Origin of the sequence: Cryobacterium roopkundense, assembly GCF_014200405.1 — a bacterium.
GTDB lineage: Bacteria > Actinomycetota > Actinomycetes > Actinomycetales > Microbacteriaceae > Cryobacterium > Cryobacterium roopkundense.
In genome coordinates, this window is sequence record NZ_JACHBQ010000001.1 from 396,158 (window position 1) to 453,828 (window position 57,671).

The following is a 57,671-nucleotide window of genomic DNA, read 5'->3' on the forward strand; positions in this document are numbered from 1 at the left end:
CCACTTGTGGGGCTTAATTCGTCCACGGTGCTCTCGCTACATTCGGGTGACACCCGAGGAGATTTGTGGCGCCCAACGTTCCTGCCATGCGTGAGCGGTTTGCCGCGCAATCAGTCATCGAGGTGTTGCTGCTCGAGCAGAGCCTCGTTCCGCCCCGCTCGCCGCTTGCGCGGTTTTTCGGTCGGTCGCCGCTCGGTGCCGACAGCCTGGCCTGGTACCGCGGGGCCAAGGCGGAGATCGCCGTGGGGATGCTGCTGGCCGAACTTCCCGTGGAGTGGACGATCTTCCATGCGCTCCCGGCGGGCGCAGAGGGCACCGAGATCGACCATCTGGTCGTCGGCCCCGGTGGAGTGTTCACCATTCAGACGAAGCTCCACCGCGGCAAGAGGGTGAGGGTGGCCGGACGCACGGTTGTCGTCGACGGCGAAAGGCTGCCCTACATTCGCAAGGCCGAGCTCGAGGCCGCACGGGTGACCACACTCCTTCGCGAGCGGATGCTGCTGCGAGCGTCGGTGCGCCCGGTTGTGGCCATCGTCGATGCCAGGCGCATCACTGTGTACCAGAAGCCCGCCCAGGTGAAGGTAATCGACGCAGAAGACCTGCGCCCCTGGCTGCTGACCCGGACCCCGGTGCTGGAGCCTGTCGACCGCATCGAGGCCGCCAATATCATCGACAGCCCGGACACGTGGGACGCCCTTCCCAGCATCGAGCCCGACGCGCTCGTCTCCCAGTTCGCCGCGCTCGAGAAGTCAGTGCGAGCAGCGCGCACCCAACGCCTCTTCTGGGTGCCGTTCGGCTCGGCGGCGCTCATCGTGGCGGCGGCCGGCATGCCGTACCTCATCACGGCCTTGATCGGCCTGGGCGGCGCTCGGTGACGCAGTAGAACACACCGACCGTTCCAGTGCCCCTTGTGGGGCTCTCGATAGGTGAGCGTCTCTCGGTATCTTTTAATAACTCGAGGGAGGATCCATTCCCGTGACAGTCGAAATACCCGCTATGCGCACTCGACTCGCGGCCCAAACGGTCATCGAAGACCTCATGGACCAGAGAGTCGTGCCCAGCCGCTCCCCGATCGGCCGCATGTTGGGGCGGTCTCCGCTTCATCACGACAGCCTGTCCTGGTATCACGGGGCCAAGGGCGACATGGCCGTGGGTGCCGCGCTCGCCAAACTTCCCCCCGACTGGACCGTGTTCCATTCGCTTCCTGTGGGCCAGGTGCGCGCCGAGATCGGCCACCTGGTCGTGGGTCCGGGCGGCGTCTTCACGATCACCATGCGCAATCCGCGCGGCAAAAATGTCTGGGTGTTCAAGCGTCTGGTCGTCATGCAGGGACGCCGCGTGCCGTACCTGCGCGACGCCGAGTTTGAGGCCGAACGCGTCACCCGAGTGCTCCGCAAACGGATGCCGCAGCACGGCGCCGTGCAACCGGTGATCGCCCTCGTTGACCCGCGCGAGGTCGTCATTCGCGAGAAACCCGCCGCGGTGAAGGTGATCGACGCCAAGCACCTCAACTCGTGGCTGCTGCGCCTGCCGCCGTTGCTGAATCCGCGAGAGCTGATGGAGATCATGACCCTCGTGGATGACCCGGTCACTTGGGGCGCGCAGCCGCAGGTGGATCCAGGCAACGTGATGGCCCGCTTCGCCGAGCTCGACAGCGATGTGCGCGTGTCCCGCCGCCGCCGCCGCACCTGGATCTCGTGGGGCTCTGCAGTGCTGGTTGTGACGATCGCAGTGGAAATCGTGGTCGTCGTTCAGGTGATCACGGCGCTGCTGGCGGACCTGGGCATCGGGTAGCGCACGCGACGGCGGCCCCGCCGGAGACGGGGCCGCACATCGTTCGGGTTAGGAGTCGGTGCTCGAGGACTCGACCGGGGCCTGCGTGCCTGACGGCGCCGGGGCATCCGTCGGAGGTGTGCCGTGGTCACCCTGGGGACCGCGGGGGCCTTCGCCGGCGGCGGGTGCGGCCGGCGCGGTGCTGATCTTGGTGGCGTCGAGGCTCGTGCCGTTGGAATTCACGGTGCCGGAGGCGTGGATCTCGGTGCCTGTGGCGAGATCGGCGATCAGGCCATCGCCGTACTCGGTATCGCCCGAGGTCACGATGGTGCGGGTGAAGCCGTCCTTGTCAGTGACGGTGACAGTGTCGCCGGAGACCGACACGACAGTGCCGTGGATGTGCGGCACGTGCGCCGGGCGCTCTGTCGTGGTCGTCGCCGAGTCGGATGATGAGTCCGATGTCAACTCTGCCGTGGCAGCAAACGCCGCTCCGGCGCCGCCGAACACGAGCGCGGCGGCGGCGACAGCACCGATGATGATCGGCGCCCGGCGACGAGCAGGGGTGGCCGCGTCGAGGGAGGTGATGCGGGCTAGGTCTGTGGTGCGTTTCATGGGGGCTCCTATCGAGTGGTGTTTCGCTTCTTCTTCATGGTCAGCACCGAATCTGAAGACGAACTGAATCTTCACCGGCACCGATGCACACCCAGAAGATCATCAGCATCCGTTCAGGTTCGAGCAGGAGTGTTGAAGCATGCCCCCCGCTCCCGCCCGCATTCTCGTCGTCGAAGACGAGGAGCCGTTGCGCACGGCGATCGGGCAGGCCCTCGCGGGCGCGGGCTTCACCGTCGAGACCGCCGCCGACGGCACCGACTTCGCCGCCCGCATCGCGCTCTTTCGACCGGATGCCGCGGTGCTCGACATCTCATTGCCCGGCGAGAGCGGGCTGCGCCTGGCCCAACGGCTGCGCAGCGCGGGGAATACCCCGGTGCTCTTCGTCACCGCCCGCGACGGCGTCGACGACAGGCTGGCCGCGTTCGGTGCCGGGGCCGACGATTACATCATCAAACCCTTCATACTGGCCGAACTCGTGGCACGCGTCACGGCAGTGCTTCGCCGCACCGGGGGACTGGTATCACCCACGATGCAGGTCGGTGACCTCGTGCTCGACGAAGCGGCGGCCCGGGTGACTCGTGCCGGGGCATCGATCGAGCTCACCGGCACCGAGTTTCGGCTGCTCACCTATCTCGTGCACAACCGTGGCCGCACGATGTCTAAGACGCAGATCCTCACCCAGGTGTGGGGGTACGACGACTACGACCCGAATCTGGTGGAGGCCTACGTGAGCGCCTTGCGCCGCAAACTCGACGCGAACGGTCCGCGCCTGATTCAGACGGTGCGCGGCATCGGCTACCGAATGCAGGCCTGATGCGCACCACGTCGCTGCGGCTTCGGGTGATCGCTGCGGTTCTCGGCGCGCTGAGCGTTGTGCTCGTGTGCGTCGGCATCCTGATCAATGTCGTGCTCGGCGAGCAGCTGCGGGCCGACCTGCAGCAGCGTCTGGTGGACCGGGCCGGGTATGCGCAAATTCTCGCCGAGCAGGGCTTGTCGGCGCAATCCCTCGCCAACCAGCTGACCGGCGACGACGTGACGGTGGCGTTCTCCCTCGGCGGCGACACCGTGTACGGCAGGGTCGAGCCCACACCGCGTGCCGGAAAACCGTCCGGCCCGCATGCCAGCCCGCCCCCGGGCGCCGTGATCACGCAGCGTGGAAACGAGGTGGCGGTCACCCAGACCGTGGCCGGCGGCACCCTCACGCTGAGCGCGAGCGAGGCGGGCATCGACCAGACCTTAAGCCAGCTGCGCACCATCGAGATTGTCGCGGCGGCGGCGACGCTGCTCGTGACCGGCCTGCTGCTGACCGGTGTGGTGGGTGTGGCGCTGCGCCCGCTCACGCGCATGACGGCCCTCGCTGTGGGCATCGCGCACGGCGATCGCGGCGGCCGGCTGCGGCCGAGCAACCCGCGCACCGAAATCGGACGCACGGCAGCCGCCATCGATGACATGCTGCAGGCGCTGGAGGCAGCCGAGACCACGGCGCGCGACGCGGCTCATGATGCGGCCGACGCCGAAGAACGGATGCGGCGGCTGCTCGCCGATGTGTCGCACGAGCTGCGCACCCCGGAGGCCGGACTGCAGGCGAGCGCCGAAACGCTGCTGCGCACCAATCCAGCCCGGGCCGAGCGTGAGCGCCTCACCGTGGGCATGATTCAGCAGACGCACAGGGCCGCTCGCCTGGTGAACGACCTGCTGCTGATCGAACGCCTCGATCAGGGTGGGGAGCAGCGGATGCCCGAGCCCGTCAACCTGTCGACGCTCGCCGAGCGCGTGGTCGCCGAACAGCGGCTGCTCGCCGAGGGCCGCTCGATCTCGTTGAGCGCGCAGCGCGAGGTATGGGTGCACGGCGACGCCGAACGGCTTGGCCAGATTGTCACGAACCTGCTGGACAACGCCCGGCACGCCACCGACGCGGATGGCACCATTTCAGTGGTGTTGCGGGTGCGCGACGGGAGCGTTCAGCTCGAGGTGGGGGACTCCGGCGCCGGGGTGGCGCCCGCGGACCGCGAGCGCATCTTCGAGCGTTTCGTGCGCCTCGATCCGGCGCGCAGCGGCAGCCGCGGCGGGTCCGGGCTCGGCCTCCCCATCGCCCGGGCGCTCGCCCGCGCCCACGGCGGTACCCTCGCCTATGGGCTCCCCGGCGGCTTCACGCTCACCCTTCCATCCGGCACACCGCCCGCCTGACCGCGCCGGTGTGGCCGCGCGCGCCCGCTGCGGCGGTCGCGCCCCGCGATAACGGCGCGTCGCGCGCCTGACCGCGCCGGTATGGCCGCGCGCGCCCGCTGTAGCGGTCGCGCCCCGCGATAGCGGCGCGTGGGCTGGAGACGCGCGGGCTAGAGGCTCAGTAGGGAGGGCAGATGCACATTCGCGGCGGCGAACGCCGCGAACAACACGCCGTACGCCACGTACAGGGACACCGGAATAAGCACGATCCATTCGCGTACCGAGCCGGCATTGCCGAGCACGGGCAGGGCCAGGTAGCCGCCGGACGTCCAGAGGCGCTTCAACACCGGCACCCGGCGCCAGAACCGTGGCGGCTTCGGCACCCACGGCCACAGCAGAGGCAGCCCACCCGTGGTGAGGAAGTCGCCGAGCAGGTGCACGGCGTAGCCGAGGGCGACGCAGATCACGAACCACGCCTGCTGTTCCGGCGCGTAGAGCGCGATGAAAGCGGCCACCGCGAGCCCAATCAGCCACGCCAGACTCCACCACCGAGCCAGTTTGAGGGCCTTCGCGGCGAAAGCCACCGTGGCCGCGGTCATCACGGCCGGGCCTACGCTAATCGGCTGCGGCCATCCGCTCGGCTGCCAGATGAGGAGGCCGAGCCCGGTGGCGAGAATCCACACGCAGGCCACCGCGAGCAGGCTGTGCAGGCCGTGCCGGTGCCCGCCGGAGGCGCGGGAGATGCCCGAGGTCACGAACTTGCCGAGCACGGGGACCGAGTGCGCGATGGTGGCTGAGCCGTGGTCGGCGTCGGGCAGCAGGGCGGCGCCCGCGCACAGCAGCACCCCGGCCATCGTGCCGGTGGGTGTCACGGGGAACAGGCCGAGACCGTGCCCCGCGGTGGCCGTGACGGCGATCCACGCTGCGGCGCCGGTCATGGCGTGGTGTGCACCCATCATGAGTGTGGCCTCCGTGTCGTTGTGCGAGCGGATGCCCGACTCATCACCCTAGGTGCCACCACCGACACACCGCGTCACGGTGGCGCGCGCCCCGGCCGTGAACGACAATGGGACATCATGACACCCGCCATTCTGAGTCTCACCGGCGTGAGCAAACGCTTCGGCTCCGTACAGGCGCTCGATGATGCCCACCTCGATCTGCGCGCGGGAGAGGTACACGCCGTGGTCGGGGCGAACGGCGCGGGCAAGTCCGTGCTCGTGAAGATTCTCTGTGGCGTTTATCCCGCGGATTCCGCCACGCTTACCCTGAATGGCACTGTCGTGTCGATCGGCAGCGCCCGCGAGGCCGGCCTGCTCGGTCTGGCGATCATCCACCAGACTCCCGGCACCGATCCCCGACTCACCGTGGCCGACTACCTCATGCTCGGCCAGGAGCCCACGCGCCGGGGCCTCATCGACCGGCAGCAGCTTCGGCGCTCGGCAGCGGAGCGACTCGCCGTCATCGGCGCTGTCCTGCCAACGGATGCGCCGCTCGGCTCGCTCGGCCGCGGCCAGCACCTTCTGCTCGAGATTGCCCGGGCGGTGGCCGATCACGCGCGCGTCGTCGTGCTGGATGAGCCCACGGCATCCGTTTCGATTGACGAAGCCCAGACCATGCTGCGGGTGATCGACGCGCTGCGGCGCTCCGGGATCGCGGTCGTGGTGATCACGCATCGGCTCGATGAGATTTGGCGTCTCGCCGACCGCATCACGGTGCTGCGGGCGGGTCGAGTGGTGAGGAACGGGCGCGTCTCGGAGACGAGCGTGGAGCAGGTCACCACCGACATGCTCGGACACGAGGTGTCGCGCGCCGTGGCCGCCGAGCCCGTGGTGACCGGACCCGTCGTGCTCGCCGGCGAGGCGCTGACCGACGGCTCCGGGTTTGGGCCGATCAGCCTCGACCTTCGTGCGGGGGAGATCGTGGCAGTGGTCGGCGGCGGCGCCGCCACCCTCGCGGGCCTGCTCACCGGTGTGCGCCGGGTGCGCGGCGGCAGGCTGCTGCGGGGAGGCATGCCGATTCGGCTGCGCGGCCTGCGCGACGCGGTGCGGCACGGCATCGGAGTGATGCCCGAGAGCCGGGAGCAGCAAGCGCTTGCGGTTCGTCTGGCCGAGGAGCCGCCCGTGGTGCTCACCGGCATGGACGCGGTGCGCGCCGCCGTGGAGGAGCGGCTGGCCTCGGTTCGGCAGGCCGTGAAGACCGACATCCCGGTGCTTCGTCGGGCCCCGTGGGAGTTGCGGGAAGACATTCCCGCGCTCGTCGAGGGCAACCGGCAGTCGGTGACGCTCGCCCGCTGGGGCGAGCTGGCACCGCCGGTGCTCGTGCTCGTTGAGCCCACGCGCGGCGTCGACGTGGGCGCCAGACAGCGGATGCACCGCGAGCTGGCCGAGCTGCGTCGCGGGGGAACGGCGATACTGCTCGTCTCGACCGACCTCGAGGAGGTGCTCGGACTGAGCGATCGTATCCTCGTGGTGCGGTCGGGCAGCGTGGTGGCTGAACTCAGCCGCGCCGACGCCACCCCGCAGAACGTGACGGAGCACGTGGCCGGGCGCGCCGGTCAGTCGGCGTGAATCTTACTTGCGCGGTCGCACGACGAGCACCGGGCAGGTCGCGTGGCGCACGCACTGGTCGCTCACGGAACCCAGCAGCATGCCGGTGAAACCGCCGTGCCCGCGGGAGCCGACCACGAGCATCCGCGCCGGGCGCGAGATCTCGATCAGGCCCTTGGCGGCGCCGGAGTGCACCACCCTGTAGTCCACGGACACGTCGGAGAACTTGGCTGCGAGTGCGGACACGTCCTTGCGCAGACTGGCCTCCACCGAAGCGGCATACTCGGCGAAGGACGACACATAGCCGAACTGCCAGTCGGCGGGCCGCGGCGCGGTGTCGATGGTCCAGGTGCGCACCACCACGACGGGCGTATGCAGCTGCACGGCGAGTTCGAGTGCCTCGGTGAGAGCGCGGTCGGAGCAGTCTGACCCGTCGTGCCCCACAACGATGCTGCCTGCGGGAACGGAGGCGGGCACGGCCGCCGGGTCGGTGTTGCCGAGAGTGCCTTCGGTGTTCATCGTCATTCTCCTTGTGTGGTGGTGGGGCATCGCTGTCGTACTACCATTCTGGTGCCTCCGCGGTTGTCCCGACCGCGCCGGCATAACTCCCGCAGCGCCGCTACGCCTGGGTAGTTGCCCGACCCGTCTGACCGCCCCATCCCCGAAATCGACGGAGATCTCGGCCCGGACTGCGCAAACACGCCGACAAATCACTGTTTTCGCCTAAAAATCTCCGTCGTTTTCGTGAGCGGAGCTGGGCGGGGCGGGAGGGCAGAGGGCACGTCTCAGGGGGAGGCGCCCGTCAGGCGCCGGCCTCACGATCGAGGCGCTCGAGCCGGGCGCGAAGCGCGAGGTATCCGGGGTCGGCGAGGCCCCTCAGCCGACCGAGCTCCCGCACGGCCTCCGCGTCGCCGCAGCCCATCTCGGTGGCGCACCAGCGCCGGATCAGGTCGGCGCTCCCGCTCACCCGCACGAGGGAACCGACCGCGGCAGTGAGCTCCGCACGCAGCGGCTCGATCGCGCGGGCGGTCGAGCGCTCGAGCAGCGGCCCGGTGTACACGTCGAGCGCTGCCGACGCCTGGCCCTCGCGCACGAGGCGCAGCACGCGCGCCACGTCCGACACCCCCTGCGCCGCCGGGGCCAACCGGTACGGTCCCGACTCGAGTAGGCTGCCCAAAATCAAGCGGATGCGATGCATCTCGATCCGAATCGTGGAGGCCGCGCCGGTCTCGCCGTGCACCTCGTAGGCGAGCTCGTCCGCGGTGAAGCCGCGCGCCCGCGAGTCGAGCAGGGCGAGGATCTCCGCGCGACGCAGGGTCAGCGGCATCCGCTGCCCGTCGGCGCGAATCACCGTGGGCGAACCTCCGAGCAGTTCGAGGGACACGAGCCCGGGCGGGGTCGCCGGCCGCGGGCGTGCCGCGGGCGGGCGCGATCGAAGCAGCTCCTCGGCGAGGCGCACCCCCACCTTCACCATGCGCACGCTGTCGACCGATACGGTGTTGAGCGGCCCCGACACAGTGAGCACCCCCACCACGAGCCCTGTGGCCGGGTCACGAATGGGCGAGGCCGTGCAGACCCAGGCGTGGTGCGTGCGCACGAGGTGCTCGGCGGAGAACAGCTGCGCGGTGCGCCCGTTGATCACGGCTTCGCTGATGGCGTTTGTGCCGATGCCGGTCTCCGACCAATCGGCACCCTCCACGAATTCGAGGGTGTCGGCGCGCCGCAGCACGCTCGCGCTGCCCACCCGCCAGAGGATCTCCCCGCCGGCGTCGGCCATCACGAGCAGATGCTGCCCGTCGGTGCTCTCGTCGGCGAGCAACTCGCTCAGAGCCGGCATCACAGCCTGCAAAATATGCGCCCGACGCAGCGACACGATCTCGCTCACCTCGTGCAGGTGCCGCGGCAGGTGCGCGTCGGGATTGATGCCGGCGGCGAGGGAACGCTGCCAGGACTGCTGAACCGCGGGGGAGATGCCCGGCTGGGGCGCACCCGCGAGGGTTTTTTCGTGGGCCGCGCGCAGCATCCGATCGTACTCGAGGGGCGAAGAAAACCGCAGGTCAGGCGGCATCGCGGGCGAGACCTGTGCCATTACCTGTCTCCTTCGACGTTCGACGGAGGCCGCCAAGGCGAAGGTGTAACGCCTATGTAACCCTCGAGGCCGTGTACTGGTGAGTAGTGGATCACGCTCGAATCAGCGCGACGGGGCAATCGTACCGTCGCAGCCCGGGCGGATCGCGATCAGCGCACACAAAGGAGTGAATATGCCTGAATCACCCGGTACCGAATCACCCAGCACCGAGTCACCCAGCACGCTCGAATCAGCCAGTGATGGCGTGCAGGCCTGGCTCACCGAGCTCGACCGCACGCTGCAGGCCGGAGACGTGGCGGCGGCCCTCGACCTGTTCGACGACGACTGCTACTGGCGGGACTTCGTCTCGTTCACCTGGAACCTCAAGACCCTCGAAGGCAAGGCCGACATCGAGCGGATGCTCACCGCCACCCTCGACAGCGTGAAGCCGAGCGGGTGGGTGCTCGCCGAACCCGCCACGGGCACTGCCGCCGATGCGGAAGCCTGGGTGAACTTCGAGACCGCGCAGGCCCGCGGCTACGCGCATCTTCGGCTGCGAAACGGCACGTGCTGGACCATCCTCACCACGATGCAGGAGCTCAAAGGCTTCGAGGAGAAGAAGAACTTCACGAGGGAGACCGGCGTCTCGCACGTGATCGAAAAGGGACGCAAGTCGTGGCTCGAGAAAAAGGAGGAGCGCGAGGCGCGGCTCGGCTACGAGGAGCAGCCGTACTGTGTGATCGTGGGAGGAGGGCAGGGCGGCATCGGGCTCGCCGCCCGGATGCGCCGGCTCGGCGTGCCCACGATCGTGATCGAGAAGAACGCCCGGCCCGGTGACTCCTGGCGCAACCGGTACAAGTCCCTGCACCTCCACGACCCGGTCTGGTACGACCACCTGCCCTACATGAAATTCCCCGAGGACTGGCCGGTGTTTGCGTCGAAAGACAAGATCGGTGACTGGCTTGAGCACTACACGCGCATCATGGAGCTGAACTACTGGTCGAGCACCGAGTGCACGAAGGCGGCGTTCGACGAGGAGGCCCAGGAATGGGTCGTGCAGGTGGTGCGGGAGGGCAAGCCGGTGACGCTTCGCCCCAAGCAGCTTGTGTTCGCGCTCGGGGTTTCCGGGTATCCGAACACCCCGGTGTTCGAGGGTGCCGACGCGTTCACCGGGCAGCAGCACCACTCGTCCCAGCACGCCGGCGGCGGGGACTGGACGGGCAAGAAGGCCGTCGTGATCGGCTCGAACAACTCGGCCCACGACATTTGCGCCGACCTGTGGGAGAACGGCGCAGAGGTCACCATGGTGCAGCGCTCCTCGACGCACATCGCCCGCAGCGACGCTCTCATGGACCTCGCCCTCGGCGGGCTGTACTCCGAGCAGGCGCTCGCGAACGGGGTGACCACGGAGAAGGCCGACCTGCTCTTCGCGTCGCTGCCGTACCGCATCCTGCCGGCGGCGCAGATCCCGGTGTACGAGCAGATGGCCGAGCGCGACGCCGAGTTCTACTCCCAGCTCGAGGCGGTCGGGTTCGACCTCGATTTCGGCACCGACGGCTCCGGCCTGTTCCTGAAGTACCTGCGCCGCGGCTCGGGCTATTACATCGATGTGGGCGCCTCGCAGCTGCTCATCGATGGCCGGGTATCGGTGAAGTCGGGGCAGCTCGCGTCCATCACGCCCGATTCAGTCGTGATGGCCGACGGGTCGACGCTGCCGGCTGACCTCATCGTGTACGCCACCGGCTACGGCTCGATGAACGGCTGGCTCGCCGATCTTGTCTCGCCCGAGGTCGCCGACCAGGTGGGCCGCTGCTGGGGCTACGGCTCGGACACCCCGAAGGATCCTGGGCCGTGGGAGGGGGAGCTGCGCAACATGTGGAAACCCACCAACGTGCCGCAGCTCTGGATCCACGGCGGCAACCTGCACCAGAGCCGGCACTACTCCAACTACCTCGCGCTGCAGATCAAGGCGCGCATGGAAGGGCTCGAGACCCCGGTCTTCGAGCTGCAGGAGTCGCACTACGCGCACTAGCGAATAACGTGCTGCGGTACGCCCCCTGCGCTGGTCGTGTCTCGGCAGGCTCGACAACCGGTCGAGACCTGTCGCGCCGCCGAGAAACACCGCTCCCACAGTGCATCTCGGCGGCGTCGGCGCGTCTCGCAGGCGAAAACTTCTCCCGTTTACCAAAAATACTCCGTCGGGGGGATGTGTTTTCAGCTGTTGCGGTGGCAGGATATGAAACCCGGCGAGGAGTACACCATGACTCATGCACCCTCCATTAGACGTCGCCACCCGGCGGCGTCACCCCCCGAGCAGCGCCTGCGCACAGGGACCGTGCCCCTGCTGCACGTGCCCTCACGCGGCAACCTCAGGTCCCAGGGCGAAATCGCCCTCGCGGCCCTGCTGCAGGAACCACCCGTCAATTGGGCGGTCTTTCCGGCCGGCCCGGTCTCCGAGCACCTGATGGTTGGTCCCGGTGGGGTCTTCACGATCAACACCCGGCATTCCGATGGCGAGTGGGTGTGGGTCGACAAGGACACCATCCGCGTGTCGGGCCGACGCATGGCGTACAGCCAGGACGCTGTCGTCGAGGCCGGCCGGGTGACTGCGCTCCTGCGGGCACGCATCCCGTTGCGGGCACCGGTTCGCCCGGTGATCGCGCTCTTCGGCGCCCGGTTCATCGTCGTGCGCGGCAAGTCGCCCGAGATAATGGTCGTCGACGCCCGTGAGCTGCAGGTGTGGCTCGAAACCCTTCCCACGGTGCTGCGCCCGATCGAGCGCATGGAACTCGCTGCGGTCATCGACAACCCCGCCACGTGGGGCACCCGCCCGTCGATGAAGCGCCCCGAGGATCCGACCGCAGCCTGAGGCATCCTCTCGTTCTCGGCCGGCTCGATCCCAGCGCTGGTCGAGAAGTGCGCGCTGGCGCCTACTCGCAGCCGGTCCCGTCGCCGTCGCGGTCGAGGTGTCGCCCGTAGCCGGCATCGCCCGCCTGCACGGGGGCGGCTCCCGCCGCTCGCGCCGCGGTGCAATTCTCGTAGTACACCTCCGCTGGCGCGGACTCCACAGGGGGAGCGGGGGCGGGTTCGGCGGGCGCGAAGCCCGACGTGGCGGCGCGCTGCTCGGGGCAGGTCGCGAGAATGCGCGTCATCGAATCCTGCTCGCTCGACGTGACCCATAGCCCGTAGCTCGCCTTCACCGAAATCTGCCGGGCCACGTATGCGCAGCGGTAGGACTTCTGCGGCGGCAGCCAGGTAGCGCTGTCGCCGTCGCCCTTGCTCGAGTTGGTGGGGCCGTCCACCGCCAGCAGGTTGAGCGGATCGTTTGCGAGCGACTCGCGCTCCGCCTGCGTGAGCTGCTGCGCGCCGGTCTGCCAGGCGTTCGAGAGGGCGACCACATGGTCGATTTGCACGAGGGACGACGTGTCCTCCCCTCGCATGAAACTGATGGTCTTTCCCGTGTACGGACCCTGCAGCGTGCCGGTGAGCACGCGACATTCTCCGGACTTCACGATATTTGTCAGGTCCCGGGCCAGGATGTCGTTACGGGTGTCGCATCCGTTCTGATCGACATCCAGCCAGGCCGAACCGAAACTTTCCGTGCGGTCGTAGCCGGTTTTCGCCGCGCGTCCCTTCACAGCGAGGGTAGCCAGGAGCGCGGTCGCGACCAGGTCCGTGGCACTCGGGTCGGCCACGACGACGGACGGATCGGCGGACGCACCTGAAGGCGTGTCCGGGTCGAGCGGGGCGGCATCCGTCGGCGCCGGAGTGGGAGTCGGCACCGACGTTGACACGTCCGAGGCGGCGGCGGGAGCGTCTTCGACGGTCGCGGGAGCGACGGAGGCCCCGATGATCGTGACGACTAATGACCCTGCGAGGGCCACGGCCGCGAACTTGCGAGACGGGATGGTGGCCCAGGACTTGCGGCCGGTGACGAGAGCGTAGAGCGCGGTGAGTGCCCCAATGAGGCCCGTCATCAACAGCAGGCCCGACAGGCCGGACGTCGCCGTGCCGAGCACGACGAGCAGCACCGAAGCCGCGAGCATAACCCAGGTGAGAATCGAGAGGGAGGGGCGACGCAGTGTCGGGCGGCTGGTCATGGTGCTCCCTCTGACCGCGAACATGCGGTGCTTCGACCGTAGCGGTATTGCCGGCCGCCCACCAACGCCGCTACGGCTGGCGCGGCGAGAGCGGATGCCGCGGCGTCAGCCGCGAAAGCGGGCGGTGCGTCGGTTTCGGGCCGGGGAAACGACGCACAGTCCGCTCCCGCGAGCGAGCTCGCGCAGTATCAGCCGCGGAAGGCGAGCGCCGCTTCCCTGTCGGCCGCAACGTTGGCGCGGTGCAGCTCGTGGTGGGCGGCCTGCTCGGGGCGGCGGCGCAGGAACATCCACACGACGCCGAGTCCGACAAACCACAGCGGCGTCACGAGAAGCGCCTGCAGGGTGTCGGTCTTCTGGGTGAGCGCCCAGATCACAAACACGAAGAACGCCAGCACCAGGTAGCACATGTATACGCCGCCGGGCATCTTGAACTTCGATGCCGCGTGCAGTGCCGGACGGCGCTTGCGGTACACGATGTAGCTGACCACGATGATGGTCCACACGAAGATGAACAGCACCGACGCCATTGTTGTCACCACTGTGAACACGGCAATGATCGACGAGCTCGCATAGAGCAGAACAGAGGATACGAGCAGAAACATGCACGAGAACAGCAGGGCGTTGGCCGGCACTTTGTGGCGGCTCAGGAGCTGAAAACGCCCCGGTGCCGTGCCCTCGACCGACAGTCCGAAGAGCATTCTCGATGTTGAATACAGCCCGGAATTCGCCGACGATGTCGCGCTCGTGAGCACGACGAAATTGATCACGGCCGCGGCTGCGCCGAGCCCCGCGAGGGCGAACATCGCCACGAACGGGCTCACATCGGCGGTGACCTCACGCCACGGAGTCACGGCCATGATCACAATCAGGGCGAGAACGTAGAACAGCATGATGCGTACGGGGATCGAGTTGATTGCCTTGGGAAGGTTCTTCTCAGGGTTCTTCGCTTCGGCGGCCGTCGTGCCCACGAGCTCGACGCCGAGGAAGGCGAACACGGAGAGCTGGAAGCCGGCAACGAACCCCATCGGCCCGGTCGGGAACATGCCGCCGTCGTTCCACAGGTTGCTGAAACTCGCCGGGGCGCCGCCGGGCGACTGGAACTTCGTGAACACCATCACGAGACCCACGATGATGAGCGTCACGATGGCGACGATCTTGATCAGCGCGAACCAGAACTCGGTTTCGCCGAACGCCTTCACACTGGTGAGGTTGAGCGCGAGCAGAATCAGCACGGCGCCGAGCGCCGGGATCCACAGTGGAAGGTCGGGCCACCAGAAGCTCGTGTACAGGGCGATCGCGATCAGCTCCGCGATGGCGGTGACGATCCAGCAGAGCCAGTAGGTCCAGCTCGTGAAGAAGCCCGCCCACGGGCCGAGCAGATCGGCGGCAAAGTCGCTGAACGACTTGTATTCGAGGTTGGAGAGCAGCAGCTCGCCCATGGCTCGCATCACGAAGAACAGCATGGAGCCGATGATCATGTACACGAAGATCACGGAGGGCCCGGCGAGCGAGATGGTCTTGCCGGAGCCCATGAAGAGTCCGGTTCCGATCGCGCCGCCGAGGGCGATCAGCTGAATATGCCGGTTCGAGAGTGAGCGCGCCAGGTGCGGCTGCTGCCCGATGGAGGGTCGAGTGCTGGTTTTCAATTGCGACATCGGAATTACATCCTTGTAGTCGAGGGGCGATTGACGAAGTAGGTGTAAGCGTGTGCGGAGCGCGCCACACACGCGAGAACGGATGCCGAGGGCTGGCGCGGTGACATGACCTGGCCGACCCCCGGCATCCGTTCTGAACTGCTCTTAGACGAGGGCGAGCTCGACCTCGGTCACGAGGTCAGTCCACGACGCGAGAGGCAGATCGAGGGCAACGCTCACAGAACGGTTTGCGACCTTTCCGGCGGCAATATTGAGTCCGCCGGCCAGGGCGGCGTCACGCTCGAACGCGGCGCGCACTCCACGGTCGGCGATCGACAGGGCGTAGGGCAGGGTGACGTTCGTGAGCGCGAGGGTCGAGGTCTGCGGCACGGCGCCCGGCATGTTGGCGACGCAGTAGAAGATCGAGCCGTGCACCGGGAAGGTGGGGTTCTCGTGAGTGGTGGCGTGGGTTCCTTCGAAGCAGCCGCCCTGGTCCACCGCGATGTCCACGAGCACGGAGCCCGGCTTCATGCGCGACACGAGCTCATCGGTGACGAGCTTGGGGGCCTTGGCGCCCGGGATCAGCACTGAACCGATCACGAGGTCGGCCTCGACCAGCGAGCGGTCGATCTCGTACGCGTTGGAGGCGATGGTCTTCAGGCGTCCGGCGTACTGTGCGTCGAGCTCGCGCAGGCGGTCGATGTTGATGTCGAGGATCGTGACGTCCGCGCCCATGCCAATGGCCATGGCGGCGGCGTTGGAGCCGGCGACGCCGGCGCCGATCACGGTGACCTTCGCGGCACGCACTCCGGGCACGCCTCCCATCAGGATGCCGGGGCCGCCGCCGGGGCGCGTCATCGACGCAGCGCCGACCTGAACGGCCAGACGTCCGGCGACCTCGCTCATGGGGGCGAGCAGCGGCAGCGAGCGGTCGGCCTTCTGCACGGTCTCGTAGGCGATGGCGGTGACGCCGGCCTCGAGCAGGGCTGTGGCGAGCTCGGGCTCTGCGGCAAGGTGCAGGTACGTGAAGAGGATCAGACCCTGGCGGAAGTGAACGTACTCCGCGGTGACCGGCTCTTTCACCTTGAGGATCATGTCGGCGCTCGCCCAGACCTCGAAGGCGGTCTCGACGATCGCGGCGCCGGCGGCCTCGTAATCGGCGTCGGAGAAGCCGGAGGCGGCTCCGGCTCCGGCCTGCACGAGCACGGTGTGACCGTGAAGTTTGGCTTCGTGTACTCCGGCGGCGGTGATGGCCACGCGGAATTCGTTGTTCTTAACTTCTGTCGGAACACCAATGATCATGGGGAACTCCTGCTCTAGTGGGCGCGTCGCCGATCGACTTTGGTCAGCGTAGAAACGATAAACCCCGGTTTTCGCCCGACTCCGGTCGAGTGCGGGCCGAAAGCGGATGTTGCGGGCCGCCCCGCCCGTGCCACAGCCGGTCTCGCAGGCCCGGAATTGCCCCTTTTCCGGGAGTTTTCTTGTCGGAGTCTGGCGTGGCCCGCGAGTCCGCCGGCCACGCCGGGCTCGACAAATGTTGCGCCAAGCCGCGTCGATTGTCGCCTGACGTTCATGCGGCTCCGTAGGATTGACACCATGAAAGCGGCCGATATCGACCAGGCGGTGGCCATCATCGCCGCGCACCTCGGCCGCGCCCTCTCGCTCGAAGACCTGGACGGCGGATTGCTCGCGTACAGTGCGCACCAGGCCACGGCCGACCGGGTGCGCACCAACTTTCTTTTGAGCAAGGTCGTTCCGCCGGATGTCAGCGCCTGGCAGCTCAGTCACGGCATTGCCACGGCCGTAAAACCGGTTCCGGTGCCGGCGAATGCCGAGCTCGGCATGTTGGGCCGGGTCTGCGTGCCGCTGCTGGCACGCGGGTTCCGGGTCGGGTATCTCTGGGTGCTGCAGCTGGATGACGAGTGCGAACCCGATGCCATTGTGCAGGAGCTGCGGGTCATCCGTCCCGAGATGGACACCCTCGCCGAGATGCTGCTCAACCGCACGAGCGCCGACTCCGACGGGCGGCGCGCCCGCGAGGCGCAGTTTCTCTCCGCCTGTTTCGGTGACCGCGATGCCGTCGTGTCGGTGGGCGGCTGGCCTGGTGTGCATGGCCGGGGGCCCTGGCGCCTCGCCACGCTGCTGGAACGCGGGGACAACGCCCAGCGCAATCCTGTCGAGAGCAGCCTGCTGCAGAGGCTCTCCGCCCTGCATGCCACGCTCGGAATCAATAGAGTGCTGTTTTCAGCGGGCACCGAAACGCATGCCGTTCTGCTGCTGCAAGACGCGATCGACGGCGTCGACGAGTCCGAGATTCTGCGCCGTTTCGGGCTTGAGGTGTCGCGCCGCGCCGGACAGCCGGCCGCGCCGGCCCTGCTCGGCCTGAGCGAGCCCTTCGCTGACCTGCGTCGACTGCCCGGGGCCTACGCCGAGGCGCGCAGCGCCGTGCAGGCGGCCTGGGTGGATTCCCAACTCGGGGCGCTCGTGTCGTTCCGCGCCATCGGGGTGTACCAGTTCCTCGCCGTGGAGGGACGGGAGGTGTCGCCGGGGGAGTCGACCCTTTACTCCGAGTTGCGGGAACTCGACCGTAACGGGGAGCTGCTCCCGGTGCTTGAACTGCTCTATGACAAGGACGGTTCAGTGGCGGAGGTGGCGGAGCAGCTGCATTTGCACCGCACCAGCATTTACAACCGGCTCGGACGCATCCGCTCGCTCATCGGCGTGGATCCCCTGGGTGGTCAGGTCCGTCTCGAGCTGCACCTCGCGATCAAGGCCGAGCGCTGGGCCGGCCGCCCCCGACTGTAGCTGGCTCTGCTCTGGGCAACCCTCAGGCGTTGCGGTAGACGCGGGGAACCCGCGGGCTGATGCGCGTGACGACCTCGTAGTTGATGGTGCCGGCTGCGGCCGCCCACTCGTCAGCGGATGCTTCGCCGTCGTCCCCAGAGCCGAACAGCACCGCTTCGGCCCCGATCACCGACGCTCCCGACGCCACGAGCGCGGCCTCGCCGAGGTCGATCACCATCTGGTCCATCGCGATGCGTCCGACCACCGGATACGTCACGCCGTTCACCCGCACCGGACCCCCGGTGGCGATGCGCGGAATACCGTCGGCATAGCCGAGCGGAATGAGGGCGAGCGTCGTCGGCGCCGTGGTGCGGTAGCTCAGCCCGTAGGAGACGCCCTGCTCGGCGGGTACGTCTTTGCACACCGACACGAGCGTGCGCAGCTTCATCGCGGGGCGCAGCCCGAGGTCGGCGGAGGTCTTATCGGCGAACGGGGAGAGCCCGTAGATGGCCAGGCCGGCGCGCACGAGGTCGAAGTGGGTGTCGGGCCGGGAGAGCACGCCGGCGCTGTTGGCGAGGTGTCGCACGACAGGGTCAAGCCCGGCAGCCTGCGCCTGCGCGACCGCCGTGGTGAACACCGCGAGCTGCTCGTCGGTCTCCACGCGGGACGGTTCGTCGGCCACCGCAAGGTGCGAGAAGATGCCCACCACGGTCACATCGCCGGTGAGTTCCGCCTGTCGAGCCACGGCCACGAGGTCGGGCCAATCCTCGGGGGTGCTGCCGTTGCGGCCGAGACCGGTGTCGATCTTCAGGTGGATGCGTGCGGTTTTTCTCAGTTGCTGCGCGGCCGCGACGATGTGTGCGAGCTCCCAGCCGGAGCATCCGAGGTCGATATCGGCGGCGACGGCGGCGTGAAAGTCGCTGTCAGTGGTGTGCAGCCAGGCGAGCACCGGCACGGGGATGGCGGCGGCGCGCAGGGCGAGCGCCTCAGAAATGTGCGCCACGCCGAGCCAGTCCGCGCCGGCCTCGAGCGCCGCGTGGGCAACGGGAATGGCCCCGTGACCGTAGGCATCCGCTTTCACGACGGCCATCAACCGGGCCGGGGCCGCGAGGGCCGCGAGGTGACGCACGTTGTGTCGGATCGCGTCGAGGTCGATCACGGCCGCGCGCTCGGGCAGCCGGTCGGTGGAGGTGGAAAGCGCTGCAGATTTCACACGTTGCAGCCTAGCCCTCGACGGGCCGCACGCCCAGACGTGGGCCGCCGCTCGCGCTGTCGGCGGCCCGTCAGTCGGTGTCAGCGCTCGCCCCCACCCGGATTCCCGTGCACTCGCGCACCTGGGAGGGGGTGAGCGGGCCCCAGTCAGGGCTCGCCACCACCGCGCTCACGTCGGGGGTGGCGAGCAGCGCGGCGATCGGCTCGGGGGTGCCACGGTGGTTCGGGTCGATGTCGTCGGGGTGGGCGCGCAGGTGGTCGGCGAGCATCGGCCAGCGTATCTCCACGATCGTCCAGAGCGCGAGCGGCGTGGTCTGCAGGGGAATGCCCTCGAGGGTGCGCAAGGACTGCAGGGTGCCGTAGGTGTGCACGAAGAGTTTGATGCTGCGCGGGTTGGGTTCGAGCAGCTTCCAGTAGCGCCCAAGTTCGTGGCGGGTTCCGGTCTGCAGCGTGGGGTCGGAGAATTTCACGGCAGCGGCGCCGAGCACCTTCATGCGGGTGTCCGAGTCGGTCAACGTGCTGGCCTCTTCCGCGGCCTGTGAGATCTCGGGAGCCGTGGTGGCGTTATTGACCTGCTCGGTGATCTTCCTCGCCAGGGTGCGTTGTTCGGCGGATGCCGGCTGCGCGGCGCCCGTGAGCAGGGCATCGAAGAACGCGCGTTTCGACTCCTCGGTGATCGAGGGCAGGCGCACCTGCAGTTGGAAGATCTTTTCCAGAAAAAGGTAGCCGAGCGGCCGGCCCGGCACATCGGTGATCTTCACCTTGCCGAAGTGGCTCTCATAGCTCGAGCGGATCCACTGCCCGTCGGCCGCCACGAATGCGTAGGGGCCAGCCGGTCGCTTCTTCGTGGACGGGCGGCCACGCGGTCGCTCCGGAGTGTCCCGCACCAGGGTCTGCATCACCTCGAGAAAATCGATGATGTACTGCTCCTCGCACCGGTCGAGGTCGTCGATGAGAAACACGACGGATTTGTCGGTGCGTAGCAGGGTGCGTGCGAAAAGCTGCTGCACCTCCCACATCGGGTTGGCGCTCTTGGCCACGAACGCTTCGGCCGAGCGGCGCGATTCCGGCACTATGAAGCCGTACGCGGCGGTCACGCCCGCCCACCCCAGCGTCAGGAGGCCGAGGATCTTGCCGATCGAGTTGGCGACCTCCCCGCCCAGGGTTACATCGAAGTTGAACACGAAGAGGAACACCAGCACGGCGATGAGCGCGGCCACGGTGGCCACAAAGGGCACGAGCCGGGTGCGGATCACGTCGACGTGGCTTCTTGCCCGGGCGGCCATGCCGTGCGCGGCATCCGTTTCGATGGCCTGCCGCAGGGCGTTGTGCAGCGTCCACCACTGCACGCCCACCTGCTGCTCACGCCAGGCGTTCACCTTCACGATGAGAAAGTCGCCCCGTAGTTCGGTTTCCAGAAATGTGAAGAGCGAACTCTTACCCGAGCCCCAGGCTCCGTCGATGTGTACAAGGAACGAGTTGCTGTCATCTTCGGCCATGCTGCGCAGCCGGGTGGCGAGGGCCTCTGCCAGAAAGCGGCGGCCCAGCAGGTCGTCCGACGCGGGGGTGTCGGAGGTCCACTTCGTGCGGTCGGCTTTTGTGTTGCGGGGGAGTGCCCGAGCCGTTGCGCGCCAGGCGCTCAGCAGCCCGCCGGCCGACAGGGCGTCTTCGAGAACCTCGTCGAGCTCCGCGAGCCCGAGCACGACAAGCTGCCCGTCGATCACATCAATAACGTCCGTTTGCGTGTCGGCGTAAAGCCCACGCACGCGTTCGAGCCAGTCCGCAACGGATGCCGTGGGCCCGGAGTGCACTCTCAGCCTCACCTGCGCGAAGCGGCCGCCCACATAGTCCCCGTGTTCGCGCTGGATCTCGGCGGCGAGTGCGCCGGCCGTCACCGCGCTCGCAGGCGCGAGACGGTCACGGGCCAAGCGCACGCCGCGGGAGAACACGTCACCCTCGGCGCGGGCCGTGGGGTCGTGGGGTGGGGTGTGCTCGGCCGAGGCCGGTTCCGCGGAGCCGGCCATGGTTTTCGCCCGAGACGCGCTCCGAGCCGACCTCGGCTTGCGAGGGGTGCTACTGTCCCGTTCCAGGGCCGAGAGTGCCTTCGCGTAGTCGAAGCCCAGTTTGCGGAGGCGACCAGGCAGACGCCCCTCCTGCCCCGACTGTGCGGACCTGAGGATCGCCACAGCCAGGTCAGTGAGGCCGATCACGGCGGGCGCCAGCGAGCTGAGATAGCTGCGCACGGCGTTGGCGAACTGCGGGTCCAGAGCTGGGCGGTCCGACGTGACCGTGCGTGACGGGCTTCCGATCCCGAGGGTCCAGCCCAGGTCGGTCACCGGAACTCCCGCGAGCGCCAGGGCATCCGCGATCGCCGTGTCGAGTTCCGCCAACGAGAACAGGGCGGTGGACCGGGTGATCTCCGATCGATCACTGGCTCCTGCCAGCATGCGCTGCCGCTGCACGCCAGCCGCGTCGTGCTCGAAGCGCGCGATGGAGGGCGAGGGCTTGTGCCCGGCGGAAACGATGAGTTGTTCGAGACTCACGGGTGCGTCCACGAATCCTCACTCCAAACGGTCGCAGCAGGCCGAGGCTGGTGCTGGGATCGTAGGCCCGGCTCCCACACCGGTCAAGGTCGTCGCTACGGCACAAGCACGATCTTGCCCACGTGAGCGGATGCCTCGAGCCGCCGATGCGCTTCCGCTGCGTCCGCAAACGAGTAGATGCTATCGATCACCGGGCGAAACTGTCCCGATTCGACCCACGGGGAAACGGCGGCGTGGAGAGCCCGAATGATCTCGGCCTTCTCCGCAAGCGGGCGAGAGCGCAGGGTGGTTCCCCAGTAGCGACCGCGCTTCTGCATGAGGTGAAAGGGGTTGAAGGTGGCAGGTTCACCGCTCTGGTTGGCGATCACCATGATGCGTCCGTTGGTGGCGAGGGCCGCCACGTTGCGGGCGGCGTAGGAGCCGCCCATGATGTCGAGAATGACGTCGGCACCGTGTTCGGCGGTGGCAGCCTTCACCTCGGTCACGAAGTCCTGCTCGCGATAGTTGATGAGAATCTCTGCGCCGAGGCTCTCGCAGACGGCGAGCTTCTCAGCCGACCCGGCGGTCACGGCCACGCGCGCGCCGACCAGCCGGGCGAGCTGAATGGCTGTGGTACCGATGCCGCTCGCTCCGCCGTGCACGAGCAACGTCTCGCCGGGCATGAGGTCAGCGCTCATGAACACGTTCGACCAGACGGTTGCCAGTGCTTCCGGCAGCGCGGCCGCGTCCACGAGGTCCATCGTGAGGGGAACGAGCAAGACGAGATCTTCGTGCACCACGGCCTCCGTGGCGTAGCCGCCGCCGGCCAGGAGGGCGCACACCCGGTCGTGTACGTCGAATCGAGTGACGTCGTCACCCACTTCGATCACCACGCCCGATACCTCGAGTCCCGGCCACTGTGGGGCGTCGAGGGGCGAGGGATAGTGGCCCTGGCGCTGTGCGACATCCGCTCGGTTGACGCCCGCCGCGGCGACCGTGATGCGGATGTCCCGGGGCCCGAGCACGAGCTCCGGAACGTCGGCCAGGGTGAGAGCGTCGGGTCCGCCGGGGGAGGTCACAATGATTGCGCGCATGCCCGCAGCCTACGCGCGGGGCTTCGGTGTGGTGAATCGGTACAAAAATATCGACAGAACGACCGTTCTATCCGCCTTTGGGTACCTATGCTGTCCCTAAGGCCTGATTTGGTTGGGCCGTTCGTAGCTACACTCAGCGATGCGAACATTCACCCGGTTCAGTAGAAGCCGCGATCAGCTGGGGGGCTGAAAATGATGAGACCCGACATCGATGTAGACCAGCACGTCGTGACGTCCGTCGACACGCTGCTCGAGTGCAGCCGGCGCTCGAGCGAAGACGGTCAGCATCGGCTCGGTGCGGAGCAGTCCGAAGACGCCCTGGCTTCCCCGACTGCCACCGCCCTGCAACGGGCCCAGGCCCGCGAGCTGCTCACCCTGCACCGCCTGCGCTTGGGCGATTATCAGGCCTGTGTGCAGCAGGGGCTCCTCGCGCTCGAGTATTTCACCGAGACCGGTGATCTGCTGGCCCAGTCCAACGTGCACTGCACGCTCGCATTGGCTTTCACCGACACCTCGCTCAATGAAACAGCCCTGCGCCACGTTCTCGGCGCGCTCGGCGCGGCGCGCGCGTGCGGAAACCCTGTCGCCGAGTTCTGGGCGCTCAGCCGCTCCTCGCTCGTGCACGGGGCCATGGGTGATGCCGCACGTTCGGTGGATTTGGGCACGCAGGCCCTGGCTGTGGCTCAGACGCTGAATGACCAGGAGACCAGCTTTGTCGCGCTGAACAACCTCGGCGACACGTACCTCGTGATGTCGCAGGCATTGCAGGCCCACGATGAAGACGCCACGGAGCCCCTGAACGAAGCCCTGACGCTGATGCGCGCTGCCGCGGCACTCGCGCAGGAACAGGGAAACCCCTTCAACGAGGCGCTCGCGCGCACCAACCTCGTGAGCATCCTGATCAAGCTCGGCCAGCATGACGAGGCCCGTGAGCACGGCCGCCTGGGCAAGATACTTAGCCGCGCCCACGGCTATCGGAGCCTCGAAATCGACATCGACGCCCAGCTTGCCGAGCTTGTGCGGGCGGCCGGACGGTTCGCCGAAGCTACCTCCATGATGGAAGCCCAGCTTGCCGATCCTGATATCGAGGAGGAACCCAAGCTGATCGCCAAGCTGCACCGCTCCCTGTACGAGATGCACAAGGCAGGCGGCCGGTTCGATAAGGCACTCGGGCACCACGAGCAGTTACACGCCGTGTTGCTGCGCACGACAGTGCAGACTGCCGGGCTGCAGTCCCAGATGCTGATCAACACGATCGAGATGGAGCACGCCCGGCATGAACTCGAACGCTCCCAGCTGGAAGCCAAGATGGCTCGCCTCCGCGCCGAAGAACTCGACGCTCAGGCCCACACCGACCCGCTCACGCGGCTGTCGAACCGTCGCGCCCTCGACCGCGAACTTCCCTGGATGATGGGGCTGGCTCAGACCGGCGTGCAGCCGTTGTGCGCCGCCATGATCGACTTCGACCACTTCAAGCAGGTGAACGACCGGTTCGGTCACGGCATTGGCGACGAGGTGCTCACGACCATGGCCTCCATGCTGCGCACGATCACCCGCGGCACTGACCTCGCCGTGCGGGTGGGCGGCGAGGAATTCCTCCTAGTCTTCTCCGACACCGGGCTCGACGAGGCCGCGCAGGCCTGTGAGCGCCTGCTCGCCTCGGTGCGCAGTTTCCCGTGGGAAACGCTTGCAGCCGGTCTGGCCTGCACGGTGAGCGTGGGAGTAGCGGCGCTCGAGCCGCACGAAACGGTGTCCGCGTGGCTGGCGCGAGCGGATGCTGCCCTCTACACGGCCAAGCACGCCGGCCGCGACCAGGTGACAGTGGCTGCTCCCGACCGGGCGGCCCCGGTCGGGTCCTAACCCGGGCCCTCAGCGACGCATCGGATGCCGGCGGCATCCACTCAGGCAGTCGGCCCGAACTCTCCGTCAGTGCGCTCGTAGGCTGCGGCCAGGTTTGCGCTGGCTGCCCGCGCCGAGCGAACGATCAGCACTATGAGGGTGACCATGGCCGCGGTGCTGACCAGATAGAGCACTACACCCCACGGGGCGTGATCCCCGCCCGAAATCATGAACGTGTCCGCGAGCGACATGCCGGGCGCGAAGGCGACGAACATGTGACTCGGAGCCGCGAACACCAGGAGCACGAGATAGGCCGCCACCACCAGATCGATCCGATTGGTGCGTCGAGCGGCGGCCGTCAGAAACACGGCGGCGGCGAGTGCCACGCCGATTGCGCCCCAGCCGATCACCCAGTCTGCGGTGAGGGACTCGTTCGCGCGCGCCATGTCCGCACGGATCTGGCCCAGGGTCGACCCCGGAACCGCCGCGAGTGGATTCCACACGAGCACCTGCAGCACGCCCGCGAGCGCGTAGGCGCACACGATACCGAGACCGAGCCCGGCCATCCTGACGGTTCGGTGCGGCTGCGGTATCTCCGTTTTCCCCATGTTGCCATGCTACAAGCCCTCGCGGCTCAGCCGCCGAGCGACGGCGGCGTGAAGGCTCCGAGCCGCTGGTTCTCGCCCCGCAGCATCCAAAAGCGCTTGCATTCCAGCAACATGGGTGCCACATCGAGGGCGCGCACGCCGGAAATTGCGCCGAACTCATCGTTCACGAGCTGTGCCAGGTGTGACCTGTCGCGAGCGAGGCCCGTGCAGAGCACATCGAACTCAGCGGCTACCTGCGTCACGAACCGAGTGGCCGGATGCCTGGCCAGGGCCTGGCACACGGCCCCGGTGGCATTCAACTCGGTTTTCACACCCAGGACGAACGGCAGGGCATAGCCGAGGTACGTTCCGTCGATCTCGACTCTGGCCCGGAACCAGCCTTCTGCGATGAACTTCTTCACCATTCGACTCGCGGTCGATGTGGCCACGCCGAGGGTTCTGCCCAGACTCGAAGCCGGGAGCCGGGCGTCTTGCTGCAGGAGCTGAAGCGCCTTCCGCTCAAGCGGCTCGAGAGACACCGGCGCTTGTGGTGAACCCGGCGCGGCACCTGGCGGTCGGCCGATCTCCGCGAATCGCCGTGTTTCGTCGGCGGACAGCACCTGCGGATCCCACCCTGAGCCCTTCGACGCATAGGCGAGAACCGGAAGAGTGGTGATCGCCGAGACACCGGGCAGGGCGTATATCTCCATCAGCAGCTCCAGCGTGGCCGCTTCGCTCGCCGCGTGCACGGTGGCGAAGAGGGGAAAGCGGCCGAAGGTGAGTCCCAGATGCTGCACGTCGGGGAGTCCCTCGAGGCGCTGGGCGACAGCCAGGGGAGTGCTGTCGCGCGTCTCGATTCGCAGGTGAACCGGCAGAGTCGTGGAGAACAGCCCCCAGTCGATTTCCCCCACGATCCGCAAGACGTTCTCGTTGGCGAGACGCGCATAACGGCGGGAAAGCGTGCTCGCGTCCACGGGGAGGGCGCTGGCCAAATCGTCCCAGGTGGCTCGGGGCGCGAGGTGTAGAGCACCGACAATCGTGCGGTCGAGATCGTCGAACATGATCGCCAGCCCCTCTGGTAGTGAATATGTCGCCGCTGTTTCCAGTGCGTAAGTATTGAACGAATCCACGATAATTATCGTGACATCGCAATGATTCTGCAATAGCGTGTCCCTCAACGCTTTTTTCATGCACCACACGGGGAGTAGTTGATGACGACAACAAACGTGGCCAGGCCTCAATCCAAAGCTATTCGTGCCGCCTTCCGCACCTTCGCGGCCATTGAACGAGTCGGCAACCTGCTTCCGCATCCGTTCTGGCTGTTCTGTATTTTGGCCGGGCTGCTCATCGCGCTGAGCGCCTTCCTGCAGTACAGCGGAGTCTCGGCCGTGAACCCGACGAGCGGTGACACCGTCACCGTGCGCAGCCTCCTGAGCGCCGAGGGCATGCAGGTGATGATCGGCCAGGCCGTCACCAACTTTGCCAACTTCCCGCCACTGGCGACCATCCTCACCACGATGCTCGGCATCGCGATCGCGGAGCGCAGCGGGCTTATCGACGCGGTGCTGCGCAACACAGTCACCAAGGTGCCCACGAAGTACGTCACCTTCGCGCTCTCCATGGCCGCCATGATCGGCCACGTTGCCGGAGACGCCGCCTATGTCACCTTGATCCCGCTGGGAGCCTTGGTCTTTCGCGCCGTGGGCAAGAGCCCGGTACTCGGTGCGATTGTGGCGTTCGTCTCGATCTCGGCCGGCTACGACGCGTCGCCGGTGCTCACGACGACCGACGTGCTCCTCTCGTCCATCACGACCGCGGCCGCAACCACCATTGATCCCTCGGTCACGGTCACTCCGTTGGCCAACTACTTCTTCGGCCTCGCGTCGTCAGTGCTGATTGCAGTCACCATCACGATCGTGGTCGAGAAAGTTCTCTCCAAGCGCCCCGACCTTGCAGAGGACGTGGCCAACAACCCGTCCACGACAAGCCTTACCGAACTTCAGATCACGCCGGCCCAGCGCAAGGGCATGCGCGTGGCTGGAATCGTCTCCATCGTGTTCCTCGCGGCGATCGTGATCGCCATGATTCCCTCAAATTCCGTTCTCCGCGGTGAGGGCGGCAGCATTCTGGCGTCACCGGTGATCGCGGGCATGGCCTTCATTATTGGGCTCTTCTTCGGCATCGTCGGTTGGGTCTACGGCCGCGTGGCGGGCACCTTCGCGTCAAGCGCCGATGCCATCGCGGCCATGGTTGAGGGCATCAAGACCATGGCACCGATCCTGGTGCTCTTCTTCGCCATCTCCCAGTTCCTGGCCTACTTCAAATGGACCGGCATCGGCGAGGTGCTGGCCATTACCGGAGCGGGCACTCTCGACAACACGAACGCTCCTGGCTGGCTCATCCTGCTCGGGATCGCCATCCTCATCTCGTTCATGAACCTCGTTATCACGAGCGGGTCGGCCATGTGGTCCCTCGCCGCACCGATCTTCGTTCCCATGCTCATGCTGCTCGACATCCCGCCGGAGACGACTCAGGCCATGTACCGCATCGCCGATTCGGTGACCAACTCTGTCACTCCGATGAGTCCCTACTTCGTTATGGCCCTGGGGTACATTCAGGTCTATCGCAAGTCCGCCGGCATCGGCACGCTTGCCTCCTTCACCATCCCGCTCGCCATGGTGGTGTGGGTGGTCTGGATCGCCTTCTTCCTCATTTGGTACGCCCTGGGCATCCCCTTCGGCATCTGAACACCCGCACGATCCACGCAAAGGACTCCACCCATGCCAGACCTGATCCACACCGCAGAAGCCCACCAAACCGACATCCTCACCGATGTGCACGACCTCGTCGGGATCGAGTCGCACAGCTACGACAAGTCCGGCCTCGACCGGGGGCTCGCCCACATTGATACCCTCGTGCGGAAGCATCTCGGGGAACCTGGCGAGAGCATCCGCTCCGACGGCGGCGCCCTCGGCGACGTGCTGCGCCTCACCTACCCGGGTACGGGGAGCGGCGCCGTTCTGGTGATCGCGCACTACGACACGGTCTGGCCCACCGGCACGCTCGCGGGCTGGCCGGTGAGCAGCCAGACGGATGCCGCGGGCCGCTCCATCGAAACCGGCCCCGGCATCTTCGATATGAAGACGGGCCTCGTGCAGGGGATCTGGGCGTTGAAGCTGCTGCGCGAGTCGGGCAAGGCCTATCCCACCGTGACGTTCCTGTTCAACGGTGACGAGGAGATCGGCTCGCTGGTCTCCCGGCCGATCATCGAGGAAGCCGCGCGGGCAGCGGATGCGGTGCTCGTGCTCGAGCCCACTTCCGACGGTGCCGTGAAGACGGGACGCAAGGGAGTGGGCATCTTCAAGGCCACGGCTACCGGGGTGGAGGCGCATGCCGGGCTCAACCCGGCCGACGGCGCGAGCGCCATCCACGCGCTGGCGGCGTTCGTCACAGCGGTGAGTGGCATCGCCGATCCGGACCGTGGCACGACGATCAACGTGGGGCTGATCTCCGGTGGATCCGGCACGAACGTGGTGGCCGGCACGGCGGTCGCCGACATCGACATTCGCATCGAGGATCCGGCAGAAATGGCCAGGGTCGACGCGGCGTTCGACGCTGTCGAAAGCGCCGACCCGCGCGTCACGATCACGGTCGATCACGGCTGGAACCGTCCGCCCATGTCGCTGACCGCACCCGGCGAGCGGCTGCTCGCCGTCGTGCAGCAGTCGGCCGCCGACCTTGGGGTCGAGCTCGAAAACGTCGACGTGGGTGGCGGCAGCGACGCCAACTTCGTGTCGGCCCTGGGCGTTCCGGTGCTGTGCGGCATGGGCGCGGTCGGCCACGGCGCCCATGCTCGACACGAGTTCATCTACCCCGACGCGATCCCGCTGTACACGGCGATCACGGCGGGCACTCTCGCCCGGCTCGCCGACGGCTTGGCCGTGTGATCGCCGGGATTTGCCGCGGCTGGTCGGTCGGGGCGGGGTGAGCCGGTCTGAGGGTCGGCGTGCGAGGTCTCGATCGCTCCTTCGTCGCGCCTCGACTGGAGGGGTCGTTACTTGGCGGCGAGCAGGCGCTCGACGCGGGGCTTCACCTCGGTCGCGAGCAACGTGATCGATTCCATCAGGTACTCGTGCGGCAGTCCGCCGTGGTCGCCCTGCAAGAAGTGGCGCATGTGGCCGAGGTGGCCATGCAGGGCCACGATGCGCTCCGCCACGTCGTCGGGATGGCCCACGAAGTACGCGTTGGGCGCGTCGACCTGGGCCAGATAGGAGCTGCGTTGCGGCGCGGGCCAGCCGCGCAGCTTGCCCATTTCGATGTTGAGGTTCACCCACCCCGGATACAGGCGCTCCACAGCTTCCTTCTTGGTGGGGGCCACGAGTCCGAACGTCGCCACCGAGACCTTGATGTTGTCGCCGGTGTGGCCGGCCTGCGCAGCCGACTGCCGATACAGCTGGGCGAGCGGCGCGAAGCGGTGCGGCTGCCCGCCGATGATGGCGTAGGCGAGCGGGAGGCCGAGGCGTCCGGCGCGCGCCGATGACGGCGCGCTTCCGCCGGTGGCGATCCAGATAGGCAGCGAGCCCTGCGTCGGACGCGGCACCACGTCGAGCTCGGGGATCGACGGCCTGGCGGTGCCCGACCACGTCACGTTCTCTCCGGCGCTGTTGTTGAGGGTCAGCAGCAGGTCGAGCTTCTGCGCGTAGAGCTCGTCATAGTCGTTCAGGTCGAAGCCGAAGAGCGGAAAGGTCTCCACGGACGACCCTCGTCCTGCGGTGATTTCGATACGGCCGCCGCCTGAGATGGCGTCTGCGGTGGCGAACTGCTGGAAGACCCGCACCGGGTCATCCGTTCCGATGATGCTCGCCGCACTACCGAGCTTGATGCGCGTCGTGGCGGCTGCCGCGGCGGCGATGATCGCACCGGGCGACGAGGCCGGCATCGACAGGGTGTGGTGTTCCCCCACTCCGAAGTAGTCCAGGCCCACCGTGTCCGCGTGCACGATGGCGTCGAACAGGTTCTTGATGGCCTCGGCGGTCGAGCGCTGGCTGCCGTCGGGGTTGAGCTGGGTGTCGCCGAAGCTGTAGGCGCCGATTTCCACTGTGTTCTCCGTTGTTCGATGCGGGTGTGTGCTGTGGCGGGTGTGACTATGCCGCGAGGGGCTGATGCACGAGGGCGCGCAGCTGGGGCGCCGTGTGACTGCCGGTGAAGATGGCCGTGGCCGGTTGGAAGGCGCGGCCCGCAGCGAGCGTCCCGGCGTCGACGGCATCGTAGCCGAGACGGTCGATGAAGCCCATCACGAGTTCTTTCGCGGCAGGGTCGTCGCCGGCCACAGCCAACGCCCGGCGGTGCGGATCAGTGGCGGGCTTGTCGTCTTCCTCGAGCTCGTGGTACCCGATGTGGTTGAGCGACTTCACGACGCGGGCGCTCGCGAGAAACTGCTCCACGACCTCGCTTGAGGTGCGGGCGTCGTTCTCGAAATCATCGGACACGCCATCGACGGGTGCCCAGTAGTTCATGGCGTCGATGACAACCTTGCCCGCCAGATCATCGGGGTTCAGCGTGCGGTACTTGTGAAGAGGGATGGCCAGCACAACCAGATCGGATGCCGCGGCCTCGCTGGATTCCACGGCCTCGGCGCCGGGCGTGACGATATCCACGAGGAGGGCGTTGTCGGCGGCGGGCTTGGCGGTGGCGATGCGCACGCGGTAGCCGGCCTTGAGGGCCTGCCGGGCGAGGGCGGTGCCGACGCGTCCGGCGCCGAGGATGCCGATCGTGGGATGCATGCGGACTCCTTAGATGTGCTGTCCTTCCGATCCTACGTCGGACAGATTATCTATGCAAATGCATACAGTGCGGCGAGGTCAGGCTGACGCGCGTCGCACGAAGGTGGTGGGCAGGATGGTGCGCCGGGTCACCGATGGATCACTGCTGAGCAGGCGCAGCAGACCGTCCGCCATTAGGTAGCCCGCCTCCTCTGAAGGTTGGCGAATGGTGGTGAGCGGTACGCTCGCCGACACCGCGGAGGGGCTGTCGTCGAAGCCGACCACGGCCACATCCTCGGGGACGGCTCGTCCCCGAGCGCGCAGTACCTCGAGTGCCCCGGTGGCCATGAGATCGCTCGCCACGAACAGAGAGTCGATGTCGGGAACGCGATCGAGCAGCCGGTTCGTGGCGAGAGCGGCTCCGGCGGCGGTGAAGTCAGCGTGTTCAACGGCATCCGTTTCGAGGCCTGCCGCAGCCATCGCGTTCGTGAAGCCAGCGAAGCGGTCTTGCCCGGCGGGCATGTCGAGCGGCCCGGTGATGGCGCCGATGCGGCGGCGGCCGGCGTCGACGAGATACCGGGTGGCATCCGCCGCCCCGGCGGTGTTATCGACGTCAACGTAGTAGGCGTCTGCTGCGGCCTCGCTCGACGGCCGTCCGCCGAAGACCAGCGGCAGGGCGCCCACGATGCCGGCAACGAAGGCGTCACCGGTGTGGTGCGACACGATCAGGGCGCCATCAACGTTTCCCGAGCGCAGATACCGCATGGTCTTGTTGCCGGGGTCGCTCGCGGCGACGAGCAGGTTCAGCGTGTAATCGCTCGCGTCCAGGCGACGGGTGATGCCCTGCACGATGGCGGCGAAATACGGGTCTCCGAAAAACATCGCCAGGTTTTCGGGAACGACGAGCGCGATCACCTGGGTGCGGCGGTTGACGAGGGACCGGGCTGCCCGATTGGGCACGTAGTGCAGCTGGTCAATGGCGGATTGCACCACGGCCTGCACGTCGGGTCGTACCTTGGGCGAGCCGTTGACCACCCGGCTCACGGTGGCCCGAGAGACCCCCGCCGCCGCGGCCACCATTTCCAGGGTGGGCAGACGTGAGGCGGGGGCGAGATCGGTCGTCATTCTGTCAGCATAGGCACAAGCGATCGATTCCGAATGATCGCCGCGTAGGCGTGACCACTGTCTTTCACCGTGCGCTGCTGCGTGCGGTAGTCCACGCGTACGATCCCGAACCGCTTGGCGTATCCCCAGGCCCACTCGTAGTTGTCCAGCAGTGACCAGTAGAAGTAGCCCTTCACGTCGACTCCGGAGTCGATGGCGTCGAGCACGGCGCCGAGGTGAGCGGTGAGAAAGTCGGTCCGGTCAAGATCCGCTACTCGGCCGTCGTCGGTGACCACGTCGTCGTACGCGGCGCCGTTTTCGGTGACGTACAGGCTGGTTGCGAGGGCGCCGGTGTACTCCCGGTCGACGCGCTGCAGCAATTCGGTGAGGCCGGCTGGCTGCACCTCCCAGTCCATCGCGGTGAGGGGCAGCCCCTGCGGGTGGTGAAAGACGCCGTCGGCGGCGGGGAACGGGGAGCGAATGACGCGCGTGGTGGGCGCTTCGCCGGGAAGCGGATGCTGCGCCGGCCGATCGCTCACCAGCTCACCGTGGTAGTAGTTCACGCCCAGGGCGTCGATCGGCTGCATGATCTGAGCCAGATCGCCGTCGCGAATCACCGCGTCGAGTCCGAGCTCGGCCACGTCATCGAGAACGTCGGCGGGGTACTCGCCGCGAAAGATCGGGTCGAGGAAGAAGCGGTTGAACTGTCCGTCAATACGACGGGCGGCATCGACATCGCCGGGGTGGGTCGGGTCGACGGGCTTGGCGACGGTGAGGTTGAGGGTGATGCCCAGATTGAGGTTCGGGTCGCGCTGGCGCAGCGCGTCGACGGTGAGTCCGTGGGCGAGGAGCAGGTGGTGCCCGGCGGCGAGACCGGCCTCCGTGCTCTGTCGTCCGGGAGCGTGAGCCCCGGCCGTGTAGCTGAGAAAGGAGGAGCACCACGGTTCGTTGAGGGTGGTCCAGATGTCGACCCGGTCGCCGAGGGCGTCGTGCACACCGAGGGCGTAGTCGCGGAAGCGTTCGGCGGTGTCACGATTGGCCCAGCCGCCCTGGTCTTCGAGGGTCTGCGGCAGATCCCAGTGGTACAGGGTGAGCCACGGCTTGATGTTCGCCTCGATCAGTTCGTCGACCAGACGCGAGTAGAAGTCCAGGCCGAGCGGGTTGAACGCGCCGCCGTCGGGCTGCACGCGCGCCCAGGACGTGGAGAAGCGATAGGTCTGCAGGCCGAGCTCGCGCATCAGGGCAACGTCGTCGCGGTAGCGGTGGTAGTGGTCGCAGGCCACGTCACCGTTGTCGGCGTTGATGACGGCGCCGGGAACGCGGCTGAAGGTGTCCCAGATGGAGTCTGTGCGGCCGTCTTCATGGGCGGCGCCTTCGATTTGGTAGGCGGCGGTGGCCGCTCCGAAGAGAAAATCGCGGGGAAAAGTACGTGAAGAAGTCATGGGGTCCTAACGGGGAAAAGGGGGGAGCGGGGGCGGGTCAGCCTTTGACGGCGCCTTGCATAATGCCGGTGACGAGTTGCTTACCCAGAAAAATGAACACGAGGATCAGCGGGATGATCGACAGCACGACCCCGGCAAGCACAAGCGAGTAGTCCACGAAGAACGCTGCCTGCAGCTGTTGCAGGGCCACCGGCAGGGTGGGGTTGCCCGGGTCGAGAACGATGAACGGCCAGAAGAAGTTCGTCCAGGTGCCCACAAACGTGAACAGGGCGAGCATGGCGGCGGCCGGCCGGGCGGCAGGCAGGCCGACATGCCAGAAGCTGCCGAGCATGCTGGCGCCGTCCATGCGCACGGCCTCGATTAGTTCGTCGGGCAGGGCGTCGCGCAGGTACTGCGTCATCCAGAACACCCCGAAGGCTGTCACCATACCGGGCACGATAACGGCCCACAGGCTGCCGGTCCAGCCGAGCCTGCTCATCACGATGAACAGCGGCACGACGCCCAGCTGGGTGGGGATGGCCATCGTCGCGATCACGAAGATGAGCAGTCCCTCCCGGCCGCGAAACTTGAGTTTCGCGAACGCGTACCCGGCGAGTGTGGAGAACATCACCACGCTGATGGCCACGGCTGAGGAGACGATGATGCTGTTCATCAGGGCCGTCCAGAACGGGATCGTGTCGATCACGCGCAGGGCATTGGCCACGAAGTTGCCGCCGGGAAGCCAGAGCCAGCCGGGCTGGTTCAGGGCGGAGGCATCCTGGCTGCCGATCAGGAACGACCACCAGACGGGAAAGAACGAGGCGCCGAGCACGGCGAGCAGCGCCCCGTAGACCCACAGTCGGGGTGGGCGGTCATAGCCGCCGACTTTGCGGCTCATCGGGTGCCCTTCGTTGGTATGACAGGAACGATCTTGGCGATCCGTTCGGTGGTGGCGGCGATGCGCCGACTCACCAGAAAGTTGACGAGGGCGATCAGCACGATGATGAGGAACAGCAGCCAGGCGACAGCGGATGCGCGGCCGAAGTCGCGTTGGCCCCAACCCAGCTCGTAGATGTAGAGGGTGAGGGTTTGCCATTGTCGGTTGGCGCCGCCCTGGCCGGCCTGGTCGAACATGCGCGGCTCGTCGAAGATCTGCAGTCCGCCGATGGTGGACGTGATCACCACGAAGATGATCACGGGGCGCAGCAGCGGAACTGTGATCGACCAGAAGGTGCGCAGCCGGCCGGCGCCGTCGAGGGTGGCGGCCTCGTAATAGTCGCGCGGTACCGCCTGCATCGCGGCCAGGAAGATCAGCGCCGTGTAGCCGGTCCAGCGAAAGTTCACCATGGTCGCGATCGCGATGTGGCTGGGGATCACGTCGACGTGCCAGCGCACGGGCTCGCCGCCGAGGGCGATGATCACATCGTTGATCAGGCCGTACCGGTCGCCGAACAGGTCGCTGAAGATGAGGGCGACAGCCACCGGGGCCACCACGTAAGGCAGCAGCACGCCCATGCGCCAGAACGTCTTGGCACGCAGGTTGCTGTCCAGGAAGGCGGCGATGGCTAGGGCGAGCACCATCTGCGGAATGGACGAGAGCAGAAAAATGCTGAACGTGTTGCGCAGCGAGGTCCAGAAATACGGCTGGGAGAGCACTGTGCCGTAGTTCTCCAGACCCACGAAGTCACCCTGACCGCCGATCAGGTTCCAGTCGTGCAGGGAGACCCACGCGGTGTACGCGAGGGGAAACAAGCCCACCAGCGCGAACACGATGAAGAAGGGGGAAATATAGAGGTAGGGAGAAAAGCGCACGTCCCACCGACTCAGGGTGTGGCTGAAGGCAATACGACGGATGCTGCGGGCATCCGCTCTGATCGCAATGGACATTCGGGTTCCTCGCGGCCGGTGGTGCATGGAGAAGGGAATGCCGGGTGCAGCGGGGCTGCACCCGGCGGAGGGGTGACGGTGCGAGCGGACTACCAGCCGCTACGCTCGGGGCAGGTCGATCAGCCCAGATCGATTAGCCCAGTGCAGCTAGCCCAGTGCAGTTAGCCCAGTGCAGCTAGCCCAGTGCAGTTAGCCCAGTGCAGTTAGCCCAGTGCAGTTAGCCCAGTGCGTTCACGTCGGAAACCCACTTGTCCCAGCTCTCGTCGGGCGTCATCAGACCGTCTTCGACGCGGGTGAGGGCCTGCTGCATGGCGTCGTTGATGGCGAAGTACTTCTCGCCCTTGAACGGCGTCACCTCGACGGCGGCGGCGCGGTTAGCGAGAATCTGTCCCGTAGGGGCGTTGTTGAAGAAGGCATCGGCGCTCTCCAGCAGGTCGGGGCTGTCGAGGGCGTCGACCTGGCTCGGGAAGGTGCCCTTGGAGGCGAAGGCAGAGAGCTGCTGCTCGGGCGCGGTGAGCCAGGCGGCGAGCTTCTGGGCTTCCTCAGGGTGTGCGGACTGCGTGGGAACGGTGAGGTACGAACCGCCCCAGTTGCCGCCGCCGCCGGGGAAGGTGTCGGCGATGTCCCAGCCGGTGACGCCGTCGGCGTTGCCCTCGATCACGCCGAGCATCCAGCCCGGGCAGAGCATGGTGGCGAAGCCGTTGTCCTGGAAGCTGGCGGTCCAGTCGCTGCTCCACTGCGGGAGGTGAGCGGACAGGTCGGCGCTGGCGCCCAGAACGCTCGCGTATGCGGCCTTGATCTCGGGGTTTTCGGTGGCGATCACGGTGCCGTCGGACTCTTCGTAGGGAAACTCGATCTGGTTCACGACGCCCTGCCAGGTGGCTCCGGCGGAGTCGAACCAGGGCACGTTGGTGCCGGCCGCGTCGAACTGCGCGCCGGCGGCGTAGTAGCTGTCCCAGCTGTCGCCGAGCAGGTCGGACACTGCAGCGCGGTCGGTGGGCAGGCCGGCGGCGGCGAACAGGTCGGAGCGGTAGCAGACGCCCTCCGGGCCGATGTCGGTGCCGTAGCCGATCAGCTGACCGTCGGCGGTGGTGGCGGCGTCGGTCTTCCACGACAGCCAGCGGTCGTCTACGTCGGCGGCCGCAAGGTCGACGAACTGGTCGGGGTACTGCAGCAGTTCGGGCAGCCAGTCCACCTCGATGGCTTCGATGTCGCTCAGCCCGCTGCCGGCGGCGAGCCGGGTGGTGAGATTGTCACGTGCTTCGTTGGTGGTCGCGGCCTTCTTGTGCACGATGGTCACGTTCGGGTTGGCTGCCTCGTAGGCGCCGAACAGGTCTTCGTAACCGAATTCGTTGAACGTGGCGACGGTCAGTTCAACCTTTCCGTCTGCGCTGTCGGTAGAACCGGTGGTGGCGGAGCATCCGGTTGCCAGGAGGGCAATGGATGCTGCGCCGGCGACGGCGGTAAAAATGGTGCGCGGGAAACTCTTCACGGTCACTCCTTTGTGTGTGCTGCGAAGGTCTGTGATCGTCTCTAACAAGGCGTGAGAGCGCTCTCAGGAGCAGTAGTCCGAGACTAACGGTCGGTCGCGGACTTCGTCAAGAGAGCGCTCTCACGAAATGGTCACGGTTCGATCACGGCTGCTGTGACGCCGAAGCTGCGGAGCCCTGCCAGCGCGTGCGGGGGCGGACTCACGCGTTGCAGCCACAACGCCAATCGCCGCAGTAGAGGCCGAGGTGATGCGGCCGCCGAGGTGACTGGGCCCGGCGGCGACCGGCCTATACGGCCGCCGCCGGGTGGCTCTATCGCTTGTAGTGGGGGCCGTCGTGGCCCTTCAGTGTCGGGACCGGCGGCCGGCCGCCTCGTCGCGGAGTTCTCCTCGGATCGACACTGGCGGGAGGGATGAAGTACACCACGTTGTCTCTGACCACCACGTCCCAGCCTTCGCGGTGGATCCGATGATGGCACGCACTACAGAGCATCACGCAGTTGGCTTGATTTGTCGGCCCGTCATGCGCTTTGTACCAACGAATGTGATGACCCTCCGCATAGCTCGGAGGCCTGTTACAGCCCGCCGTGGCGCACCCGCCGTCCCTCTCGATGGCCGCGAGCTTCTGCGCCGTCGTAAAGAGCCGTTTTCGGAGGCCGAAGTCGAGCACCTCGCTCTTCCCACCGAGGACCATCGGGATCAAACACGCCTCCGCCGCCATCCTTCGGGCCGTTCCGGCGGAGATCGGCTGTTCAACCCCATCCAGTTGCGCTTCACCGAGGCCGGTTTGTAGGGATTCGAGGGTCATCCTGACGATGATCGTCGTGTGATCCAGCGCCCCGAGCCCTTCCTTGCAGGAGAGAGCGTGACGCACGATGTCAATGAAGGCATCGAAGTTCATTTGCGGCATCGTGCGGCCGTCGCCGATGATCTCGTGGTTGTCACCACACCCGTCAGGATCTTCCTTGGCTTCAAACCTGGGTTTGCGCAGTTCCGCGCTGGTCATCCCGTCGATCGCGGTGTCCAGGTACGCCGCTGACACCGGGTCGGCGTCGAGCACGTAGCGTTTCATGCCGTTGGGCAGCACCATCCGCTTCAACCCCCGCCGCGACACCAGCACCTCCTCCCGCGGTTCCACCCCGTCCACGTCGAGGGCGTCCCGGTACCGAATGGACAGCTTCCGCACCGAATCGACCGGGTTGGTTACCGCGAACTCCACCAACTCCTTCTCCGCCGCGTCGAGGTCTTCGGTCGTGGCCCGTGGGGCGGCCTGCTCGAGGTTCGCGGTGATGTACAGCGCCGAATCCACGGTGAGCTCCCCCGCATTGACCGCTCGAGCGACCTCCGAATACTCCGGCGGCAGCTGCTCACCGATCAGACTCATCCGCGGCTTCGTCGCCTTCCCCACCCGAACCAACCGCCCAGCCTCCGCCATCGAGATGTGACCGATGTCGGTGAGGGCCGCGGCGGCATTTCGGTTGCCGGTTTGAGCGGCGATGCCCGAGTCGTGGTCGAAGCGGTCGTCCAGCTCACCCGCTGCTCGAACCAAAAGGGCCTGCGCCTGTCTCACCACCTCGAAATTGGAGTTCAACACGGCCAACAAACCCCCGTCGGTCATCCGCTGCAGGTCCAACCCTGCGTTGGGTTCCTCCTCCGAACAGACTCCACCACCCAAGGAGTGAGAGTACGTATCGGCGAGTGCCGCCGTACTCTCCACGAGAAGGTCCGTTGAAGTGGTCATGGCCCAATTTTCCCAGCGACCACCGACATTCACGGGCCCTAAACAGCCCTGATCGGGCCATTCTGTGAAAAACTCCCCAAGATCTTTGCCTGTGGAGGAAAGCCTTTCTCGCTGGTCGAGGGGCGACGAAGGAGCGCTTGGATCGAGATCTCGACAAGCTCGATCCGGCGGCTTGTCGAGATCGAGACCTCGCGAGCCAACTTGCGAGACCGGCTCACGGGGTCTCGACGGGCGCGGGCCAAAAGCGGGCCCGCTGCTCGACCAGCGGAGGGGGGCGAGCGGGCGTGGTTCTTTCCGAGCAGACACGACCAGCGGAAAGGGGAAACCGCGGCCGTGGAGTCGGCGTGCTCGACGGCTTCAGGATCGAACCTCCGTGAGCGCTGCCGTGAAGCCGTCGAACAGGGCTTGCCCAGCGGGCATATGTCCATCGGACCGGTGATCGGGCCGCTGCGGCGGTGACCGGTCTCTATCGGGGGCGCTGTCCACACTGCCGGAGAGCAGGTATTAGACGGTCTTGTTGCCGGGGTCGATAGCAAACTCTCCGCCTTTCGTCGTCAGACCGAACGGATCTTCACGACCGTATCGGAGAAGCTCCGGGCCAACACGGTGACCGTGTTGCACGAGGCGAGCCGCCAAGACCTCACCACTCACGAGGCCGCGACGAGGCTGGCTCAGAGTCGGGTTCGCGCGGCGATGGAGCTGAGGGGCAAGCGGCTTCCCTTCTAACCGGCGGCCCCGGCGGGTTCGGTGATCCTCGCCGGGTGACCCACCGATTTCGCCGAGTCCTCCGAACAGAATGCAGAGCCCCTTCCGCTTCCGGAGCGGGCGTGCCTTCTGACACCGCCGGAGACTCTCGACATGCTCACCCGCTTCACCCTCGCCGCCGCGGGGGGGATCGTGCTCACGTTGGTGGGAGCGGTGTCGTTCGTTTCGGCGGACAGTCTCGGGGCGGGACGGGCACCGGATGCCGCCGCCGCGGCATCCGGTGCCTTTGACCTGCAATCACACCGCGGCGGACGCGGGGAGATCACCGAGAACACCCTCGCGGCGTTCTCCCACTCGCTCGACCTCGGCGTGACGACCCTGGAACTCGACACCCACCTCACCGCCGACGGCGCCGTCGTGGTGTGGCACGACAACCTGCTCACTGCCGGCAAATGTCGGGATACGGCGCCGCTCTGGGTCGGGGACCCGGCCTTTCCCTACGTCGACGCCCCCGTGCGGGCATTGACGCTGGGGCAGATTCAGACGCTCGACTGCGGTTACCGCCAGCTCGGTGGCTACCCCGAGCAGACGCACCAACCGGGCAGCGCCGTGCCAGAGCTCGCCGAGGTGCTCGACCTCGTGGCCGAACGCGGTGCGTCCGATGTGCGGCTGAGCATCGAGACCAAGGTGATCGAACCCGGCGAAGCGACCATGTACGAGCTCACCCGGGCTGTGGTCACTGCGGTGCGCGCAGCTGGCCTGAGCGAGCGCGCGGGCCTGCAGAGCTTCGACTGGGCGGCGCTCGATCTGGCTCAGCGGCTGGATCCTCAGTTGCGTCTCACCGCGCTCAGCCGCGGCGACGCCTGGCTCCAACGCGGCCGGCCCGGAGCCAGCCCGCACCTCGGCGGTCTGGACATCGACGACCATGGCGGGTCGCTCGCGCGGGCGGCGGCGTTTCGCGGCTACGACGCCATCTCCCCGGCCCACGCCACCGTGACAGCGCAGATGGTGACGGATGCCCACGGGCTCGGTCTCGCCGTCATCCCCTGGACGGTCAGTGACCCCGACCTCATGCACACCCTGATGGACCTGGGCGTGGACGGCCTCGTGACCGACCACCCCACCCGGCTGCGCGCCGTGATGCAGGCCCGGGGCTTGCCCCTCCCCGGCTGAGGGTGGTCCGCCGAGCGAGCGGAGACTCTTGGTCAACGACCACGAAGCAATGCATTCGTTATAAAAATAATGCATTATTTTTGTTATGAGCATATTTTTCTTGGTAGCGTCATGTGTGACGGACTTCATGCGACGTTCGTCATGCACCGCCTAATCAAAGACGATAAGGAAGAAACAATGCAACGACGTATCCGCACGTCCCGAATCCTCGGGGCCGCGTCTCTCGCCCTCGGAGCAGTCCTCGTTCTCGGATCGTGCTCCTCCGCCCGCGGTTCCGCGGCCGGCTCCGACGACGGAGAGGTCTACACGATCGGGTTCTCCCACGTGACAACGACCAACACTCCTAAGGGCGCGGCGGCGGAGAAGTTCAAGGAGATCCTCGAGGCCTCCTCGGATGGCCGCATCGAGGTCGAGCTGTACCCCAACTCCTCGCTCTACGGCGACAAGGATGAACTGCAGGCGCTGCAGTCCAACAGCATCCAGATGATCGCTCCGGCCAGCGCAAAGTTCACCACCCTCGCCCCGCAGCTTCAGCTGCTCGACCTGCCGTTCCTGTTCGAGACGAGCGAAGACATTGCCGAGATCGCCTCCCGCGACTCGTCGGTGGGTGAGGCCATCTTCGAGAACGAAGACCTGCGGGCCGCGAAGATCATGCCGCTGGGCCTCTGGGACAACGGCTTCAAGCAAATGGGGGCTAACGTTCCGATCCGTTCGGCAGCCGACATGGCCGGGCTGAGCTTCCGCATTCAGCCCGCCGATGTGCTCGTCAGCCAGTTCGAGACGTGGAGCGCCATCCCCTCGATCCTCGCCTTCGCCGAGGTCTACAGCGCGCTTGAGCAGGGTGTCATCAACGGTCAGGAGAACACCTGGTCGAACATGGAAACGCAGAGCATGCACACGGTTCAGGACTACATCACCGAGTCCAACCACGGCTACATCGGCTACATCCCCGCCATCAACAGCGACTTCTTCGAGTCGCTGCCGGACGATCTGCAGCAGCTCGTTCTCGACGCTGTCGACGAATCCAGCACGTACAACCGTGAGATCGCGGCAGAGGTGAACGAGGAGGCCAAGCAGGCGATCATCGCGGAGGGCTCGACCGAGATCATCCAGCTCACCGAGGCGGAACGCGACGCCCTGATGGCTACGGTCATCCCAAGCGTGTGGGAAGAATACTCCGAGGTGTTGGGCCCGGAGATCATCGCCGAATTGCTCGCCAACCGCGACTAGTCAGCGCTCTCCTCTTCACCGCAGGCATTTCCACCCGCAGGCACGGGCTTTGTCGTGCTGACCTTCGACCGTAAGGACGCCCCCATTCTCAGGTTCAGCCACGCTTTGACCCGGGTGGAAAATACCCTGGTGTGCACCTGTCTGGCGGTGGCAACGCTCGTTGCCATCGCCCAGGTGCTGCTCAGGGCCATCTTCAACATTCACCTCTGGTGGGGTGAGGAGACCATCGTCTACCTCATCATCTACTCCACCTTCCTCGGCGCCGTCATCACCCTGCGCCACAACGAACACATCGCCGTGAAGGTCTTCGAACCGTTCCTCGGCAAAATCGGCCGGCGCCGGATGGACATCCTCGGCATTCTGGTCACGATCACCTACCTCGTGATCGTGGGCTTTTTCGCCTGGCTGCTGCTGTTCGAGCCGTTTTCCACCTCCACGGTCACCCCCACGCTCAAGCTGCCGCTGTGGGTGGTCGAATTCGCCGTTCCGCTGGGCTTCACGCTGATGCTGTTGCGGGCCATCGAAATCCTGGTGCGGCTCATTCGCGGCCTGCCGGCATCCGTTGACGGAGACAAGAGCGAGTTCCAACGCGAAGAAGAAGCGCTCGGCCTAGATGAAGGGGAGGCGAAACTGTGATCGAAGGACTGCTTGCCCTCCTGATTATCCTGTTTGCCCTATTGCTCACGTCCGCACCCATCGCGGTCGCAATGGGTCTCACCTCATTCATCTACTTCTATTTCTTCACCGCCATCCCGCTCACCCAGGTTCCCGAGCGGCTCTTCAACGCCCTGAACGCGTTCCCGTTGATGGCCATCCCGTTCTTCATCGTGGCGGCCAACCTCATGAGTCGCGGCGGAATCAGCAAGCGCCTGATCGCCGCGTCAAACGCCCTCGTCGGGCAGTTCCGCGGCGGCCTGGCCATGACGGCCGTTCTGGCGTGCATGTTCTTCGCGGCCATCTCCGGCTCGAGCCCGGCCACCGTGGTTGCCGTGGGTACCCTCATCATCCCGGCCATGATCAAGAGCGGTTACGGCAAGGACTTCTCCACCGGTCTTGTCACCACGTCGGGCTCCCTCGGCATCCTGATTCCGCCGTCGATCCCGCTGATCGTCTATGGAATCTCCACAGAGCAGTCGATCGGTGACCTCTTCGTCGCCGGGATCGGGCCGGGCATCATGGCCGGTATCGGGCTGCTGATCCTCGCCGTCGTCGTGTCCCGGCGCAAGAAATACGGCATGGGCCTGAACGCCATCCGCATGAGCAAGTACGAGCGCTTCACCGCGCTGCGGGACGCCTCGCTCAGCCTGTTCCTGCCGATCTTCGTGCTCGGTGGAATCTACACCGGCATCTTCACCCCCACCGAAGCTGCGGCGATGGCTGTGTTCTACGCCCTCATCGTGTCGATCTTCGTTTACAAGGAGATCAAGCTCAAGGACATGCCGTCGATTCTGATGGCGTCTGCGCGGACATCGTCGATGGTGATGTTCATCGTGGCCTCGGGAATCCTGTTCTCTTTCGTGCTCACGGCCGAACGCATCCCGGGCCAGGTGAGCGAGGCGCTGCTGGCCTCGGAACTCACCCCGGTGATGTTCCTCATCATGGTGAACGTGCTCCTGCTCGTGGTGGGAATGTTCATGGAGACCTCGAGCGCCATTCTGATTCTCGCTCCGGTGCTGCTGCCGGTGGCGATGGAACTCGGCGTCGACCCGATCCACTTCGGCATCATCATGGTGCTGAACCTGGAGATCGGAATGATGACTCCACCGCTCGGGCTCAACCTGTTCGTGGCGAGTGGGCTCACGGGAATGAACATCCTCAGAGTGGCCAAGGCGTGTTTGCCGAGCGTCGGTGTGTTGTTGATTGCGCTCGTCATCGTGACGTTCGTTCCGCAGCTCTCCACCTTCGCGCTCTAGCCGGCCGGCGTCACGCCGGGGTCGTTCGATTTAGTCGGGCGGCTCCGGCGCGACGTGCTGCGAGGCGGACGTGCGCTCGTCGAAGTGGGCGGCCAGCAATTCGCCAGCGTGCTCCACGTGTGACTGCATGGCCACGCGGGTGCCCTGCGCGTCATGAGAGCGGATGCGCGCCAGTAGCTGAGCGTGATCGTTAGCCGTGGCGTCCGGCCATCCCTGGATGCTCGAATAGAACCGCCGCGGCACATACCGCGTCATGAGCCCGAGCGCCCAGATGATCTTCGGCGCCCCGGCGATCAGGTTGATCTCGCGGTGGAAGGCATGGTTCTTCTCCTCGAGCAGCTCAAGGTTGCCGCGCGCCGCGGCCGCGATCAGTTCGTGGTGCAGCGCCTCGAGCTCGGAGATGTCCTCGGGTGTGGCGGCCACGGCGGCCCGTGCGGCCAACTCGCCGGCGATCAGGGCCTGCACCGTGAAGAGGTCTCGCACGTCCTGCCCGGTGAGCACAGCGACCTGGAACCCGCGCCGGGGCACGAGCTCGAGAAAGCCTTCCACCCGCAATGCCTGCAACGCCTCGCGTGCCGGGGTCGTGGAGATGCCCAGTGCGGCGCCGATCGTCTCGGCTCGCACGGCCGCCCCGGGCGGCAGCTCGCCGGACATGATCAGTCCCCGCACGTAGCCAGAGGCCTCGTCGCTCAGTTGCGGGCGCGCGCGCGGCGCGGGGCGGCGGGAGGGCATCGCGGGTCCAATCTCGGGCAGGGGTACTCCTAAGTTACGGCAGTGCAGCTAGAGCGACAGCCCGAGCTCGGCCAGGATCTGCTCGGTGTGCTGCCCGATTGCGGGCACCGGATCCATGCGAAATCCGGTCTCGCGGCTCGTCACCGGGGGAATCAGGCTCCGCACACGGCCCACGGGCGAGTCGACGTTCTGCCACCGGCCGCGTTCGGCCAGCTGCGGATGCGCGGAGAAGTCATGCATGCTGCGTAGCTGCGCGTTGGCGATATTGGCACGGTCCAGTCGGGCGAGCACTTCCACGGAGTCCAGGCCACCGAGCACCTCGAGAATCGCCGCATGCAGCGCGGGTCGGTTCTGCACCCGTAGGGCATTGCCCCGAAAATCCGGGTGCTCCCCGAGGAGCGGGCTTCCGAGCACGTCCGTGCAGAAGGCCGCCCATTCGCGCTCGTTCTGGATGCCGAAGAATACGGTTCCGTCCGCCGTGTCGAAGGGGCCGTAGGGGGCAATCGATGCGTGCTGTGCGCCGTTACGCTGTGGGGGAGTGCCGCCGTACTCTGCAAAGAAATAGGGCTGCTGCATCCACTCGCCCAGCGCCTCGAGCATGGACACCTCCAGTACGTCGCCGCGTCCGGTCGTCGCGCGTTGCAAAAGCGCGGTGAGGATTCCGGAGAAGGTGTACATGCCGGCGCAGACATCCGCGATCGACACGCCCACCTTGGCCGGGTCCTCGGGTGTGCCGGTGACGCTGAGCAGGCCGGCCTCGCACTGTACGAGTAGGTCGTAGGCCTTTTTCTGCTCGTAACTTCCGCCGCGGCCGTAGCCCGAGATGGAGGCGTGGATGAGTCGAGGGTTGAGCGCGAGGGCCTCATCGGGCCCCAGGCCGAGTCGCTCCACCGCCCCCGGAGCGAGGTTCTGCACGAGCACGTCCGCGCGGCCGACGAGCTCACGCAGCACAGTGAGGCCCGACTCGCTCTTCAGGTCGAGCACGATGCTCTCTTTACTGCGATTGAGCCACACGAAGTAGCTCGACATGCCGTGCACGGTCTCGTCGTAGCCGCGGGCGAAGTCGCCGGTGTCCCGCTCTACTTTAATCACCCGGGCGCCGAGGTCGGCCAGCTGGCGGGTGGCAAAGGGCGCGGCAACAGCCTGCTCGAGGGAGACGACAGTGAGCCCGGCCAGCGGTAGCGCGCGCATTCTCTAGTTCGCTTCGGGCGTCGCCGGCAGGCTCGCCTCGCTGGGGCGGGTGTCGTCGAGGTCGGGCAGGTGTCCCTGGCGGTAGACCATGAAGGTGCGCTGGTAGCTCATCACAATGACGCTGTCTTGGTTGTAGCCCTCTGTCGCCACGGTCACCAGGCCCAGGCTGGGCCGGGACTTCGAGGCACGGGTGGCCAGCACCTTGGAGCGAGAGTAGATGGTGTCGCCCTCGAAGACGGGGCTGGGCATGCGCACTTCGTCCCAGCCGAGATTAGCGAACACGTTCATCGACAGGTCGATCGTCGACTGCCCGGTGACCAGGGCGAGGATGAAGGTGGAGTTCACGAGCGGCAGCTTGTACTCGGTGCGTAGTGCAAAGTTGCTGTCGATATGCGTCTTGGCCACGTTCTGCGTCATCAGCGTGAACATCTGGTTGTCGCCCTCGGTGACGGTCTTGCCCAACGGGTGGTAGTAGATGTCACCGACCGCGAAGTCCTCCCACAGGCGACCGGTCCAGCCCGCAATGACGCGGCCGGAGGAATCGGGGGACAGGGTGTGCTCGGTCATGAGTCGGTCTCCTCGTGCGGTGAATATATTATCTTTCCCCGTCAGTTTCCGCGAGAAATAAGACAAAGTCAAGTGACCGAAACACCTAAAGATGCCTCTAGCGCGCGGTAAATATATTATGTAGGGTCGTATCGACCCGTTCACCCGGCACTCGTTAAGGAGCCCCATGCCAGATCTGCTCGACATCGCAACGGCCACCCCGCAGGCTTCGCCGGAACTGTCTGTCGACGAGATCCGCCAGTTCACCAGGGACCTCTGCGCAGGGTTCCCCGACGAGTACTGGCGCCAGAGCGACCGCGACCGGAGCTACCCGCAGGAGTTCGTGGAGACCCTCACCCGCGCCCGGTTGCTCAGCGCCCTCATTCCCACCGAGTACGGCGGCCTCGGCTACACGCTCACCCAGGCGAGCGTGATCATGGAAGAGATCAACCGTTCCGGCGGTCACTCCGCGGCGTGCCACGCCCAGATGTACATCATGGGCGCGCTGCTGCGCCACGGTACGACCGCCCAGAAGGAGCAGTACCTGCCCGAGATCGCTGCGGGCCGCCTGAGACTGCAGGCATTCTCGGTCACTGAAGACGCTGCGGGGCTCGACACCACGAGCATTCTCACGCGGGCCGAGGCCGACGGCGACGACTTCGTCATTACCGGCCACAAGAACTGGACGAGCCGCATCAACGACTCCGACCTGGCCATGATGCTCGCCCGCACGAGCGACCGGGGTGACGACAAGACCGTGGGGCTCACCCTGTTCCTCGTGGACCTCCGCCAGGTTCGGGCCGAACAGCCGGACACCCTCGAGACCATTCCGGTGCGCACCATGTTCAACTACGCCACCAATCAGGTGCACTACCGGGGCGTGCGCGTGCCTAAGAGCGCCGTGATCGGCGACGTCGATCGGGGCTTCCGGTACGTTCTCGATGGCTGGAACGCCGAGCGCATCCTGCTCTCGGCCGAAGCCATTGGCGACGGCTACTGGTTCAGTGCCCGGGCCAGTGCCTACGCGAACACCCGAGAGGTCTTCGGTCGCGCAATTGGTAGCAACCAGGGCGTGCAGTTTCCCATCGCCGACGCCTACATGAAGGTTCGTGCGGCCGATCTCATGCGTTACGAGGCGGCCCGTCTCTTCGACGCGGGCCTCCCGTGTGGCGCGGAGGCCAACATGGCCAAACACCTCTCCTCGGAGGCGAGCTGGGCCGCCGCGAACGCCTGCCTCGACACCCACGGGGGCTACGGGTTCGTGGACGAGTATGACGTGGAGCGCAAGTTTCGCGAGACGCGCATGTTCCAAACCGCGCCCGTGAGCAACAACCTGATCAAGAGCTTCGTGGCCACCAAGGTTCTCGGCCTACCTCGCTCGTACTGACCCGCGCCCACCCCGCCCCCGTCCGCCCGCGCCCGCCCGCGCCCGCGCCCACCCCACCCCACCCTCGCCCGCCCGCTCGCGCCCATTCCGCTGGTCGAGCAGCGGGCCCGCTTTTGGCCCGCGCCCGTCGAGACCTCGTGAGCCGGTCTCGGGAGGTGGCTGGCGGGGTCTCGATCTCGATCCAAGCGCTCGCCAGCTCGCCGCTCGACCAACGGAAGAGAACAAGAAATATGTACACCACAGCCATCACCGCCCTGTTCGTTCCCGGCGACCGTCCGGAGCGCTTTCGCAAGGCCATTGCTTCGGCGGCTGACGTAGTGATCATCGACCTCGAAGACGCTGTCGCCCCCGAGGCGAAAGCGGATGCCCTCGCCGCCATCCTGCAGCATCTCGCCCCCGGGCCCGACACGGTTCACGCACTCGTGCGCGTGAACGCCGAACGGTCTGCGACCCTGGCCGCAGAGCTGGCCGCCCTCCGCGACCTCGCGGCGAGGCCCGGCCACGGGCTGCTCGGGCTTGTCGTGCCCAAGGCCGAGAATCCCGAGCTGCTGCGCGAGATCTCGGCCAAGTTCACCGGGCTCGCCCTCGTGGCCCTGATCGAGTCCGCACTCGGTGTGCAGAACGCGCCGGAGCTGGCCCGGGTGCCCGGTGTTACACGGCTGGCCTTCGGTGCCATCGACTATGCGCTCGACATCGACGCCGGTCCGGGTGACCGCGTGCTCGACTACGCCAGGTCGGCCATCGTCGTGGCCTCGCGTGCGGCCGGCCTCGAAGGGCCCCTGGACTCACCCAGCGTGCAGATCCGTGACGCCGGGGTTGTGGCCGAATCCGCCGCGCTGGCTCGGCAGTTCGGGTTCGGTGGCAAGCTCTGCATCCACCCCGCTCAGCTTGAACCGGTGGCCGCCGCGTTTCGCCCGACCCCGGCCGAGGTCGAGTGGGCACACAGCGTTATCGGTGCGACCGGCGGTGCCGCCCAGGTGGATGGGCAGATGATCGACCGCCCGGTCATGCTCCGGGCCGAGCGCATCCTCGCTCGCTGCGTGCCAGTGCCAGTGCCCGTGCCCGCGTGAGCAGGCCGGCGTGCGGCTCAGTCGTTGGTGATGTCGAACGGGTCGGCCGGCGGCTTGCCGGTGTAACGTGCGTTCAGCGCGATGAAGCTGCGCGAGATGTGGTGTTCAAGCGCCAGGCCGGCCGCCTCGGCGTCACCGGCGCGCACCGCCTCGAGCATTGCCCGGTGCTCTGCCTCGGAGTCCTCGGCCGGCTGCGGGGAGTCCAGCAGCAGGTCCCACGGGAAGACCCGCCAGAGCGCGTCGATCTCGTCGACCAGGCTTGGCACGCCGCAACGCTCGTAGAAGAAGAAGTGGAAGCGCTTGTTCAGCTGGCGGGCGGCATCCGAATCGTGCCGCGCGGTGGCCGCGTTCAGCTCGTCGAGCAGCAGATCGGCCTGACGCAGCTCGAGGGGGGAGAGCCGGATGGCCGCGCGCCGCATGGCGTAGCTCTCGGTGAGTCGGCGAATGATGTAGGTGGCCTTGGCCCGCTCAAAGTTGATGCCGGCCACGCGCACGCCTCGCCGCGGTTCGCTCACCACGAGGTTTTCGGCCTCGAGGGCGCGCAGCGCCTCACGCACGGGGGTGATGCTGCTGCTGAACTGGCGGGCCAGTTCATCCTGCGGCAGCTTCGCGCCGCGGGGCAGTTCGCCGCTGAGAATCAGGCGTCGCAGCTCGTCGACGATCTGGTCCCGTTTTGTCGGGGGAGCCTCAGTCATTCCCATCCGCTTTCCTCGCACTTTTCGCCCGGGCGGCGGTTCAACGCCTCACTCTATCCGAACATTATCGACCGAACGAGGGGTAGATGCCTCCGTTCTCAAATGATACATTGTTTAGAGAATCATGCATTTTATCCTCAGTGTTGAAGGTTGAATATGTCCCAGTCTCTGCCCCTTGAGGGCATCACGGTCGTTTCCTGCGAACACGCCGTCGCCGCACCGCTGGCCACGCGTCACCTCGCCGACCAGGGTGCCCGGGTGATCAAGATCGAACGACCCGGCGCCGGCGATTTCGCCCGCGGCTACGACGAGACCGTGAACGGGCTTTCCAGTCACTTCGTCTGGCTCAACCGCAACAAGGAGAGCCTCGCTCTGGATCTCAAGCGGCCAGAAGCCATCGAGATCATGCACGAGCTGCTCGCCACCGCCGACGTCTTCGTGCAAAATCTCGCACCGGATGCCGCGGCTCGCCTCGGGCTCGGCGCCGCCGAACTGCGCGAGCGTTACCCGAAACTGATCACCTGCTCCATCAGCGGATACGGCAGCAGCGGCCCCTACCGTGACGCCAAGGCCTACGACCTGTTGATCCAGAGCGAAGCCGGCCTGGTGGCGATCACCGGAACCCCGGATGCCCCCGCGAAGACCGGTATCCCTACGGCGGACATCGGCGCCGGCATGTACGCCCTCTCTGGAATCCTCACCGCGCTGGTGCACCGCGAGCGCACCGGCGAAGGCTCGGAGGTCGAGGTGAGCCTGTTCGACTCCGTGGTGGAGTGGATGGGCTTTCCCCTCTATTACACCGAATACGGTGGAACCGCCCCGGCACGGGCTGGCACCAGCCACGCGTCGATCGCCCCGTACGGAACATTCCGCGCCGGAGACGGTGTTGACGTGGTGCTCTCGGTGCAGAACGACCGCGAGTGGGCCTCGTTCTGCACCGGAGTGCTCGAACGGCCGGACCTCGTCGGCGACGACCGTTTCGCCACCAGCAGTGTGCGCCTGACGCACCGGGACGAGCTGCATGCCCTGGTCGATGCGGTCTTCGCCTCCCACGACGGGGCCGAGATGGAACGCCGCCTCGCCGACGCGAAGGTGGCCTTCGCTCGGCAGCGCGAGGTGAAAGACGTGCTCACCCACCCCCAGCTCACCGCACGAGATCGCTGGCGCACGGTGGAGACCTCGGCCGGTCCGGTGCGGGCGCTGCTGCCGGCCGTCACAGTGGTGGGGCAAGCTGTGCGCATGGACAGGGTGCCCGACGTGGGTGCCGACACCCGATCGATCCTGGGCGACCTCGGTTACAGCTCCGCCGCCATTGACGAGCTCAGCGGCACGGGGGTGCTGCGATGAGCGAGTTCACCTACGTCGACCAGTTGCCCCTCGGCCCCACCGATACCCCGATGCGCAGGCTCGACGTGGCCGGCTACCGTCTGCGTGGCAGTTGCGACGAGACCGTGCTCGAGGTGGACCAGTCTGCCATCGAGGCCCTCGCCGACGCGGCGTTCCGCGACCTGGCCCACTTTCTGCGTCCCGCCCACCTCGCGCAGCTGCGCCGCATCATCGACGACCCACAGTCCTCAGCGAACGACCGGTACGTTGCGCTCGACCTGCTGCAGAACGCCAACGTCGCTTCCGGCGGTGTGCTGCCGATGTGCCAGGACACCGGAACCGCCATCATCTCCGCCAAGCGCGGCCACCGCATCCAGACCGACGGAACGGATGCCCGCAGCCTCAGCCACGGGGTCTACCAGGCCTACCAGGACCTCAACCTGCGCTACTCGCAGATGTCCCCGGTGACCATGTGGACCGAGGTGAACACCCAGAACAACCTGCCCGCGCAGATCGAGATCGGCCTCGGGCAGGGCCTCGAGTATGAATTCCTGTTCATGGCCAAGGGCGGCGGCAGCGCCAACAAGAGTTTCCTCTACCAGGAGACCAAATCGATCCTCGACGAGGAGCGCATGCTCGCGTTCCTCACAGAGAAGATCGAGAGCATCGGAACCGCGGCCTGCCCGCCTTACCACCTCGCCGTGGTGATCGGCGGAACGAGCGCCGAGTTCGCCCTGAAGACCGCCAAGCTCGCCTCGGCCCACTACCTCGACACCCTGCCGGAGGAGGGCAGTGATGCCGGCCACGGCTACCGCGACCAGGACTTCGAGCAGAAGGTGTTCGAGCTCACGACGCAGCTCGGCTTCGGTGCCCAGTTCGGCGGCAAGTACTTCTGCCACGACGTGCGGGTGGTGCGGTTGCCGCGCCACGGCGGCTCGCTGCCCATCGCGATCGCGGTGTCGTGCTCCGCCGATCGTCAGGTGCTCGGCCGCATCACGCCGGAGGGCGTGTTCCTCGAGGAGCTCGAACGCGACCCGGCTCGGTTCATTCCGAGCACCGGGCTGGCGGAGATAACGGATGCGTCGGCATCCGTCGCCATCGACCTCACGGTGCCCATGATCGAGATTCGTGCCCAGTTGAGCGCCTGCACCGTGAGCACGCGCCTCTCGCTCACCGGCACCCTGATTGTGGGTCGCGACATCGTGCACGCGAAGATTCGCGAGCGGGTGGCGCGGGGCGAGGGGGTGCCGGACTACCTGCTCGAGCACCCCATCTACTATGCCGGTCCCGCGAAAACTCCAGAGGGGCTGCCGTCGGGTTCGTTCGGGCCCACGACGGCCGGTCGTATGGACGGCTATGTCGCCGAATTCCAGGCGCTCGGCGCCTCGCTCGTGATGCTCGCCAAGGGCAACCGATCGGCGGCCGTCACGGCGTCCTGCGAGGCGAATGGCGGGTTCTACCTCGGCTCGGTGGGCGGCCCGGCCGCGCGGCTGGCGCAGGACTGCATCCGCTCTGTCGAGGTGATCGACTATGCAGAGCTCGGCATGGAAGCCGTCTTCCGCGTGGAGGTCGAGAACTTTCCAGCCTTCCTCGTGGTGGATGACAAGGGCAACGACTTCTTCCAGAAAGACGACCGCACCTTCGTGGGTCTCAGCCCCACCCGCCTGCGCACCGGATCGCTATGAAAGGCACCGACATGAGCACCATCTCGCACCGTCTCGCCGCCCACACCGTGGCCGACCACCCTGTGTCGCCCGAGCTCGCGGAGTGGATGCGGCTGTTGCTGCTGGACTACCACGCCATCACCGGCGGGGGTTTCCACCGCGATTCGGCGGTCGCGGCCCGCGCGGCGATCGAGATTTCGGAGCAGGCCACGGCCTTCTTCCCGGCCGCCCTGCATGGGGTGGACGGCGCCGGAACGAGCGGCTTCGCCACCGTGGAAAGTGCCGCCCTCGTGAACGGCATCACGGCGCACGGCCTCGAACTTGACGATACGTTCGAGGAGTCATCGCTGCACCCCGGCGTGGTCATCTTTCCGGCCGTGCTTGCGCTCGCCAGCACCCGGCAGGCACTTACCGGCGAGGTGCTGGCGGCGGCCATCGTAGGCTACGACGTGATGTGCTCGGTGGGAGTGCTGCTCGGCGCCCGGGAGAGTTACGGGCGTGGGTTCCACCCCACCGGGGTGGCCGGGTGCGTCGGCGCTGCGGCATCCGCTGCCCGCCTGCTCAGTCTCACGGTGGAGCAGACCATGCACGCGCTGGGATTGGCCGCGAACATGGCGTCGGGTTCACTCGAATTTCTGGCCGACGGATCGTGGACCAAACGGCTCAACGCCGGGCACGCCGCGGCCACCGGCATCCGTGCAGCCAAGCTCGCCGCCGCTGGATTCACCGCGCCGGCCACCGCGATCGAGGGTCGGGACGGCTTCCTGATGCAGTACGGCGCGGGCGTCGTGGCGGGCAGGGAGTTGGCGCTCGAGTTTGGGCGCAGCGCTCTCGACACCTCGATCAAGTTCTACCCCTGCTGCCGCTACATGCACGGCAACATCGACCTGCTGCGGCACATTCGCGAGCAGAACCCGACGCTCACCATCGACGATGTGGCGCGCATTCGTGTCGGTGTGATTCAGGCGGGAGCGTCGCTCGTGTCAGAGCCCGCAGCTCGCAAACTCGTGGTGAACACCCCCGTGGACGCCCAGTTCAACATGCCGTTCGGCGCGGCGGTCGCGCTCGCGACCGGGCGCGCCACGGTCGACCAGTTCGACGACGCTCCTGCGGTGGCAGCCGAGCTGATGGAGTGGATGACGAAGGTCGAGTGCTACCGCAGCGACTCGCTCGAGGCAGCGTTCCCGGCGCGCTGGCAGGCCGAGGTGCAGGTGGTACTTCGCGACGGAACCGTGATCGAGAAGAGCGAGGAATCCTTCCGGGGGGCGCCGGGCGACCGGGCGACATGGGCCGACATCGTGCAGAAGGCGGAAGGGCTGATCGGAGCGGATGCGGCGAATGCGCTCGCCGCATCCGTTGCCGACCTCGGCGACTCCGCGGTACTTGGTGGCGGCGTGGCGGTGGGCACCGGAACTCTCGCTGTCTCACGTGCGTAAGTGATGCGCCGGCGCGAGTCGGGCTCCGGTGCGGTGGTGCTCGCGGTGGGAGCCACCATCACGGGCGGACTGCCGGTGTTCCTGCTCGGCGCCCTGTTCGTGCAGATCCAGCTGGATGTGCCGGCTCCGCAGTGGGTGCTCGGCGCCGCGGTAGCCAGCTACTGGGGCACGGCCGCGGTGATGTCGTTGCTCGCCGGTCGGGTGGTGTCGTGGTTGGGCATCCGCTCGGCGACGCTGCTCGGGGTGGTCGTGGGTGTGCTGAGCCTGGCTGGCGGCGCGTTCCTGGTGCCGTCCTGGCCCTGGTTGCTGGTGTGGGCCGCTGTCGGCGGGGTGTCCAACGGCATCAGCCATCCGGCGGCGAACCAGCTGATCAACTTGCGGGTGCGGCGCGGCATGCTCGCGACGGCGTTCGGCATCAAGCAGGCCGCGATACCGTTCTCTGCATTCCTGGCCGGGCTCGCTGTGCCTGCCCTCGCGCTCACTCTGGGCTGGCACTGGGGGTTCGGACTGGCGAGTCTGTTCGCGCTCGCCGTGGGCGGTCTGTTCTGGTGGTCGGTGCCGCGCGGGGAGCTCTCGCGGCATCGGCAGGGCGGCTCGCATGTTCCCTTGACTCCGCCGCTGATGAAATACCTGATGCTCATGACGAGCGTCACCACGCTCTCGGCCGCGGCCACCGGTGCCGTCACGGCGTACGCGGTGATCAGCGGCATCGAGCGCGGCCTTCCGTTGGCGTGGGCAGGTATCCTGCTGAGCGTCGGCGGCCTGCTCAGCGTCATCGTGCGCGTGGTGGTGGGCCGCATCGCCGACCGGGCCAACAGCAGTTTCGCGCTCGCGACCGTCGCCACCATGATGTGCGTCGGCGGCGCGGGCGTGCTGCTGATGGCCGTCGACACGCAGTGGACGTTCGTGGTGGGCATGCTGCTCGCCCTTGGCATCGGGTGGGGCTGGCCTGGGCTCACCCACTTTGTGGTGTCCAGGGTGGCCGGTCCGGCCACGCCGAGCGCCACCGGCATCATGCAAATCGGCACCTACGTTGGCAGCGGCGCCGGTCCGCTCGCGTTCGGCCTGCTCTACACGGCGGTGCCCGAGGTGGCGCTGTGGATCATCGTGGGCGCGGTGCAGATCGTGGCTGGGTACATAGCCGTGGTGCTCGCCCGAACGACTCCGCCCCCGGTTCCGGTCGCCTGAACTCTGCTTCTCTACACACTGTCAAGGGAGACATCATGACCACACTGTTCATCGGCCTCGGCAAAATGGGCGACCCGATGGTGCGCCGGTATGCGCCCACCCACGAGGTGCTGCTGTACGACGTGGATGCCGCGGTGAGTGGCTCGCTCGCCGCAGCGGTGGGCGGTAGGGCGCTGGCCGGCCTTGACGACCTGCCCGCGGGCATCCGTACCGTGATCCTGATGCTGCCCAACAGTCGCATCGTCGAATCCGTAGTGGGCCTGCTGTTCGTGCAGCTTGAGCCCGGCGCCCTGGTGGTCGATATGGGGTCGTCGGAGCCGCACAGCACGCAGCGGCTCGCGGGGGAGGCGGCCGCGGCGGGAATCGCATTTGTTGATGCCCCGGTATCGGGCGGGGTGGCGAAAGCCCGGGTGGGGGAGCTCTCGATCATGGTCGGTGGAGCCGCCGCCGACCGCGAGCGGTCTATGGAGCACTTGGCGCCCCTCGGAACGAGCATCACGCAGGTGGGGCCGAGCGGCTCCGGTCATGCCGCGAAGGCGCTCAACAACCTGCTCTCGGCCACCAACCTCACGGCCGCGGCCGAGATCTTCACGGTGGCGCGCACCTTCGGCATCGACGCGGCGGTGATGCTCGACGTGGTGAATTCCTCCACCGGGCGCAGCCAGGCCACCGAGGTGAAATACGCCAAGCACGTGCTCAACGGCACGTTCGATTCGGGCTTCTCGCTCGACCTGATGCTCAAAGACGTGGCGATCGCTCAGGCGCTCGGCGCGGGGCTGTCGACGCCGATCACCGACAAAACCGTGGGGGTGCTCGCTGAGGCCCGTCGGGTGCTCGGTGACGCCGGCCCGCTGCACGCCGTGCCTCTGGACCACACCGAGGTCGTGCGCTACGTCGAAACCGTCAATCGGGTCGAGCTTCGATCCGAACCAGCACTGTCCGAACCAGCACTGTCCGAACCAGAAGGAGCAGCTCATGTCTGAGAACCCACAGGACTACATCGACGAGATGGCCCGTAAGCGTGGTTATGTGCTCGATTATCACAAGGTGATGGCGAAGCAGGACTTCCCGGTGCTGCAGGCCGCGAACCACCTGGTGTCGGCGGCATACCTCGACCAGCGCACGCTCGATCGGCGCACCAAGGAGCTCATCTTTATTGTGAGCCTCACGGTGATGCGCGCGGCGAAAGGGCACATCCAGAGCCACATCAGGGTGGCTCTCGATCTCGGGGTGTCGGCGACCGAGATTCTGGAGGCGATCGAGATCTCGCTTCCCGAGGCCGGAATCGTGGCCTTCCAGGGCGGCTTCGAGGCGTGGCGTGAGGTGGTCGGAGCGGATGGCATCGAGCCCAGAGTGAGCGTGCACGAGGGCGGCTCGGGCGCCGGCGCGTAGTTGCCCCGGCGCGTCACGCCCATTCTTCAGACCCAGTACCTAGTTGGAGGCTCTACCCATGTCCATTCGCACTCACCGCATCGCGGTTATCCCCGGCGACGGAATCGGCACCGAAGTGATGCCCCCGGCGCAACGCTTGCTCGAGCTGGCCGGAAACCGTTTCGGCTTCGCGTTCGAGTGGCAGACCTTCGACTGGAGCTGCGAATATTACGCCCGCACCGGCGCCATGATGCCAGCCAACGGACTTGAGCAGCTCGCCGAGTGCGACCAGATCCTGCTCGGTGCCGTCGGGTTTCCGGGTGTGCCCGACCACGTTTCGCTGTGGGGCTTGCTCATCCCCATTCGCCGGGCGTTCCAGCAATACATCAACCTGCGCCCGATCAAGCTGCTCCCGGGTATCGAGAGCCCCTTACGCAACGTGCCAGCAGGCGGGATCGACTTTCAGGTGGTGCGCGAGAACAACGAAGGCGAGTACTCCGAAAGCGGCGGGCGCCTGTATCGCGGGCTGCCGCAGGAGGTCGCCATCCAGGAGTCGATCTTCACGCGCTTCGGGGTGACCCGCGCCATGAACTACGCCATCACCCTCGCCGAACATCGCCAGGGGCGACTGGCCAGCGCTACCAAGTCCAACGGCATCATTCACACCATGCCCTTCTGGGACGAGATTCTGCGCGAACTCGGCCAGCAGCATCCGCAGCTCGAGATCTCGGAGTACCACATCGATGCGCTCGCGGCGCTGTTCGTGCTCGACCCGGGCCGCTTCGACGTGGTCGTGGCGTCGAACCTGTTTGGCGATATTCTCACCGACCTCGGGGCGGCCATCATCGGCAGCATCGGTATCGCGCCCTCGGCCAACCTCAACCCGGAGGGAGAGTTCCCCTCGATGTTCGAGCCCGTGCACGGGTCGGCGCCCGACATCGCCGGCCAGGGCAAGGCGAACCCGCTCGGTCAGGTCTGGGCTGCATCGATGATGCTCGACCACCTCGGCCACCCCGAGGCCGGTGCCGCGCTCGTGGACACCATGGGTCATGTGCTGGTTGAAACGGATGTGCGCACGCCCGATCTCGGCGGACGCGCCACCACCGAGGAGGTCTCCGACGCTCTCGCAGTCGCCTTCGCCACCGTGACGGCCGAGGCGGTGCTGCGATGAGAATCGTCGACGTACGCGAAGCGACAATGCCTATCAGCTCGCCGATTCGGAACGCCTTCATCGACTTCAGCAAAATGACCCTGAGCGTGGTCGCCGTCGTCACCGACGTGGTGCGCGACGGTCGCCCGGTGGTGGGCTACGGCTTCAACTCCAACGGCCGGTACGGCCAGGGCGCCATCATTCGCGAGCGTCTCCTGCCGCGCCTGCTCGAGGCGGATCCCGCGTCGCTGCTCGATCCCCTGCGCGACAACCTCGATCCGGAGCGTATCTGGAACACCATGATGATCAACGAAAAGCCCGGCGGGCACGGTGAACGCTCGGTCGCGGTCGGAGCCGTTGACATGGCCGTGTGGGATGCCGTGGCCAAGATCGAAGAGAAGCCGCTGTTCCAGCTGCTTGCCGAACGATTCGGCACCGGCGCACCCAACCGGGAGGTGTTCGTGTACGCCGCTGGCGGCTATTACCAGCCCGGGCGAGGCCTCACCGGCCTGACCGATGAAATGCAGAGCTACTTCGATCGCGGGTACACCGT

At 66.8% G+C, this 57,671-nt stretch carries 49 protein-coding genes (1 of these 49 cut by a window edge); 25 read left to right on the forward strand and 24 right to left on the reverse strand.

All coding sequences use genetic code 11. The features are described 5' to 3' along the window. Positions 1–65 precede the first annotated feature (65 nt). On the forward strand, positions 66–875 hold the full coding sequence (locus BJ997_RS01935) for a nuclease-related domain-containing protein (RefSeq protein ID WP_035839563.1): 810 nt from the start codon (positions 66–68) through the stop codon (positions 873–875). Positions 876–975: 100 nt separating this feature from the next. After that, complete coding sequence (locus BJ997_RS01940; RefSeq protein WP_183323227.1) at positions 976–1,794, forward strand: NERD domain-containing protein; 819 nt, start codon at positions 976–978, stop codon at positions 1,792–1,794. Positions 1,795–1,842: 48 nt separating this feature from the next. Here BJ997_RS01940 and BJ997_RS01945 read toward each other — a convergent pair whose 3' ends face one another. After that, the gene (locus tag BJ997_RS01945; protein ID WP_183323228.1) at positions 1,843–2,385 is read right to left on the reverse strand and encodes a DUF5666 domain-containing protein; all 543 of its coding nucleotides are present in this window, start codon (positions 2,383–2,385) and stop codon (positions 1,843–1,845) included. A gap of 139 nt (positions 2,386–2,524) precedes the next feature. Here BJ997_RS01945 and BJ997_RS01950 point away from each other — a divergent pair, with 139 nt between their 5' ends. Continuing rightward, positions 2,525–3,199: a response regulator transcription factor gene (locus BJ997_RS01950; RefSeq protein WP_035839549.1), complete on the forward strand. Its 675-nt coding sequence runs from the start codon at positions 2,525–2,527 to the stop codon at positions 3,197–3,199. Continuing rightward, a complete protein-coding gene (locus BJ997_RS01955) occupies positions 3,199–4,572 on the forward strand; it encodes a sensor histidine kinase (protein ID WP_183323229.1) in 1,374 nt (457 codons plus the stop codon). The genes BJ997_RS01950 and BJ997_RS01955 overlap by 1 nt, the downstream gene beginning before the upstream one ends. 149 nt (positions 4,573–4,721) lie before the next feature. On the opposite strand, the gene BJ997_RS01960 is transcribed toward BJ997_RS01955, so the two are convergent. Then, on the reverse strand, positions 4,722–5,510 hold the full coding sequence (locus BJ997_RS01960) for a metal-dependent hydrolase (protein WP_035835623.1): 789 nt from the start codon (positions 5,508–5,510) through the stop codon (positions 4,722–4,724). Between the two features lie 117 nt (positions 5,511–5,627). Here BJ997_RS01960 and BJ997_RS01965 point away from each other — a divergent pair, with 117 nt between their 5' ends. Beyond that, entirely contained in the window at positions 5,628–7,118 is a 1,491-nt protein-coding gene (locus BJ997_RS01965) for a sugar ABC transporter ATP-binding protein (RefSeq protein WP_052542010.1), read from the forward strand. Positions 7,119–7,121: 3 nt separating this feature from the next. On the opposite strand, the gene BJ997_RS01970 is transcribed toward BJ997_RS01965, so the two are convergent. Next, positions 7,122–7,622: a universal stress protein gene (locus tag BJ997_RS01970; protein ID WP_236628832.1), complete on the reverse strand. Its 501-nt coding sequence runs from the start codon at positions 7,620–7,622 to the stop codon at positions 7,122–7,124. Positions 7,623–7,899: 277 nt separating this feature from the next. Beyond that, complete coding sequence (locus BJ997_RS01975; protein WP_035835622.1) at positions 7,900–9,186, reverse strand: sigma-54-dependent transcriptional regulator family protein; 1,287 nt, start codon at positions 9,184–9,186, stop codon at positions 7,900–7,902. A gap of 172 nt (positions 9,187–9,358) precedes the next feature. Between BJ997_RS01975 and BJ997_RS01980 the strand changes: the two genes are divergently transcribed. After that, entirely contained in the window at positions 9,359–11,197 is a 1,839-nt protein-coding gene (locus BJ997_RS01980) for an NAD(P)/FAD-dependent oxidoreductase (protein WP_052542009.1), read from the forward strand. Between the two features lie 228 nt (positions 11,198–11,425). Continuing rightward, positions 11,426–12,034 carry a hypothetical protein gene (locus BJ997_RS01985; protein ID WP_152602089.1) on the forward strand — a complete coding sequence of 203 codons (609 nt, stop codon included), beginning with the start codon at positions 11,426–11,428 and terminating at the stop codon, positions 12,032–12,034. A 61-nt stretch (positions 12,035–12,095) separates the two neighbouring features. Here the strand turns inward: BJ997_RS01985 and BJ997_RS01990 are convergent, their stop codons facing one another. From BJ997_RS01990 to ald, 3 genes are all read right to left on the reverse strand, one after another. After that, positions 12,096–13,265 carry a GmrSD restriction endonuclease domain-containing protein gene (locus BJ997_RS01990; protein ID WP_201771693.1) on the reverse strand — a complete coding sequence of 390 codons (1,170 nt, stop codon included), beginning with the start codon at positions 13,263–13,265 and terminating at the stop codon, positions 12,096–12,098. A 188-nt stretch (positions 13,266–13,453) separates the two neighbouring features. Continuing rightward, entirely contained in the window at positions 13,454–14,920 is a 1,467-nt protein-coding gene (gene cycA, locus BJ997_RS01995) for a D-serine/D-alanine/glycine transporter (protein WP_035835619.1), read from the reverse strand. A gap of 144 nt (positions 14,921–15,064) precedes the next feature. Next, positions 15,065–16,201 (reverse strand): alanine dehydrogenase, encoded by a 1,137-nt coding sequence (gene ald / locus BJ997_RS02000; protein ID WP_035835618.1) that lies wholly within the window; start codon positions 16,199–16,201, stop codon positions 15,065–15,067. A 294-nt stretch (positions 16,202–16,495) separates the two neighbouring features. Here ald and BJ997_RS02005 point away from each other — a divergent pair, with 294 nt between their 5' ends. Next, positions 16,496–17,704, forward strand: coding sequence for a PucR family transcriptional regulator (locus BJ997_RS02005; RefSeq protein ID WP_035835617.1), 1,209 nt, complete (start codon positions 16,496–16,498; stop codon positions 17,702–17,704). 22 nt (positions 17,705–17,726) lie between these two features. On the opposite strand, the gene alr is transcribed toward BJ997_RS02005, so the two are convergent. From alr to BJ997_RS02020, 3 genes are all read right to left on the reverse strand, one after another. Then, positions 17,727–18,896 carry an alanine racemase gene (gene alr / locus BJ997_RS02010; RefSeq protein ID WP_236628828.1) on the reverse strand — a complete coding sequence of 390 codons (1,170 nt, stop codon included), beginning with the start codon at positions 18,894–18,896 and terminating at the stop codon, positions 17,727–17,729. Between the two features lie 70 nt (positions 18,897–18,966). After that, positions 18,967–21,450 (reverse strand): KAP family P-loop NTPase fold protein, encoded by a 2,484-nt coding sequence (locus BJ997_RS21300; RefSeq protein ID WP_035835616.1) that lies wholly within the window; start codon positions 21,448–21,450, stop codon positions 18,967–18,969. A gap of 83 nt (positions 21,451–21,533) precedes the next feature. Further along, positions 21,534–22,511: an NAD(P)H-quinone oxidoreductase gene (locus tag BJ997_RS02020; RefSeq protein WP_035835615.1), complete on the reverse strand. Its 978-nt coding sequence runs from the start codon at positions 22,509–22,511 to the stop codon at positions 21,534–21,536. A 192-nt stretch (positions 22,512–22,703) separates the two neighbouring features. Here BJ997_RS02020 and BJ997_RS02025 point away from each other — a divergent pair, with 192 nt between their 5' ends. Further along, a complete protein-coding gene (locus BJ997_RS02025; RefSeq protein ID WP_084141081.1) occupies positions 22,704–24,371 on the forward strand; it encodes a tetratricopeptide repeat-containing diguanylate cyclase in 1,668 nt (555 codons plus the stop codon). Positions 24,372–24,412: 41 nt separating this feature from the next. On the opposite strand, the gene BJ997_RS02030 is transcribed toward BJ997_RS02025, so the two are convergent. Both BJ997_RS02030 and BJ997_RS02035 read right to left on the reverse strand, forming a co-directional pair. Further along, positions 24,413–24,958, reverse strand: coding sequence for a hypothetical protein (locus BJ997_RS02030; RefSeq protein ID WP_052542006.1), 546 nt, complete (start codon positions 24,956–24,958; stop codon positions 24,413–24,415). Positions 24,959–24,984: 26 nt separating this feature from the next. Beyond that, on the reverse strand, positions 24,985–25,998 hold the full coding sequence (locus BJ997_RS02035) for an Lrp/AsnC family transcriptional regulator (RefSeq protein ID WP_035835614.1): 1,014 nt from the start codon (positions 25,996–25,998) through the stop codon (positions 24,985–24,987). Between the two features lie 150 nt (positions 25,999–26,148). Here BJ997_RS02035 and BJ997_RS02040 point away from each other — a divergent pair, with 150 nt between their 5' ends. Both BJ997_RS02040 and BJ997_RS02045 read left to right on the forward strand, forming a co-directional pair. Then, a complete protein-coding gene (locus BJ997_RS02040) occupies positions 26,149–27,684 on the forward strand; it encodes an AbgT family transporter (RefSeq protein WP_035835613.1) in 1,536 nt (511 codons plus the stop codon). Positions 27,685–27,717: 33 nt separating this feature from the next. Further along, on the forward strand, positions 27,718–28,884 hold the full coding sequence (locus BJ997_RS02045) for a M20 family metallopeptidase (protein WP_035835612.1): 1,167 nt from the start codon (positions 27,718–27,720) through the stop codon (positions 28,882–28,884). A 107-nt stretch (positions 28,885–28,991) separates the two neighbouring features. Here the strand turns inward: BJ997_RS02045 and BJ997_RS02050 are convergent, their stop codons facing one another. The 8 genes from BJ997_RS02050 to BJ997_RS02085 form a co-directional block, all read right to left on the reverse strand. Then, complete coding sequence (locus BJ997_RS02050; protein ID WP_035835611.1) at positions 28,992–30,035, reverse strand: LLM class flavin-dependent oxidoreductase; 1,044 nt, start codon at positions 30,033–30,035, stop codon at positions 28,992–28,994. 46 nt (positions 30,036–30,081) lie between these two features. Then, positions 30,082–30,720, reverse strand: coding sequence for an NADPH-dependent F420 reductase (locus BJ997_RS02055; RefSeq protein WP_035835610.1), 639 nt, complete (start codon positions 30,718–30,720; stop codon positions 30,082–30,084). Positions 30,721–30,798: 78 nt separating this feature from the next. After that, entirely contained in the window at positions 30,799–31,824 is a 1,026-nt protein-coding gene (locus tag BJ997_RS02060) for a LacI family DNA-binding transcriptional regulator (protein ID WP_035835609.1), read from the reverse strand. Beyond that, positions 31,821–33,245 (reverse strand): GH1 family beta-glucosidase, encoded by a 1,425-nt coding sequence (locus tag BJ997_RS02065; RefSeq protein ID WP_035835608.1) that lies wholly within the window; start codon positions 33,243–33,245, stop codon positions 31,821–31,823. The genes BJ997_RS02060 and BJ997_RS02065 overlap by 4 nt, the downstream gene beginning before the upstream one ends. 37 nt (positions 33,246–33,282) lie before the next feature. Next, complete coding sequence (locus BJ997_RS02070; RefSeq protein WP_035835607.1) at positions 33,283–34,122, reverse strand: carbohydrate ABC transporter permease; 840 nt, start codon at positions 34,120–34,122, stop codon at positions 33,283–33,285. Next, entirely contained in the window at positions 34,119–35,111 is a 993-nt protein-coding gene (locus BJ997_RS02075) for a carbohydrate ABC transporter permease (protein WP_084141079.1), read from the reverse strand. The genes BJ997_RS02070 and BJ997_RS02075 overlap by 4 nt, the downstream gene beginning before the upstream one ends. Positions 35,112–35,328: 217 nt before the next feature. Next, positions 35,329–36,603, reverse strand: coding sequence for an ABC transporter substrate-binding protein (locus tag BJ997_RS02080; protein WP_084141082.1), 1,275 nt, complete (start codon positions 36,601–36,603; stop codon positions 35,329–35,331). A 310-nt stretch (positions 36,604–36,913) separates the two neighbouring features. Further along, positions 36,914–38,341, reverse strand: coding sequence for an HNH endonuclease signature motif containing protein (locus tag BJ997_RS02085; protein WP_052542004.1), 1,428 nt, complete (start codon positions 38,339–38,341; stop codon positions 36,914–36,916). Positions 38,342–39,199: 858 nt separating this feature from the next. Between BJ997_RS02085 and BJ997_RS02090 the strand changes: the two genes are divergently transcribed. The 4 genes from BJ997_RS02090 (at position 39,200) to BJ997_RS02105 (ending at position 43,362) form a co-directional block, all read left to right on the forward strand. Then, positions 39,200–40,219 carry a glycerophosphodiester phosphodiesterase family protein gene (locus BJ997_RS02090; protein ID WP_035835606.1) on the forward strand — a complete coding sequence of 340 codons (1,020 nt, stop codon included), beginning with the start codon at positions 39,200–39,202 and terminating at the stop codon, positions 40,217–40,219. Positions 40,220–40,396: 177 nt separating this feature from the next. Then, on the forward strand, positions 40,397–41,449 hold the full coding sequence (locus BJ997_RS02095) for a DctP family TRAP transporter solute-binding subunit (protein ID WP_035835605.1): 1,053 nt from the start codon (positions 40,397–40,399) through the stop codon (positions 41,447–41,449). 147 nt (positions 41,450–41,596) lie between these two features. Then, positions 41,597–42,085, forward strand: coding sequence for a TRAP transporter small permease (locus tag BJ997_RS02100; protein WP_160175845.1), 489 nt, complete (start codon positions 41,597–41,599; stop codon positions 42,083–42,085). Next, positions 42,082–43,362, forward strand: a complete 1,281-nt coding sequence (locus tag BJ997_RS02105) for a TRAP transporter large permease (RefSeq protein WP_052542002.1) — start codon at positions 42,082–42,084, stop codon at positions 43,360–43,362. The genes BJ997_RS02100 and BJ997_RS02105 overlap by 4 nt, the downstream gene beginning before the upstream one ends. Positions 43,363–43,392: 30 nt before the next feature. Here BJ997_RS02105 and BJ997_RS02110 read toward each other — a convergent pair whose 3' ends face one another. The 3 genes from BJ997_RS02110 to BJ997_RS02120 are packed head-to-tail and all read right to left on the reverse strand — an operon-like array spanning position 43,393 to position 45,852. Next, the gene (locus tag BJ997_RS02110) at positions 43,393–44,094 is read right to left on the reverse strand and encodes a GntR family transcriptional regulator (RefSeq protein ID WP_035835604.1); all 702 of its coding nucleotides are present in this window, start codon (positions 44,092–44,094) and stop codon (positions 43,393–43,395) included. A gap of 48 nt (positions 44,095–44,142) precedes the next feature. Beyond that, the gene (locus tag BJ997_RS02115) at positions 44,143–45,285 is read right to left on the reverse strand and encodes a CaiB/BaiF CoA transferase family protein (protein ID WP_035835603.1); all 1,143 of its coding nucleotides are present in this window, start codon (positions 45,283–45,285) and stop codon (positions 44,143–44,145) included. Positions 45,286–45,288: 3 nt separating this feature from the next. Beyond that, positions 45,289–45,852: a MaoC family dehydratase gene (locus BJ997_RS02120; RefSeq protein WP_052542001.1), complete on the reverse strand. Its 564-nt coding sequence runs from the start codon at positions 45,850–45,852 to the stop codon at positions 45,289–45,291. A gap of 166 nt (positions 45,853–46,018) precedes the next feature. Between BJ997_RS02120 and BJ997_RS02125 the strand changes: the two genes are divergently transcribed. Then, positions 46,019–47,218, forward strand: coding sequence for an acyl-CoA dehydrogenase family protein (locus BJ997_RS02125; protein ID WP_035835602.1), 1,200 nt, complete (start codon positions 46,019–46,021; stop codon positions 47,216–47,218). Positions 47,219–47,448: 230 nt separating this feature from the next. After that, positions 47,449–48,288: an HpcH/HpaI aldolase/citrate lyase family protein gene (locus tag BJ997_RS02130; RefSeq protein ID WP_035835601.1), complete on the forward strand. Its 840-nt coding sequence runs from the start codon at positions 47,449–47,451 to the stop codon at positions 48,286–48,288. A gap of 17 nt (positions 48,289–48,305) precedes the next feature. Here BJ997_RS02130 and BJ997_RS02135 read toward each other — a convergent pair whose 3' ends face one another. After that, complete coding sequence (locus BJ997_RS02135; protein ID WP_160175844.1) at positions 48,306–48,983, reverse strand: GntR family transcriptional regulator; 678 nt, start codon at positions 48,981–48,983, stop codon at positions 48,306–48,308. A 156-nt stretch (positions 48,984–49,139) separates the two neighbouring features. On the opposite strand from BJ997_RS02135, the gene BJ997_RS02140 reads away from it, so the two are divergent. The 8 genes in view from BJ997_RS02140 to BJ997_RS02175 are tightly spaced (at most 58 nt apart) and all read left to right on the forward strand, a layout consistent with a single transcriptional unit that may run on beyond the window. Continuing rightward, positions 49,140–50,330, forward strand: a complete 1,191-nt coding sequence (locus BJ997_RS02140) for a CaiB/BaiF CoA transferase family protein (protein ID WP_183323230.1) — start codon at positions 49,140–49,142, stop codon at positions 50,328–50,330. Then, the gene (locus BJ997_RS02145) at positions 50,327–51,994 is read left to right on the forward strand and encodes a FumA C-terminus/TtdB family hydratase beta subunit (RefSeq protein ID WP_052541999.1); all 1,668 of its coding nucleotides are present in this window, start codon (positions 50,327–50,329) and stop codon (positions 51,992–51,994) included. Before BJ997_RS02140 ends, BJ997_RS02145 begins: the two co-directional genes overlap by 4 nt. An 11-nt stretch (positions 51,995–52,005) precedes the next feature. Continuing rightward, the gene (locus BJ997_RS02150) at positions 52,006–53,409 is read left to right on the forward strand and encodes an MmgE/PrpD family protein (protein ID WP_052541998.1); all 1,404 of its coding nucleotides are present in this window, start codon (positions 52,006–52,008) and stop codon (positions 53,407–53,409) included. Between the two features lie 3 nt (positions 53,410–53,412). Next, the gene (locus BJ997_RS02155; RefSeq protein WP_236628834.1) at positions 53,413–54,597 is read left to right on the forward strand and encodes an MFS transporter; all 1,185 of its coding nucleotides are present in this window, start codon (positions 53,413–53,415) and stop codon (positions 54,595–54,597) included. 35 nt (positions 54,598–54,632) lie between these two features. Continuing rightward, positions 54,633–55,580 carry an NAD(P)-dependent oxidoreductase gene (locus BJ997_RS02160; RefSeq protein WP_052541997.1) on the forward strand — a complete coding sequence of 316 codons (948 nt, stop codon included), beginning with the start codon at positions 54,633–54,635 and terminating at the stop codon, positions 55,578–55,580. Beyond that, positions 55,573–55,989: a carboxymuconolactone decarboxylase family protein gene (locus BJ997_RS02165; protein ID WP_035835598.1), complete on the forward strand. Its 417-nt coding sequence runs from the start codon at positions 55,573–55,575 to the stop codon at positions 55,987–55,989. The genes BJ997_RS02160 and BJ997_RS02165 overlap by 8 nt, the downstream gene beginning before the upstream one ends. Positions 55,990–56,047: 58 nt before the next feature. Further along, entirely contained in the window at positions 56,048–57,139 is a 1,092-nt protein-coding gene (locus BJ997_RS02170; protein ID WP_052541996.1) for a tartrate dehydrogenase, read from the forward strand. Beyond that, positions 57,136–57,671, forward strand: the beginning of a protein-coding gene (locus BJ997_RS02175) for a mandelate racemase/muconate lactonizing enzyme family protein (protein WP_035835597.1). Its footprint extends 646 nt past the window's final position; the window shows 536 of its 1,182 coding nt (coding positions 1–536); its start codon is at positions 57,136–57,138; the stop codon falls past the right edge of the window. The genes BJ997_RS02170 and BJ997_RS02175 overlap by 4 nt, the downstream gene beginning before the upstream one ends.

Coding starts and splice junctions, on each gene's coding strand:
- BJ997_RS01985 (WP_152602089.1), top strand. CDS start 11,426: ATGACTCATGCACCCTCCATTAGACGTCGCCACCCGGCGGCGTCACCC.
- BJ997_RS02020 (WP_035835615.1), bottom strand. CDS start 22,511: ATGCGCGCAATCATTGTGACCTCCCCCGGCGGACCCGACGCTCTCACC.
- BJ997_RS02145 (WP_052541999.1), top strand. CDS start 50,327: ATGAGCGAGTTCACCTACGTCGACCAGTTGCCCCTCGGCCCCACCGAT.
- BJ997_RS02130 (WP_035835601.1), top strand. CDS start 47,449: ATGTACACCACAGCCATCACCGCCCTGTTCGTTCCCGGCGACCGTCCG.
- BJ997_RS02035 (WP_035835614.1), bottom strand. CDS start 25,998: ATGTTCGACGATCTCGACCGCACGATTGTCGGTGCTCTACACCTCGCG.
- BJ997_RS02095 (WP_035835605.1), top strand. CDS start 40,397: ATGCAACGACGTATCCGCACGTCCCGAATCCTCGGGGCCGCGTCTCTC.
- BJ997_RS01950 (WP_035839549.1), top strand. CDS start 2,525: ATGCCCCCCGCTCCCGCCCGCATTCTCGTCGTCGAAGACGAGGAGCCG.
- BJ997_RS02055 (WP_035835610.1), bottom strand. CDS start 30,720: ATGCATCCCACGATCGGCATCCTCGGCGCCGGACGCGTCGGCACCGCC.
- BJ997_RS02045 (WP_035835612.1), top strand. CDS start 27,718: ATGCCAGACCTGATCCACACCGCAGAAGCCCACCAAACCGACATCCTC.
- BJ997_RS01960 (WP_035835623.1), bottom strand. CDS start 5,510: ATGATGGGTGCACACCACGCCATGACCGGCGCCGCAGCGTGGATCGCC.
- BJ997_RS02160 (WP_052541997.1), top strand. CDS start 54,633: ATGACCACACTGTTCATCGGCCTCGGCAAAATGGGCGACCCGATGGTG.
- BJ997_RS01955 (WP_183323229.1), top strand. CDS start 3,199: ATGCGCACCACGTCGCTGCGGCTTCGGGTGATCGCTGCGGTTCTCGGC.
- BJ997_RS02075 (WP_084141079.1), bottom strand. CDS start 35,111: ATGTCCATTGCGATCAGAGCGGATGCCCGCAGCATCCGTCGTATTGCC.
- BJ997_RS02110 (WP_035835604.1), bottom strand. CDS start 44,094: ATGCCCTCCCGCCGCCCCGCGCCGCGCGCGCGCCCGCAACTGAGCGAC.
- BJ997_RS02135 (WP_160175844.1), bottom strand. CDS start 48,983: ATGACTGAGGCTCCCCCGACAAAACGGGACCAGATCGTCGACGAGCTG.
- BJ997_RS02025 (WP_084141081.1), top strand. CDS start 22,704: ATGATGAGACCCGACATCGATGTAGACCAGCACGTCGTGACGTCCGTC.
- BJ997_RS01945 (WP_183323228.1), bottom strand. CDS start 2,385: ATGAAACGCACCACAGACCTAGCCCGCATCACCTCCCTCGACGCGGCC.
- cycA (WP_035835619.1), bottom strand. CDS start 14,920: ATGTCGCAATTGAAAACCAGCACTCGACCCTCCATCGGGCAGCAGCCG.
- BJ997_RS02140 (WP_183323230.1), top strand. CDS start 49,140: ATGTCCCAGTCTCTGCCCCTTGAGGGCATCACGGTCGTTTCCTGCGAA.
- BJ997_RS02170 (WP_052541996.1), top strand. CDS start 56,048: ATGTCCATTCGCACTCACCGCATCGCGGTTATCCCCGGCGACGGAATC.
- BJ997_RS01965 (WP_052542010.1), top strand. CDS start 5,628: ATGACACCCGCCATTCTGAGTCTCACCGGCGTGAGCAAACGCTTCGGC.
- BJ997_RS02115 (WP_035835603.1), bottom strand. CDS start 45,285: ATGCGCGCGCTACCGCTGGCCGGGCTCACTGTCGTCTCCCTCGAGCAG.
- BJ997_RS02155 (WP_236628834.1), top strand. CDS start 53,413: ATGCGCCGGCGCGAGTCGGGCTCCGGTGCGGTGGTGCTCGCGGTGGGA.
- BJ997_RS01970 (WP_236628832.1), bottom strand. CDS start 7,622: ATGACGATGAACACCGAAGGCACTCTCGGCAACACCGACCCGGCGGCC.
- BJ997_RS01975 (WP_035835622.1), bottom strand. CDS start 9,186: ATGGCACAGGTCTCGCCCGCGATGCCGCCTGACCTGCGGTTTTCTTCG.
- BJ997_RS02005 (WP_035835617.1), top strand. CDS start 16,496: ATGAAAGCGGCCGATATCGACCAGGCGGTGGCCATCATCGCCGCGCAC.
- BJ997_RS01980 (WP_052542009.1), top strand. CDS start 9,359: ATGCCTGAATCACCCGGTACCGAATCACCCAGCACCGAGTCACCCAGC.
- BJ997_RS02085 (WP_052542004.1), bottom strand. CDS start 38,341: ATGACCACTTCAACGGACCTTCTCGTGGAGAGTACGGCGGCACTCGCC.
- BJ997_RS02060 (WP_035835609.1), bottom strand. CDS start 31,824: ATGACGACCGATCTCGCCCCCGCCTCACGTCTGCCCACCCTGGAAATG.
- BJ997_RS02030 (WP_052542006.1), bottom strand. CDS start 24,958: ATGGGGAAAACGGAGATACCGCAGCCGCACCGAACCGTCAGGATGGCC.
- BJ997_RS01990 (WP_201771693.1), bottom strand. CDS start 13,265: ATGACCAGCCGCCCGACACTGCGTCGCCCCTCCCTCTCGATTCTCACC.
- BJ997_RS02090 (WP_035835606.1), top strand. CDS start 39,200: ATGCTCACCCGCTTCACCCTCGCCGCCGCGGGGGGGATCGTGCTCACG.
- BJ997_RS02070 (WP_035835607.1), bottom strand. CDS start 34,122: ATGAGCCGCAAAGTCGGCGGCTATGACCGCCCACCCCGACTGTGGGTC.
- BJ997_RS02165 (WP_035835598.1), top strand. CDS start 55,573: ATGTCTGAGAACCCACAGGACTACATCGACGAGATGGCCCGTAAGCGT.
- BJ997_RS02120 (WP_052542001.1), bottom strand. CDS start 45,852: ATGACCGAGCACACCCTGTCCCCCGATTCCTCCGGCCGCGTCATTGCG.
- BJ997_RS02125 (WP_035835602.1), top strand. CDS start 46,019: ATGCCAGATCTGCTCGACATCGCAACGGCCACCCCGCAGGCTTCGCCG.
- BJ997_RS02065 (WP_035835608.1), bottom strand. CDS start 33,245: ATGACTTCTTCACGTACTTTTCCCCGCGATTTTCTCTTCGGAGCGGCC.
- ald (WP_035835618.1), bottom strand. CDS start 16,201: ATGATCATTGGTGTTCCGACAGAAGTTAAGAACAACGAATTCCGCGTG.
- BJ997_RS02040 (WP_035835613.1), top strand. CDS start 26,149: ATGACGACAACAAACGTGGCCAGGCCTCAATCCAAAGCTATTCGTGCC.
- BJ997_RS02150 (WP_052541998.1), top strand. CDS start 52,006: ATGAGCACCATCTCGCACCGTCTCGCCGCCCACACCGTGGCCGACCAC.